Raw genomic sequence first — 57,671 nt, 5'->3', positions numbered from 1 at the left:
CTCATTGGTGCGAGTTTTCCGGTAATGTGTCGATTGATTCTCGCGTTCTAGGTATCGGTAAATGCAACCAGCGGTTCGCTAACAATGGTCGCCTCGTGCTCAGCTATTTTCCGCGCGTTTTTTTGAATGCCAATACCCATAACCGGCAAAGCAGAGCGCGGGCATGGGGGCAATGAGGCGAGATCGCTTCATTGTTCAAAGCTTACTTCCATCTTGGTTGCGAGTGCGTCCACACATTGCGGGCAAACATAAAGATATGCTGATGCAGGTGAGGTGTTCGAAATCTCGCATCCCCCGAAGACAATGTCTCTCGCATGGGGAAATTCTTTTTTCGCCATGCGAGAAAAACTTAAATAATTGATTTCCTTCCTCAGGTGATTGCGAAGCCATGCTTCCGGCGCCATGAGCCCGTAGATGACCGCTACTTTCTTTTTTTCCATTGCGGTGTGATGCACTTCGCACTGGTTGCTTCCGTTGGTTGTGCAATCCAAAGTGCGCCACGGGTTCGGGGCCGCCGTCCAATAGACAAAGGCCGCAAATGCAACTGTCGCCACAGTCGGAACTATGACATACAGTTTTTTCATTTTCAGTTCGTCGCGATCTGTTTGGCGCGGCGGACGAGGTCGGTGAATTCGCCGCGGCGTTCGAGCTCGGCGCCGGTTGCGCCGGTCATGCCGGGCTCGGCCCATTCGAGGACGCTGTCGTAGGTCGCCACGCCCTTGTCGGGCGAGTTGCGAAGCAGCATCGCGAAGGCGGCGACCGAACAGGTGAACTTGAAGTCGGGACTGGCCTCGTCAAATGCCGCGCCCTTGTCCTCGAGCGCGAACTCGATTTTGTCGCTCATGTCGGCACTCGGCGCCTTGTAGCGGATTTTCAGGGTGAGAAGCTCTCCCTTGAGTTCGAGCTTGGGCGTGGTGGTGACGACGGTTTGGGTCTGGTATTTGAGGGGATCGACGGTTGAAACGGGAGCGTCGGTTTCGGCGGACGTCGCAAGCGGCGCCTCCGCGGCGGATTTTGCGGGGATTACCTCGTAGAGGGCGGTGACGGTGTGGCCCGCGCCGATTTCACCGGCGTCAACTTTGTCGTTGTTGAAATCCTCTTTCGCAAGGAGGCGTTTTTCGTATCCAATAAGCCGATACGCGGCGGCCTGCGCGGGATTGAACTCGACTTGGAGTTTCACGTCCTTGGCGATGGTGACGAGAGTGCCGGCGGTTTGCTCGACGAGGAGGCGGCGGGCCTCGGCGCGGTTGTCGATGTAGCCGTGGTTGCCGTTGCCTTTGTTGGCGAGTGCCTGGAGCCGGGAGTCCTTGAGGTTGCCCATGCCGAATCCGAGGACGGAAAGGAAGACGCCGCTTTTGGCCTTTTCCTCGATCATGGTGGCGAGCTCGTCGTTGCTGGTGACGCCGATGTTAAAATCTCCGTCTGTGCAGAGAATGACGCGGTTGGCGCCCTCCTTGAGGAAGTTGGCCCTGGCAATTTCATAGGCGAGCTGGATGCCCTTGCCGCCGTTGGTGCCGCCGGTGGCGCGGAGGGCGTCGAGAGTGTCGAGGATTTTGGTTTTCTCACTCACCGCCGTGGAGGGCAGGGCGAGGTCGATCGTGTTTGCGTAGGTGACGATGGCGATGCGGTCGCTTGGGCGCAGGCGGTTGACGAGCATGCGCATGGATTCCTTCACGAGCGGGAGTTTGTTGGGTTCGTCCATCGAGCCGGAGACATCGAGCAGGAAAACGAGGTTGGCGGGCGGGCGCGAATCGTCGGCGACTTCGCGGCCCTTGATGCCGATGCGCACGAGGCGATGCTCGGGATTCCAGGGCGCGGCGGCGACTTCCATCGTGGCGGCGAAGGGCGCGCCGCTTTCCTTCGCGGGCGGCGCGTAGTTGTAGGCGAAGTAGTTTATCATCTCCTCGACGCGCACGGCGTCGGCTGGCGGGCGCTGTCCGCGATTGAGGAATCGGCGGACGTTTGTGTAGCTGGCCGTGTCGATGTCAGCGGAGAAGGTCGAGAGCGGGTTTTCAGTGGTGCCGAGAAAGCCATTGTCGGCGTAGCGGGTGTAGGATTCGGCACCGGGGTTTTGCGAAACAGCGGAGGCACCAATGCCGGGCATGTATTTCATGAATTCGCCGACAGAACCTTGAGTGAGCTCTCCAAAGGAATCAATGGCGATGGCAGTGACCACGTTATCAGCCGCGCGCTGTTCCATGATGAGCTTGGCCTGTCCGTGGCGTTCCCCAGTGACCGTGAATCGCTCCAGTGTTGCGGCTGTCTGCGCTGGTGTCGGTCGACTGGCAACGCTTGCAGGAGCACTGCTTGCCTCTTTCGCGCGGGACTCGGCTTCGACAGGCAGGGAGACATACATCGCTTGCGCTTTTTGCATGGCGAGTTTTTCCGCCTGTCGGGAATCGTGCGCCGGTTTCAGAATCGCGAAAAACGCCACTGCGAAACACGCCGTCGCCAGTCCGGCGACGAGGAAATACGGGAAGCGAAACGGTTTTTTCGCGCGCTTGCGCGCTTCTTGTGCCTCGGCTTCGCGGGCGGCGCGCCAGTCCTCGATTTGTTCGGGGGTGATGGGCGCGTTTTTTTGCTCCGTCGCGGGTTCGGCGGCGAAGACGGTTTCGAGTTGCCCGGCGAGGGCGCGGATTTCGGCGACGGCGGCTTGCGCGGCGGGGTTGCCGGCGATTTCGGTTTCGAAGACGGCGCGTTCGGCGGCGTCCATTTCGCCGAGGGCGTAGGCGGTGAGGCGCGGGTCGTCGGCGGAGAATTGGGGCGCGGGCGTGTTGTCGGAAGAGTGGTTGTTGTCGTTGTGTTTCATTTCTGTGGCTCCCGTTGGTGTTACGATTTTTGCGCGGCGAAGTCGGCGCGGAGGCGTTGCACGGCGTTGTGGATGAGGACGCCGACGTGGCTGACCGAGAGGTCGGTGATGCGGCTGATTTCCTTGTAGCTGAATCCGTTTTGGAACTTCAGGCGGATGACCTCCTGCTGGCTGGCGGGCAGGCCGTCGATGAGGCGCAGCATGGCGGTGTGGGCCTCCTCGTGCTCGAGGGCGCGGCCGGGGCGCGGATCGTCGGTTGCGACACGTTCGATCTGGCCTTCCTCAAAGCGGCTCATGCGGGCCTCCTTTCTAAGAATGTCGAGCGCGCGGTGGCGGCAGACGGTGAAAAGCCATTCGGCGAGATGTCCGTCCACCTCGCCGACCGGACGCTCCATGAGGCGCATGAAGGTGTCCTGCACGACGTCGCGCGCCCGGTCGGCGTCGCCGAGGAAACGGGTGGCGTAGCGCGTGAGCGGGCCTTGGTATTCGTTGACGATTGCGCGCGCAAAATCGTCCGCATTTGTGGTGCGTGATTGTTCATGGTTGGATGGCTCCGGTTTCATTGTTGGGGTCGGTGGATGTGTGGTGACCTTTGCCTGTTAACGCGCGACTTCACGCTTTCTTAAAAAATAATTTCAAGAAAGCAGAAAAATAAACGAAACGTGCGCGAATCCCTATGCCCCGTCGCGCTTCCTCGGCCGCGCGAACGCGGTCACCAGCAATCCCGTGAGCAGTAGCGCCGCCGTGCCAAACACGATCGTCAAAAACGAATGAAACGGGCTTCGCATCCCCTCCGGCACCCAGCCGAGCTTGGGCGAAACGCTCATCCACAAAATCACCAAAATCCCGACTGCCACGCTGATTACCCCGGCCGGCTTTCCGGCGCGGCGGCTGATGAATCCCAGGAGGAACAATCCCAGCATGCCGCCGCCGAATATCCCGGCCAGCGTCCACCACGCGTCCAACGCGCTTTTCACGTTGATCATGCCGAACGCCAGCGAGGTCCCGATTATTCCGACCACAATCGTGGAAACATACAGCACCCGCATCCTTTGCCGCTCCGTGGATGATTTGTTTATGTATCTTTGGTAATAATCATTGAGAAAAATGGTGGCCGACGAATTCAGGCTGCTCGAAATCGTGCTCATCGCCGCGGCAAAAATCGACGCTATGAGCAGGCCGGTGATCCCTTTGGGCAAAACGCTCACGATGAACCATGGGAACACGTAGTCGCTCTTGTCGGCGGCTTGATACTCAAGGGGAAGGTCGCCCGCGTGGGTGGAATAATATGCAAACAGCGCGGTTCCTATGAAAAAGAACACAGCCGAAACGGGAACATACAACAGCGCCCCCATCCACAGGCTTTTGCGCGCCTCGCGGTCGGATTTTGCGGCGTGGTAGCGCTGGACGTAGTTTTGGTCCACGCCGAAGTTTTGGAGGTTGATTACCACGCCATAAACCAGCACCACCCAAAACGTGGGTTCCGCCAGGCTGGCGCCGAAACTGCCGAGGCTGAATTTATCATGCGCCGACGCGATCTGGAACAACTGCCCCGGCCCCTCGGGCAATCCGGCCAGCATCAAAACCGCGCACACCAGCGCGCCCAGCACAAGCACGACTGTTTGCGCCGCCTCCGTCCATATCACGCCCACGATGCCGCCGATGAATGTGTATAACGTGGTGCTTATTCCGGTGATGAGAATGATCAGCCTGATATCCCAGCCGAGCAGGACGTTCATGGGCAGCGCCATTAAATAAGTGACCGTTCCCACGCGCGCCATTTGCGTGAGCAGGTAGCAGGCGCTCGCATAAGTCCTCGCCCAGCCGCCGAAGCGCTCCTCGAGGTGCGTGTATGCGGAGATGCATCCGCTGTTGCGGTAGAATGGCAGGAAATATTTCACACCAATCCACGCCGCAAAAGGAATGGAAAGGCTGAACACAAAGGAGTTCCAGTTCGCCGCGAACGCCTTTCCCGGAAGCGCGATAAAACTAATGCTGCTTATATACGTTCCCAATATTGAAAGCCCGGTCAGCCAGCCCGGCAAACTGCTTTCCGCCGCGGTGAAGCCGTCAACCGACCTGCTTTTTCGCCAGCAGGCGGCGCCGATTCCCAGCGTTGCCATGAAGTAGGCAGCCAGAACGATAATATCAAGTGATGCAAAATGACCGGAGGTTTTCACAACTTCGAAGGGTCTATGACTGTATATTTGATGCGCTTGCGATCCCATGTGTATGTGATGTGCACCAATCCGTCGGATGTTTGTATAATGGCCGGGTAGGCATAACCCTCGCGCAGGGGCTGGTCCTCCAGTGTGAGAACCGGCGTCCAGTTAATCCCGTCGTCGGAAAGCGCCAGCTTGAGCGGATGGCGCACGCCCCATCCCGAACGCTCCACACGGTGCGCCGAATGATTGTATATTAACAACTGCCGCCCGTCGGAAAGCGTGATCGCGTCGGTTCCCGAGTTCGGATTGGGCAGGGCCAGTGCCGAGAGCGGGCTCCATGTCTCGCCATTGTCGGCGGACCATGTCATGGCGATCACGCCCTGCCGGGTGCGGCAAAGCGCCTCCAGGCGTCCGTCTTTCATGAACAAAATACTCGGTTGTATCGCGTCAAACCCCGCTCCCTTTTTCACGGGACCCGCTTTGCGCCAGGTTTTTCCCCGGTCCTTTGATATTTCAAAATGCACCCGCCAGTCGGACCGCCGCGCCTCAGTGCTCGAAGGCGAAATCCATGTGCCGTCGGGCAGGACAACCGGCTTGTTTTTGATGGGACCCAAAATCCCCTCGGGCAAACGGGCCGGCTCCTCCCACGAGCGTCCGCCGTCCTTGGAAATCATCTGCATGCCCCACCATTTTTGGGGCGACGGGCCGACTTTATAATATAAGATCAAGGGCGCGTTCTTGCCGGGAGGCTGAAACAAAACCGGATTCCAGGTGGGATGGCGCGTGCCGTCGGGCTGGATGCCGTTGGCCACATTGACCGGCTCGGTCCATTTGTCATTCTCAAGACGCGACACCCAAATGCACACATCGGGATTCTTTTCCTTCGTGCCGCCAAACCACGCGGCGACCATGCCGCCCTCCGCCGTTTGGGCGATGGTTGACGCATGACACTCCGGATAGGGCGCCTCCTTGTATATAAACTCCGAGCGGAGCACGGCCGCGCCATTTTCAGCGACCATTGCCGGCGCCAGGAAAACGGCCGCCAGAAACACAACTAGTCCAACAGGGGATTTTGGGTTCATAAATTAATCCTTAAAAACATGCGTTGGTTGGGGAGGCAAACGCCATCTTGTTTTCAGCGTTGGCGCACTCCAGCCCCCACTCATTAAAGGCGGCGGAGAGATCGCGAATGATGGTGTCGTGAATGCGTTTTGACTCGGGGGAAACCCGTGCCTTGGGTTCGCCGACCGGCCGCCCGCGGGCGGCCATGCCCGCCGAGACGTTTAGCGGAAATGTGAGCCTGTCAACCATTGCGCCGGTAAACTTAATCCTGTCCGTCAAGATGCCGGGGTCTCCGGGTTTTCCCTCCTGACATATATTATATAAATCCAGCATTAAATCCGGGACAATGTTCACCAGTCCGCCTATGCAGCCAACCGCGCCCAGTTTGAAAACCTCGGCAAGCCGCGTGTCCGCTCCTGAGAACACAACATAGTTCTTTTCCTTTCCAAGCGCGACCAGCTCCTTGTGATAATCAAATTCGCCGCCGCTTTGTTTGATGCCCGCCATGTTTGCCCGGTCCGCGAATTTAGCCACGGTGTCGACATTGATTCGCGTGCCGGTCAACTCGGGGAAATTATACAAAAATACGGGCAAATCCGCGTGTTCCGCGGCGTATAAAAAGTGCGCCAGCACGTCATCCTGCGTCGAGGGATAAAACCCCGGCGGCATGATCGCCACCGCGCAAGCCCCGGCGGCACGCGCATGCCTGCCCAGCTCGCCCACAATGCCGGGGCGTATATCGCTTATATTAACAACGACTGGCAGCGGCGCCGCGCATTCGATCACGGCGGATATCGCCTCCTTCCGCTGGTCGGCGCTCATCTGCGGAAACTCGCCGGTGCTTCCGAGTGCCAGCACCCCGTGTATGCCCTTGCTTTTCAGCCAGCCGATATTGGCGGCGAGCTCGCGCTTGAGAAGGTTGCCTTCCGCATCCGTTGGCAGCCAGAGCGCCGCAAGTATGCCTTTTTTTGGGTATGAGGATGCCATAAAAATTGTATGATTTTGTTTATTCCTTTTTCAACAAGTAGAAGAATCCATCCTCCGCTCCCGCGAGCAGTTCTTCCTTGCCGTCGCCATCCCAATCCCAAGTGGCCGGGGCCGTGCTGTGGCCCGCGAGTTTTTTCGAGTCCACTTGTCCCATGTCCTCAAATATCCATTCCCCGGGCTTGGTGGCGACATTGCGATAGAAATTAATATTAACACTGTTCACGAGCAAATCCACCCGGCCGTCGCCGTCCCAGTCGGTGAAATGAAATGTGCGCCGTCCGCTTTTTCCCGCCTCGCCATAATTCATGCGCAACGCCCCGCCGGATGGCCCGTCCTTGTTGGCCGCGCCCCTGGAATCAAACTCGGACAATCCTTTCATTTTGAAAATGCGCTCACCCGGCATTACATAATGCTCGCCGTTGCGAACCACATGGCGGAACCATGCCAGGTAACCCTCGTGGTCGGGCGCCACAAGGTCCGGCACCCCGTCCTTGTCGATGTCGATCATATAAGGCGTGCAGCGCCATTGTAGCACGAGCTCGTCGCCTTTCGGATCCCACCAATTCCACGCGGGTTTTTTCGCGCCGTGTTTCCAGATTGCGCGCACGGGTTGCGCGGCGGCCAGCTTGGGCGACGTTTTGGTCCCGATGTTTTTATACCATATAATATTTCCGATGATGGAATTCACCATGATATCAAGCAGTCCGTCGCCATCCCAATCCGCCACATGTATATTGGTGTAGCCCCATTTTGATTCCGCCGGCCCTTGGATCGATCCATTATATCCGGCCATTATCAATATGGGCATGCCGTCCGCCTCGAGAAGCCGCGGAGCCGCCCAGCGCACGGGGGAACCGCCGAGGTTTTTTATAAATGCAATTTCGCCCGCGGTGTTTCCCGTCAATATATCCACACGTCCGTCACCGTCCCAGTCCGCGGCAACGGGCGTGGTGAGCACGCCGAACTTCACACTGTCCGCCTCTTGCTTGAAAAAGCGCGGCGGCTTGAACTCGGGCATGCTTTTGGCGACCGGCTTGCCGCGCGGATTGGGCTGCCATTCCGAGTTGATGACATTGCCGGTGTTCTCCATCAGGGCCACGCGTCCGTCCTCCTGCGCCACGATCAAATCCAAGTGCCCGTCCTTGTTCCAGTCGCATGCCGTGAGCACGATCATCTCCAGTGGCATCGTCAGCGGCGCGCCCCCGGCGGACAGCCGCTGGCCGGGCGCGTATTTCGGCGACTCCCGCGTTCCCACATTTTCATAAAAAGTGAATCCGTCTACAAACTCCCCGCAGATCAAATCGAGTTTTCCCGTGCCGCGAAAGTCGCCGAAAACAGGGGACGGCATGCCATAGACGTCAATGTCGCGATTATCCGCCTGCAGGCGGACCGGCTTTTCATAACGGGGCTTCGCGTTGGTGCCCTTGTTAATCATTATATATACAAATCCGTGCAGCGGCCCGTTTGTCCAGCGCCCGTTGGAATCGTATGCGTTGTCCCAGCCGTAATCCGTCCAGTCCCCGACGCCAAAAACCAAGTCCAGGGTTCCATCGCCATCATAATCCACATAACTCCACTGTTCGCCGCGAATCCGCCCGGATGTGCGGTGGATCTGCCTTGCGGTCAGCGGAAGTTTTTTCCTGTTCGCCTGCGCGAGCCCGTTTTTTATAAAATCGGGATATTCATATCCCGACGCGACCACGCGCAATCCGTCCGGTGTGTATGAGGCGGTCACATTGCCGCTGCCGGGGCCAATATAAGCCGCGGGCTTGAATATATCCATGCCGGTTTCGGCATCCTTTTTGCCCGTGTTTTCAAAATAATGGCATCCCTTGTCGGGCGAGCCTCCCGCGACGACAATCAGGTCGGGCAATCCGTCGCCGTTGCGATCACACACGACAGGCCACGCCCACAAGCCGACGCCAAGGTCGACAACCAGCCCGGGATTATTGTGCTTCAAGCGGACAAACCGGCTCGAATCATTCGCGGGTTGTGCGGACGCAAAACCGCACGACAGGCAAAGCGCGATGGCAAGGGGGAGGAACTTGGGTGCATTCATGTTCATGGCAGGGTTTTGGTCGAAAATGCTAAAATGATTTAGCTAAAGTCAACATCATTTTAACGCCATGCCCCGGTTTTGCGTATTTTTGATTTGCTAAACTTATAGATTTAGCAATACTCGCGGGCAAATATGAACAGCAAGCCGGCAGTGACCATTTACGAAGTTGCGCGACACATAGGAGTGTCCCCCGCCGCGGTTTCCTCGGTGCTTTCCAACCATTATTTGGAGAGGCGGATTTCTGAGAAAACCGCAAACCGGATACGCAAGGCGATCAAGGAGCTTGGTTATGTCCCCAACATGGCGGGGCGCCGCCTCAGAACCCACCGCCCCCTGACCCGGCAATACGACATCGCAATCCTGACCTCGTTTGAGGCGCCCCTGCCGCTCGTCGGCCAGGCGTTGCACGCCATTCAAAAGGAGGCGGACAAGCGTTCGGACAAGCACACCCGCTACGCCGTCGCCATTGAGATGTTTCATGCCGGAAAGCTGGCGGAAAAACCGGGCCTCTTGGAGTCGGACCGGTATCACGGAATCATCATAACCAACACGCTGCCGGCCGACGACCGGTTTCTCGCCACGGCAAAGTTTCCGTATGCGTCGGTCGTTCTGGGACGCCGAATCGAGGGGCACAACTGCGTGCTCGAAATCCCCAACTTTGTTGGAAAACGGGCCGCCGAAGTGTTGATTGACGCCGGCTGCCGAAACCTCGCGGTCATTCATGGCAAGGCGCTGACGCAGGCCACCTCCCAGCGCGTCGCCGCGTTCAAGGACGCCGCCAAGGCCGGGAAAATCGCCACCCCCGCCGTGATCGAATGCGACGGGCTGCAACCCCGGGACGCCGTCGCGGCGCTGGATGTGTTTCTTGATGGCGGCGGACGCTGCGACGGAGTTTTTGCGGTGACGGACAGCCTGGCGGTCGGAGTGTATCGCGCCTTTCAGGAGCGCGGACTTTCAATTCCCAACGACGCGGCCGTGGTGGGCGTGGGGGATCATGAAATCGAGGAGTTTTTCAACCCGTCCCTGTCCACGCTCGCGGGCGCAAACGACACGATGGTTGCGGAGGCAATCCCGCTGCTGTTCAACCAGCTTTCGGGAAAAACCGAGCATCCCCAGGAAATCCTCGTCGTGCCGCCCGTCTATTTGCGCGAATCGACAAACCGATCCCGGCGTCCCCGGAAAAAATAATCGCCGGGCGTCAGGGGGGGATTAAAATGCGGTTGTGATAAGGGTAGGGCGGTTTCGCCGAAACCGCCGCGTTTTACTTTTAATCACACCTCGGGCGTCCTTTTCCCGGGATCGTTTGCGCCCCGGGCGTTCAAACTGTCATGCAAACACACCTCGCGGTTGTGTGATTTTCGCACTTCACCTTTTTGCGCGTCCGCGTTCACTCATGGGGTTTAACACCTCATTTCATGGCCACCAAAAACACCTCAAAATCCACCATCTATTGCGCGGCCGTCGATCTCGGCGCCACGAGCGGGCGCGTCATCCTCGGCGCATGGCAAAACAACCGCCTCAAGCTCACCGTCGCGCACCGCTTCCCCAACACCTTCCGCACGCTCAACGGCAACGACTATTGGGAAATCGGCGCGCTCTGGCACGAGGTGCAAACCGGCCTCCGCAAGGCCGCAGCCGCCCTGCCGCGCGGCAAAAAAATCGCCTCCGTCGGCGTCGACACCTGGGGCGTCGATTACGCGCTCCTCAACGACGCCGGACGCCTCGTGTTCCCCGTCCACGCCTACCGCGACAACCGCACGCAAGCCGGCCTGCGCCACCTCGGCAACACGCGCGCCGCGCTCGAGCGCGTTTACGCCGCCACCGGCATCCCCAACGTCTTTTACAACTCCTCGCTCCAGCTCGCTGAAACGATCGCCGACTGCCCCGCCATCACCGACCTCGCCACGCGCTGCCTCTTCCTGCCGGACTACTTCAACTACCTCCTCTCCGGCACGATGGCCAACGAGCTCACCATCGCCAGCACCACGCAGCTCCTCGATGTAAACTCGACCGACTGGTCGCGCCCCGCGCTCGACTACTTCCGCGTCCCGCCCTCGTGGCTCGGCAAACCCGTCCTCGCCGGCACGCGCCTCGGCACGGTGAAAAACATTCCCGAGCTCGCCGGCGCCAGGGTCATCGCCGTGCCCGGCCACGACACCGCGTGCGCCTACGACGCCATGCCCGCCAGCCCCGACGGCACCGACCTCTTCCTCAGCTCCGGCACCTGGTCGCTCGTCGGCTTCGAAAGCGACACGCCCGTGCTCGGCCCCGACGCGCTCAAGGCTCGCGTCGCCAACGAACGCATCGGCGATGGCCGCTACCGCCCCCTCACAAACGTCATCGGCATGTGGCTCCTCGAGCGCACCATGCTCGACCTCGGCCCCTCCGCCCGCCCGAAAACACCCGAGGCATGGGACAAGCTCATCGACGACGCGGCGCGCCTGCCCGCCTCCGTTTCAAAAGTCCTCATCGACGTCACCGACCCCGCGCTCGCCAACCCTCCCTCGATGAAAGCCGTCATCGACGGACAACTCCGCCGCAAAAAAGCCGCGCCCCCGAAAAACGTGAAAGGCTACATGCGCCTCATCTGCGACTCGCTCGCCCGCGGCCATGCCGACGCCAAGGCCGCCTTCGAGCGCATGACCGGCCGCGAGTTCAAGCGCATCCTCATTGTCGGCGGCGGCTCGCGCAGCCCGCTGCTCTGCCAGTCCACGGCCAACGCCGCCAAGGTCCCCGTCGTTTCCTTCAACCTCGAAGGCACCGCGGTCGGCAACATCGCGAACCAGCTCATCGCGCTCCGCGCCGTCAAAAACAAAGCCGAGTTCCGCAAACACCTCGGCGCGCACCTGGAGCAAAAGGTGTATCAGCCAAAAAATTGATTTTAAGCCGCAAGGATTAAAACCAATCGCGGAAGCGCGGAAAAACGGAATGACTACTTCCGCGATTCCGCCCTTCCGTGATTTCGCGATTAAACAATCCTCCTCGTGCATCTAAAAAGCATCACCGTTCAAAACTTCCGCAACATCGCGTTCGCCGAGCTCGCGTTCGACAACTCGCGGCAGTTTTTCGTCGGTGAAAATGCGCAGGGCAAAACCAACCTCCTCGAGGCCGCAGGCTTCATCTCCGCGCTCCGCTCGTTTCGCACAAGCGAGGACCGCACGCTCATCGCGCACGGCAAGCCGGAGGCCGCCATCGCCTGCGAAATCGAGCACGAGAAATTCGGCCTCACGCGCGTGACCATCCGCCTGCGCCCCGGCGGAAAGGAAGTGCATTGCGACGGCGAGCGCATCCGCAAACTCGGCGATTACATCGGACGCTTTCCCACGGTCGTTTTCACCTCGCAAGACCTGCTTCTTGTGCGCGGCTCGCCCGGCGGACGCCGCCGCTGGCTCGACCTCGCCCTCGCCGAAACCGATCCCGAATACCTCCGCGCGCTCCAGGAATACCACCGCGCCCTCGCCTCGCGAAACCAGCTCCTCAAGCGCGGCAACGGCGGCGCGTCCGCGCTCTCCGCCGAACTCGACGCCTTCGAGCAACCGCTCGCCCGCGCCGCCGCGCAACTCGCGACACGCCGCGCCGCCGGTATTGAAAAACTGAATACACACGTCGCCGCCGCCTACGAAAAAATCACCTCAGTCGCATCCGAAAACACCCCCGCCGCCGCCATCGCCTACGCGCCCAGCGTCGCCAACGGAACCGCGCTCGACGAAACCGGTTGGGCAGGCCAGTTCGCCTCGGGACGCGAACGCGACACGCTCATGCGCACCACGCTTTCCGGCCCGCACCGCGACGATTGCGAACTGACCGTCGGCGGACGCCCCGCGCGCGAGTTCGCCTCCGAGGGCCAGCAACGCGGCCTCGCCATTTCGCTGCGCCTCGCCGAGGCCGCGTATCTGCGCGAGCAAACCGGCGTGAACCCCGTGCTCCTTGCCGACGACGTTTTGGGCGAGCTCGACCCTCAGCGCCGACGCCGCTTCTGGGCGGGCATCAACAGCGACGACTCGCGCAACCAAATCCTCGCCACCGGCACCGCCCCGCCCGACGCCGAACTCGGCGCGTGGCAAATGTTCGAGGTGCTTGGCGGAATGTTTTCATGACGTCCCGCGTGCAGCCGGCCTGAATTTTTTGGGCGGTTTTCTCAAACTCGCCGGAATTCTTCCCAAACCAAACCGGACAAAGCCATGTTTCCCTCATGATCGCGGGGAAAACTGGCGGAGAGGGGGGGATTCGAACCCCCGATACCTTGCGGTATACGCGCTTTCCAAGCGCGCGCATTCGACCACTCTGCCACCTCTCCTGGTAGTTTCAGCCAGCGCGCGGACGCGCCAACCGTCGAGTGAAGGGGCGAAATAAGGCGTGCTCATCCGTTCGGGTCAACGGAAAATAATCTTTCCCTGAAAATGCCTCGCCTTTTTTCCCGGCGTGGCGAACGTGCCTGTTTCGCAATTTTTAAGTCATTCCCATGAAAAACAAACTCATCGCCCAATTCCAAACCGTCTTCGGCCGCAGCCCCGAATTTGTCACCCGCGCCCCGGGACGCATCGAATTTATCGGCAACCACACCGACTACAACGGCGGCACCGTGCTGGGCGCGTCGGTGGACCGTAATATCTGGGTCGCCATTGCGAGGCGCGATGACGGGCAACGTCGTTTTTTCAGCGCGCATGGCGGCGAAATCGTCACCATGCCCTCCGGCATTCCGCAAAAGCAGGACGGTTCCAACAAATGGACCAACTATGCGCTCGGCGTGATTGCCGCGTTTCCGCATTTCGGCCTGAGCATTCCCGAGGGGTTTGACTATTATGACATGTCGGATCTGCCCGCGGGCGCAGGCATGAGCAGCAGCGCGGCAATCGAGCTGGCGTCAGTGCTCGCGTTTCTCGAAATCACGGGCCAGGCGGGCAAGGTTGACCGCGAGACAATCGTGAAAATCGGCAAGCATGCGGAAAACGAATTCGTGGGCATGCCGTGCGGTATTCTCGACCAGGGCGTGTCGGGCTTCGGCAAAAAAGACCACCTTGTGTTCATCGATTGCCGCGGGCCGAAATTTGACACGGTGGCGATTCCCTCCGGCGCGCATTTCTGGATTTTCAACACGCACAAAAAACACGCGCTCGTGGACGGCTTCTACGCGGCGCGCAATCGCGAGTGCATGGAAGCCGCCAGGGCGCTCGGCGTGCCCCTGCTCGCGGACGCAGGCACCGCGATGCTCGACAAGGCCGCCGCTGACGGAACGCTGGCGGGCGATGCGCTCAAGCGCGCGCGCCACGTGGTCGAGGAAATCGCCCGCGTGGACGAGACAAAAACGCTGCTCGCCAAGGGCGACCTGGCCGCGGTGGGCTCGCTGCTCACCGCCTCGCATCGCAGCTCGCAGAATTTGTTTGAGAACAGCGCGGAGGAGCTCGACACGCTAGTCGATCTGCTCACGGCCACGCCTCGCGTTTACGGCGCGCGCTTGACCGGCGGCGGGTTTGGCGGCGCGGTGATGGCGATGACCGACGCGCAGTTCGGCGAGGCGCAGGCCGCGCAGGTTGCCGCCGCCTACGAACAAAAATACGGCGCAAAACCCGAGGTGATCCACTGCCAGACCGGTGACGGCGCGGCGGTGATGTGATCAGCGCGCGAGTCAGCGTCGGCTTCCAGTCGCCGGACTCGACAAAGTCGCGCATTGTTTAAAAACAAAAACTCGGGACGTGAAAAACGCGTCCCGTTTTTTTCGCGCGTTTGTTTGAGGGCATTATTTTGTCCGCAAACGCGACTCGGCCTTGATTGCCGCGATTTCATGCGCGAAGCTGGGCGCACCTTTTCAAATGAAACTCAACATACCCGAGGGCGATTTCGCCGGATACATCTTCGATCTCGACGGCACGCTTGCCGACACGATGCCGCTGCACTACCGCGCGTGGAACGCCGCCTTGCACAAGTTCGGCATGAAGGCGGATGAGAACATCGACCCCGACTTGTTCTACTCGCTCGGTGGCGTGCACTCGCACGGGGTCTCCGCCGTCTTCGGCAAGCGCTACGGCCTCACGCTCGACCACGACGAGATCATGCATGTCAAGGAGGCCATTTTTATGGAGCTGCTTCCCGAGGCCGGTCGCATCGCTCCCGTCGCCGATTTCGCGGAGCGCGTCGCAAAAACGCATCCCGTCGCCATCGCCACGGGCGGCCTGCGCGAATTCGCGATTCCCATCCTCAAGGCCGCGAAGCTCGACCACATTTTTAAAATCGTGGTAACGCCCGCCGACGTGCCCCCGGGCCGCGGCAAACCGGCGCCCGACATGTATCTGCTCGCCGCAAAACTCTGCAACGTGGACCCTGAAAAATGCCTCGCCTTCGAGGACGCCACGCCCGGTCTCCAGGCCGCCGTCGCCGCCGGAATGCAAGTCGTGCACGTGCCAAGCCGCCCCGCAGCCTAGGCGTTAATCGATTTCGCGAAAAAAGCCGTCCTGTGCGGACGGCTTTTTTGTGATTACAACTTGCCCTTGGTGCTTGGCAGCTGGCCTGCGGCGCGCGGGTCGTATTGCGTCGCGGCGTCGAGCGCGCGGGCGAGTCCCTTGAAGACTGCCTCGGCGACGTGGTGCGGTTCCTCGCCGTATTCGAGCTTCACGTGCAGGTTGCACGCGAGCGCGTTGCTGAAGGCGCGGCAGAATTCCTTCACAAGGATGATGTTGAAATCGCGCACAAACATCGTCGGCGCGTTCGCCTCGTAAACAAGGTGCGCGCGGCCGCCGAGATCGACGACGACGCGGGCGAGCGACTCGTCCATCGGGAGCAGGAAAAATCCGTAGCGGCGGATGCCGAGCTTGTCGCCGAGCGCGGCGCGAAACGCCTCTCCCAAAACAATGCCGACATCCTCGACGGTGTGATGGTAATCCACGGCGACGTCGCCCTTGCAGGTGACTTCGAGATCGAAGAGGCCGTGCTTGGCGAAGAGCGTGAGCATGTGATCGAAGAACGGCACGCCGGTGTCGATTTTCGAGCGGCCGGAGCCGTCGATTTCGAGCGTGAGGTTGATGTCGGTTTCCGCGGTTTTGCGCGCGATTTTTGCTATGCGTTTTTGATCCATGCTTGGAGGGTGTTGTCGAGTGCGACCATTTCGGTGTCAGTGCCGACACTGATGCGCAGGAAGGGCGCGGTCAAGGGATGTGAGGGAAAATATCGCACGAGCACCTTGTGCGCCCGGAGCCAATCGTAGGCGGATTGCGCGACCGCCGCGCCGCTTTCGCCGCGCGCGTTTTTCGGCTCGACGAAAATGAAGTTGGTCTGCGAGGGATAGGAAAACCAGCCGCGCGCGGTCCATTCCTTTTGCCAGTGGTCGCGCGTGGTTTTTATTTTTTCGATGATGCCGGCGTAATAGCCGGCGTCTTCGAGCGCGGCGATGGCGGCGGCTTGCGAGAGGCGTGAGGTGTTGTAGCTGTCGCGCACGCGGTCGAGCACGCCGATGACTTCGGGATGCGCGAGCGCGTAGCCGATGCGGATGCCCGCGAGCGCATGGGCTTTTGAAAGCGTGCGCACGATGACGAGGTTCGGGTGGCGCGCGAGGAGCGGCACGGCGTTTTCGTTTGCGAAGGGCGCGTAGGCTTCGTCAACGACGAGCAGCCCGCGGTAGCCGGCGAGGATGCGCTCGATTTCGGCGTTTGCGAAGCCGACGCCGGTGGGCGCGTTGGGCGAGGTGAGGAAGATGATGGGCGCGGTGGAGGCGGCGAGCGTCTCGACGGGCAGGCGCATGTCACGCTCGAACGGAATTGTTTCGCAGCGGCCGTTTTCGATGGCGACGAGCACGGGGTAAAGCGAGTAGCTGGGCACGGTGTGTGCGAGCGGCGCGCCGGCGGAGCAATAGGCGCGCACGAGCAGGTTGAGGATGTCGTCGGAGCCGTTGCCGACGCAGACGCCGGCGGCGGTGAGCGAGGGGCATTGCGGGGCGTGGTGCGCGGCGATGGTTTCGCGAAGCGCGGCGCTTGTCGGATTCGGGTAGAGTCGGAGGTTCGCGCCGAATTTGTCCTCGCCGAGTTCGCGGATGATCGCCCCGGCGACGCGCGGGCTTGGCGGGTGGGGGCATTCGTTTGTGTTCAGCTTGATCCAGCCGGATTCGGTCGGCTGGAGTCCGGGCGTGTAGGCGTGGAGTTTTGCGATGTGCGGGAGCGGTTGTGGGAGCGTGTTGGACATGACGCGGAAAAACGAAAGCACGAGAAATGCAAAAATCGCGGGCATTGGCGAGGGCGGAGCGCAAGGAATTGCAAACGGGCGCGCGATGCGTTTCGGTTGCGCGCATGTCGAACCAGTCTTTTCAGGGCGGCCAGTCCTCCGATCAACTTTTCGCGCGCGCGCGCCGGCTTATTCCAGGCGGCGTCAATTCGCCCGTGCGCGCGTTTCGTTCGGTGGGCGGCTCGCCGTTTTTCGTGGAGTCGGCGCGGGGCGCGACGCTCACGACGGCGGACGGGCGCGAGCTGGTCGATTTCGTCTGCACGTGGGGGCCGGCGATTCACGGGCACAATCATCCCGCGATTCGCGATGCGGTGGCGGCGGCGCTGGAGCGCGGCACTTCGTTTGGCACGCCCAATCCCGCCGAGGTGGAGATGGCGGAGTTGATCACGCAATTTTTTCCGTCGGTGAAAAAAGTCCGCATGTGCAACAGTGGCACCGAGGCCACGATGACGGCGATCCGCCTCGCGCGCGGGTTCACTGGGCGCGACAAGATCATCAAGTTTGCCGGTTGTTATCACGGGCACTCGGACTCGCTTCTCATCAAGGCCGGCTCCGGCGCGCTCACGCACGGCAATCCCGACAGCGCGGGCGTGCCGGCGTCGTTTGCGCGCGAAACAATCGTGCTCCCCTACAACGACACCGCCGCGCTCGACGCGGCGTTTGCGGCGAATCCGGGCGAAATCGCGGGCGTCATCGTCGAGCCGTATTGCGGCAATGTCGGTTTCATCATGCCGGATGCGGGCTACCTCGCGCATCTGCGCGACATCACGGCGCGGCATGGCGCGGTGCTCATTTTTGACGAGGTGATGACCGGTTTTCGCCTTGCGCGCGGCGGCGTGCAGGAGCTCGAAAACATTGTGCCCGACTTGACCACGCTTGGAAAAATCATCGGCGGCGGTTTGCCCGTTGGCGCGATCGGCGGGCGCGCCGACATCATGGATTATCTTGCGCCCGAGGGGCCGGTTTACCAGGCGGGCACGCTCAGCGGGAATCCACTGGCGATGGCGGCGGGCATCGCGGCGCTGAAATTACTGGACGGGGAGCCGGGTGTTTACGCGCGGCTCGACGCGCTCGGCCGCCGGTTGCGCGACGCGCTTCTCGACGCCGCGAAACAAAAGGGCATCGCGCTGCAAGTGCCGCAGCGCGGCTCGATGTTCAGCGCGTTTTTTAACGACGCGCCGGTGCGCGATTACGCGACCGCGACCAAGTCCGACCCGAAACTTTACGCGCGCTTTTTTCACGCGTGTCTCGACGGCGGCGTTTATCTCGCGCCGAGCGCGTATGAGGCGGCGTTCCTGAGCACGGCGCACGAGGGCGGCGCGATCGCGCGCGCGTGCGAGGTGATGACGAAGGCGCTCATTTCATTGTGACGAGAAATAAATGTTGAAAGCCGCCGCGCACCGCGCACTGTTCGCGTCGGCCAGGTGCCATGCATGGGCAGGCGCGTGAACTCCGCCAGGACCGGAAGGTAGCAACGGCAACGACGTTCTCCCAGTGCCGTGGAGTGCCTGGCCACTTTTTTTTGCCCATTTGCGCGGAGGCCGGGGCTTTTGCCTCGAAAATGAAACAAGCCGCAAATGACGGGGCATTCGCGGCTTGTTCTGAAAAGTGGCGCAGCCGTAGGGAGTCGAACCCCAAACCTTCTGATCCGTAGTCAGATGCTCTATCCAATTGAGCTACGGCTGCATTTGAGGGGCGAAAGAAAGCAGGGATTCTTCGCGGAGTGCAAGCGATATTTTTCAGGATTGTTAAGGTTGCGCCGCCGTGCATTAAGATTTCCCCTTTCTTTTCCAATGCAGGACATCAAGTTTCACGAAGTCGTTGAGCAGATTTGCAAAGAGGACCCGCGCTATGACCGGCGCGCCTACGGATTTGTGCGCATGGGGCTGGACTACACCGTGGGCGAAATCCGCAAAAAAAACGCGGAGAAGGCGGGCAAGGGCGCGCAGCGCACAAAGCATGTCAAGGGGCCGCAACTGCTTGAGGGTCTGCGCGAATACACGCTGAACCAGTTCGGGCCGCTTTCAAAAACCGTGCTCAACGAATGGGGCGTCACACGCTGCGAGGACTTTGGAGAGATCGTGTTCAATCTGATCGAATACCAGGTTTTCAGCAAAACCCCCGACGACCGGCGCGAGGATTTCGCGTCAATCTACACCTTTGACGATGCCTTCGAGAAACCGTTCCGTCCCGAAAAAGCGGTGCGCTTCAGCATCATTGAGGATGAAAAGTGATAAGATTTTCGATTTTGGATTCTGGATTTTCGATTGTCGCGCTGTCGCGCGGAACTGGGTTTGACGAAAACAATCATGCCCGCGATTTTGCATAACCCAAGGATGACGCGGATGAACTCGGCTAAATCTTCGCATCTGTGAAAACCTGCTCCATCCGTGGAGCATTCTCTTATTCAAAAATTTCACCAATGTCCAAAACCAGACGTCCCTCGAAAACAAAGTCCGACTTCGATCTTCTCAACACCTTTTGGCGCGAGCCGGTCGCGCGCACCGTTCTTCCCAACGGGCTGACCGTGCTCGTGAAGCCCGACCATTCCGCGCCGGTCGCGTCGGTGCAGGTCTGGGTGCGCACGGGGTCGATTCACGAGGGCGAAAACCTCGGCGCGGGGCTGTCGCACTACTTGGAGCACATGCTGTTCAAGGGCACGAAGCGGCGCGCGGCGCGGGAGATTTCCGCCACGGTGCAGGCGCACGGCGGGCTGATCAACGCCTACACGACTTTTGACCGCACGGTTTACCACATCGACCTGCCCTCGGAGCACACGGCGCTCGCGATCGACGTGCTCGCCGACATGATGCTGCACTCGTCGATCGACGCGGACGAGACGGCGCGCGAGAAGGACGTGATCCTGCGCGAGATCGACATGTGCCGCGACGATCCCGACACGCGGCTCGGCGAGTCGCTTTTCGACACGGCGTTCCGCCGGCATCCGTATCGGTATCCGGTTATCGGATACAGGGATGTTTTCTCGACGGTGACGCGCGAGGAGCTGGTGGCGTATTACCGCGCGCGCTACGTGGCGAACAACATGGTCGTCGTCGTGACGGGCGATGTGGACGGGGCGGGCGTGCTTGCGGAGGTTGAAAAACATTTCGCGGACGCGCCGCGCGCGCGCCTGGCGCCCGTGCTTGTGGAGGACGAGCCCGCGCAGCTCGCGCCCCGCGAGGCGCATTTTTACGAGGATGTCGAGATTACGCGTGCGGGGCTGGCGTGGCAGGCGCCGGGCATCGCGCATCCCGACGCGCCGCTGCTCGACTTGCTGGCGACGATTCTTGGCGCGGGCGACAGCTCGATACTCTGGCAGGCGATTCGCGAGAAGGCGCGCCTCGTGCACGCCATCGACGCGCAGAGTTGGACGCCGGGCGGGGCGGGGTTGTTTTCGATTTCGTTTATTTGCGACCCGGAAAAACGCGATCCGGCGATTCGCGCGATAAACGAATCGCTGGCGCGTTGCGCGTCGAAAGGTTTCACGGCGGCGCAAATCAAGAAGGTGATCCGGCAGCTCGTCGTCGGCGAAATCAACAGCCGCAAGACGATGTCGGGGCAGGCGGCGCGCCTTGGCGCGAGCGAGGTGATTGTCGGCGACCTTGGTTATGCGCGCGCGTATTTCGAGCGTTTGCGCAAGGTGACGCCGGCGGATTTGAAGCGCGTGTTGAAGGCGTATCTCGTGCCGGAGCGGTTGACGACGGTGTCGCTGAGTCCGAAGGGCGAAGCGAAGAAGGCAGACTTGGCAGTCCGCGCCACGGCGGCATTCGCGCCGGAGTTTGAAGAAATCAAAATGCCGAACGGCGCGCGCTTGCTGCTGCAACGTGACGCGCATTTGCCGAGCCTGCATGTGCGGCTGCTTTGCCAGGGCGGGCCTTTGTTTGAGGCGCCGGGCAAGCGCGGCGCGACGGCGCTTTTGGGCACGATGCTCGCGCGCGACACGCGCCGGCGCACGGCGGCGGAGGTCGCGCAAGCGATCGAGGAAATCGGCGGCGTGCTGTATCCGTTTTCGGGGAACAACAGCATCGGACTCGGCGTGGAGGTGTTGTCGGACGGCGCGGATGTGGAGCGCGGGCTGGAGTTGCTGGCGGACGCGGTGTTCGCGCCGGCGTTCAAGCGCGGGACGTTCGAGACGGAGCGCGAGGCGCTGCTCGCGGCGCTCGCGCAGGACGAGGACGATGTCGTTTCGCACGGCAGGAAGCTGGTGCGCAAAAAGTTTTTCGGCGCATATCCGCTGGCCTGCGATGCGAGCGGCGACGCGGAGGGCGTGCGCGCGCTCGCGCCGTCGGATTTGGCGGCGTTGTGGAAGCGGTTGTTTGTGTCGCAAAATGTCGTGCTCGCGGTGGCGGGCGATTTTGAGAAAGAAACACTGCTGCCGAAATTGAAGGCGTTTTTGAAACGCGTGCCGAAGGGGGGATTGGCGGCGGAAGATCATGCGGGCGGAATGCCCGCGTTTCCGGGTGATTTCACCGACACGCAACCGCGCGAGCAGGCGGTGGTGTATCAGGCGTTCCCAGGGCCGGGCTTGCTGGCGGATGATTTTTACGCGGGCGAGGTGATGGACGAGTTTTTCAGCGGCATGTCGTCGCGTTTGTTCGAGCGCGTGCGCGAGGAAAAAGGGCTGGCGTATTTCGTGCGGTCGAGCCGCGTGACGGGTTTGCGCGCGGGCATGTTTTTGTTTTTCGCGGGGACGAGCCCGGCGCATTACGAGGAGGTGTTGCGCGAGATCGACGCCGAGATCGCCCGCGTGCAATCGGGCAAGATCGGCGAGGACGAGGTGGAACGCTGCCGCGTGCGCCTGAAGGCGGGGCGACGGATGAGCCTGCAGACAAATGCCTCGCGCGCGATGCAGGCCGGCCTGAACGCGCTCTACGGCCAGCCGGTGAACGACTGGCTCAACTACGACAAACGCATCGACGCGGTGGGTGCGAAGGACCTGCGCGATTTTGCTCGCCTGCATTTCAAGCGCGCGCTGCGCACGCAGTTGGTGGTGAAACCGTGAGGCGGGGCGCAAGGCGCCCCCCTACGACATTGCCGCCAACTGGCCGCAACCGGCGGCGATGTCGATGCCGCGGCGCTGGCGAATCGTGCTCGGCAGATTGTAGGCGGCGAGCACGGCTTGGAATTTTTTCGCGGCGCTGGTGTGCCCGGGCGCGCCGTCGTAGGCGGCGGTGGGGTTGAGCGGGATCAAGTTTACTTGCGCCTGGATTCCGGTGAGGAGGCGTCCGACGGCGTGGGCGTGGTCTTCGGTGTCGTTTTTGCCGTCGATGAGCGTCCACTCGAAAAAGATGCGGCGGTTGAGTTTTTCCGCGTAGTAGCGGCAGGCGTCGATCAACTGGTCGAGCGGCCAGCGTTTGGCGGCGGGGACGAGTTTGCGGCGCTCGGCTTGCGTGGCGGCGTGCAACGAGACGGCGAGGTGGATCGGGCTGGCCTCGTTGGCCATGCGCATGATGCCGGGAACGACGCCGACTGTGCTCAGCGTGATGCGGCGCGCGCCGAGCGCGAGGCCGCTGCCGTCGCGCATGATTTCGCAGGCGCGCATGACGGCGTCGTAGTTGTGGAGCGGCTCGCCCATGCCCATGAGCACGACGTTGCGGAGGCGCTCTCCCTGCGCCTTGAGGATGCGCCGCACATGGAGCGCCTGCGCGACGATTTCGGATGCGGCGAGGTGCCGGGAAAATCCCATTTGCCCGGTGGCGCAAAACACGCAGCCCATCGCGCAGCCGGCCTGCGAGCTGATGCAGGCGGTGACGCGCCCGGTGAAACGCATGAGGACGGTTTCGATTTTTTTGCCGTCGGCGAGTGAGAGGAGGTATTTGCGCGTGAAGCCGTCGGTGCTGCGCGCCTCGTGCGCGACGGGCGGAATGGTGAGCGCGGTTTCGGCCTGGAGGCGTTCCATGAGGCGCGCGGGGATGTCGGGCATGGCGTCGGAATCGAGCGCGCCGGCGGCCTCGTAGTAGAGATAGTTCCAAAGGCGCGCGGCATGCACCGGCGAAAAATCCCACGAGGTTATGAGCGCGCGCAATTCATCACGGGTGAGACCGTGGAGGTCGGTCGGGCTGGCGTGTGGTGATGCGGGCTGCTGCATGGACCGGCATTACGACAGATGAGCGCGCGGGCGGGAAGGCGAAAAGGGTGGCGCGGGCTGGCGGTCCGCGCCATGTTACGCGGGTCTTGCCTCGTTTCGTTTTGAGGGTTTCCTCCCTGTTCAAATCTCATCCCCTCAAAAATGAAAACAATCGCCTCCCCTCGGTTCCGCCTTCTGTTGCTCGCGTTTTTTGTCTTCGAAGCGGGTATTCACGCCGCCGATTTGAACAAGGTCGTTTATTACAGCGAATATGGCGCCGCGGGCGATGGTGTGACCGATGATTTTGACGCAATCATCCGGACCCATGCCGCGGCCAATGAAAAAGGACTGCGGGTTCGCGCCGACGCGGGCGCATCCTACTATATCGGCGCGGCGAGCAAGACCGCCACAATACAGACCGACACCGACTGGGGCGATGCCAGGTTCATTATCGACGACTCGAAAGTGAGCGTCGAAAACCGCGGCAAAAATGTGTTCAACATATCCTCCAAGCTTTCCCCGGTGAAAATAACATCCGTGAAAACGCTGCGGAGGAACCAGGCCAGTCTCGGCGTCACGCTTCCGCATGCCGCGTTTGTGGTGGTGACCGACAGCACGACCAAGCGCTATATTCGCATGGGTTTGAATAAAAACAACGGCTCCGCCCAGACCGATGTCTTTGTCGTTGATAAAAACGGCAACATGGACGGGGCAACGCCCGTAATATGGGACTATAATAATATTACTTCCATGACGGCCTGGCCCATCGACTCCGGGACATTGACTGTTCGCGGAGGGCATTTCACAACCATCGCCAACCAGGCCGAGTCGCGTTATACATACTATGCCCGGGGCGTGGGAATCTCGCGCTCCAATGTGGTTGTCGATGGCGTGACTCATGTTGTCACGGGCGAGCTTGATCATGGCGCGCCGTATAACGGATTTATCACGATAGTGGGTTGCAGCGGCGTGACGGTGAAAAATTGCAGGCTTTCGGGGCATAAAACCTACACCACAATCGGACGCGCGAACGCGCCGGTTTCGATGGGTTCATACGATATTATTGTCAACAAGGCCGCCAATGTGACTTTCAAGGATTGCAGGCAGTTAAACGATATACACGACAGAAAGATATGGGGAATCTTCGGCTCGAATTACTCGAAAAACATTACGTTTGATAATGTTGTGTTTTCGCGCTTCGACGCGCACATGGGCGTGGCAAACGCGACCATAAAAAATTCCGTTCTCGGGCACCAGGGCATCAATCTCATAGGAAGCGGCGTGTTTCTTGTGGAGAACACCAGGGTGCATGGCGCGAGTTTTATAAATTTGCGCCGCGATTACGGGAGCACCTGGGAGGGAGAAATAATAATACGCAACTGCGAATACATCCCGCGCAACGGCGCCCGGTCTGACGCCGTGCTTATAAACGGTAGTAACTCGGGACGGCATGATTTCGGCTACGCATGTTACATGCCGGAGAAGGTGACGATTGACGGTCTTGTGATAGACGATGGCAACCCGGTGGAGAATTACCAGGGGCCCAAAATTTTCGCCCCCTTCAACGCCGATTATAAAAATGCTGATTATCTTGAAAAATATCCCTATGCGATAACCAGGGAGGTTAATATACGGGGGCTGAGAATAAAAAGCGGGAAACCGTATATAATAAGCAACAACCGCTTTCTGTTCCGCAATGTCAGCGTAACGGAGGCTGAGCAAGCGGCCGGTTTATAATTGTGGGGGCGCACCTTGCGTGCGCCCCCACATGGGACGTTCTTACTTTTTGGCTGTTGCGAGGGCGTTGCTCAGCGCTTCGATGAACGCCCATTCGCCGTCGCTGCGCTTGCCGTCGGCGTCGGCGAGTTTGCGGCAGAGCCGAAGCAATGTGTCGCTGGATTTTTCCGAGCCCATGCGCCTCACGATGGAGAGAATGAACTCCATTCGGGTTTCCATGCTTTCCAGCGCCTGCCGCGCGGCGGCGATGGAGCGCGGTTCGTAGGTCGAGAAGGGGTGGTTGGGATCCCAGTCGAGGGTTTCGTTCCAGTCGGCGATGACCTTGGTTTCCGCAAGCGCGATGCTTGAGTCGGCATACATGCAATAGTGCAGCGCATCGACAATGGCCTCGCGCTCGGGTTGCATGAGACCGTCACTCGCGGTTTTGTCTTTTTGGAAGATGAGTTTTTGGAGGATGGAGGACATGATGTTTTTTGAGGTATGATCTTCACCACGGAGCGCGCGGAGGACGCGGAGTTAGGAGGAGTTTTTTCGAGGAAACTCTCCTGGGTTTCCCCCCGTGTTTTTCCGGGCCTCCGTAGTGAACAGGTTACTTGTTCGCAAACGCGGCGTCGAAGGCGACGGTGCTGGACGGGAAGTCGATCTTGCGGACAAAGGCCGCCGCCTCCGTGCCGCCGTGGACGCGGTCCATGCGCGAATCCTCCCACTCGACGGAGAGCGGGCCGCGGTAGCCGATGTCGTTGAGCGCGACGATGACTTCCTCGAAGTTGATGTCGCCGTGGCCGGGCGAGCGGAAGTCCCAGTAGCGGCGCGGATCGCCGAAGTCGGTGTGTCCGCCGAAGACGCCCGCGGTGCCGTCGCCGTGGCCCCACCAGGCGTCCTTGATGTGCGCGTGGTAAATGCGGCTGGCGAAGGTGCGGATAAACTTCACGTAGTCCACGCCCTGATAACCGAGGTGCGAGGGATCGTAATTGAAACCGAAGCGGCGGTGGCCCTTCACGGCGTCGATGGCGCGGCTGGCGCTGACAATGTCGAAGGCGATTTCGGTGGGATGAACCTCAAGGGCGAAGTTCACATCGACCTTGTCAAAGGCGTCGAGGATGGGGAGCCAGCGCTTGGCGAACTCGGCGTATCCTTTTTCCCAATACGCCTGCGAGGTCGGCGGAAACGCGTAGATGGAATGCCAGATCGGCGAGCCGGTGAAGCCGTTGACGACCGCGGGGAATTTTGCGGAGTAGGTGCGCCCGACGCTGTCGTTTTTCGGGCGTGCGTCGAAGAACGCGCGCGCGGCCCTGGCGGTGGTGATCATTTTTTTCGCGGCGCGCTTGCGCACGCCCTCGGGATCGCCGTCGCCCCAGACATCGGGCGCGACGACCTCGCGGTGGCGGTCGTCGATGCGGTCGCACACGGCCTGGCCGTTGAGGTGGTTCGAGATGGCGACGCAGGTGAGCCCGTGGTCGAGGAGCATGGCCCAGCGGTCGCGCAGATACGTCTTGCTGGAGACGGCTTTCTCGACATCGAAGTGGTCGCCCCAGCAGGCGAGTTCGAGGCCGTCGTAGCCCATTTTGTGCGCGAGGGGCGCGAGTTTTTCGAGCGGGAGATCGGCCCATTGGCCGGTGAACAACGTGACTAATCGTGACATGTTTTTCTGGAGTTCGGGTTGTTGTTTGGGTTTGTTGAGGGAAAGAGGGAGTTTGCCCGCGAAGTGAACACGCGGTCGCGGTTTGCGGCAATTAAAATACATGCAACGGCGCCGGGACGTGTTGCCAAAATGGAAAGGAGGCGCATTATTCCATTTCATTTCCCGGGCATTGTGCTGTAAGTTCCCCGCAGTTTTCAACCTTTCAAAACCATTACCATGAGCATCGCACTAATCGTATCGCTAATCGTCCTCGTCCTGATCGTCCTTTTTGTCATCGGCATTTACAACAAGCTCGTCGGGCTTAGGAACCGCTTCAAAAACGCCTTCGCGCAAATCGACGTGCAACTGCAGCGCCGCTACGACCTGATCCCTAATCTTGTCGAGACGGCCAAGGCCTACATGAAGCACGAGCGCGAGACGCTCGAGGCCGTGATCGCCGCGCGCAACACCGCCTACGCCGCGTCGAAGGCCGCCGCCGCGAATCCCGCCGACACCGGCGCGATGAAGTCGCTGCTCGGCGCCGAGTCCGGCCTCGGCAGCGCGCTCTCGCGCCTGATGGTTGTCGCCGAGCAGTATCCCGACCTGAAGGCCAACCAAAACATGATGCAGCTCAGCGAGGAACTGACCTCGACCGAAAACAAAGTGTCGTTCGCGCGCCAGGCCTACAACGACTCGGTGATGACCTACAACACCCAGCGCGAAGTTTTCCCGTCGGTGATTTTCGCGGGCATGTTCGGCTTCGGCCCCGCGGAATTGTTCCAGGTCGAAAGCGCGCAGGTGAAGCAGGCTCCGAAGGTTTCTTTTAACTGAAGACCTCGATTGGTTGCTCAAATGGCACGGGCGATTTCGTCCGTGCTTTTTTTGTGCGCATCAGCCGCGCATGCGCATGGTTGCCCGATTTCTCAATTTGCACGCGCGGACAATTTGTTCATGTTACGTTTCTTTTCGACAACATGAGCACTGTTTCCACATCCGCCGGCAGCGACGTTTTCACGGATTACGCGCGCGTGCAGGATTATCTTTTCAGTCTGAAGGCGCGCGGCGTGAAATTTGGGATCGATCGCATGCAGTCGTGGATCAGCGCGCTGGGGCATCCCGAGCGGGCCGTGCCGGTCATCCACATCGCGGGCACGAACGGCAAGGGCTCAACGGCGGCGATGCTCGACGCGATTTTTCGCGAGGCGGGCTGGCGCGCGGGGCTCTACACATCGCCGCATCTCGTGCTGCTCGGCGAGCGCGTGCAGGTGAATCGCGAGCGGCTCAACGAGCGGGAAATCCTCGACTACACAAACGAGCTGCGCCCGATTGCCGCGGCGGTTTCGCGAGAAAACCCCGACGACCACCCGAGCTTTTTCGAGTTCATGACGGCGATGGCGTTCATGCAGTTCGCGCGGAAAAAATGCGACGCGAGCATCGTCGAGGTCGGCATGGGCGGGCGGTTTGACGCGACCAATGTCGTCGTGCCCGAAGTGTCGGTGATCACGACAATAAGCCTGGACCATTGCGAGTTTCTCGGTGATGAGATCGAAAAAATCGCGTTTGAAAAAGCCGGTATCATCAAGCCCGGAAAACCTGTTGTGATCGGACATTTGCCCGGGGCGGCGGCAGCGGTCGTGCGTCGTGTCGCGAACGAACTCGGTTCCCCCGTATATTCGATTGAGGAGGAGTTTGGCGCGGACATCGGCAGCCCCGATTATCCGCGCACGAACCTCGAAGGCGATTACCAGCGCTGGAACGCCGCCACGGCGGCGCTCGCGGCCCGCGTGCTGATGAAAGCATCGGACTCGCGCTGGCGGTTGACCGGCGATGTGATCGCGCGCGGCTTGCAACGCGTCGACTGGCCGGGACGCTGGCAGCGCATCACGGTTGGCGGGCAGCCGTTGATTCTCGATGCGTCGCACAATCCCGAGGGCGCGCAAACGCTCGACGAAAACCTCGCGCGCCTGCGCGCCGAACTCGGCGGGGGCGAGGCGGGCAAACCGGTCATCGTGACGGGCGCGCTGGGCGCGTTGCGCGCGCGGGCGTTGCTGGAAGTCGAGGCGAGGCACGCGCGCGAGTTGCACCTGGTCGTGCCGCATCAAGCGCGCGCGTGTTCGTTCGAGGAGTTGGAGGCGCAGGTGCCGCGCGATTTCAAGGGGAGGATTTATCACGCGACAGTCGAGGAGTTGTTTCCCGCGCCGGATCGTTGCGCGATTTCGGATTCGCATGCCCCCGTGGTCGTGTCGGGTTCGATTTACCTGATCGGCGAAATCTTCGCCCGCCTGCAGAAAGGCGTGGAAGCCGAGGGCCGCTTGCAGGATTTTTGAGGCCAAAAAAGTTTGGGGCGCAAATAAAGGCGAAACAGACGCATGTCGCGAATGCATGTCGATTCGCGTCCATTTGCGGTTCAGTTCATGCCAAATCAAAAAACGCCTCCGCCTCGGCGCGGTCTTTGGCGATTTGCGCGGTCAATTCGTTCACATTTGCGAATTTCATTTCGGGGCGGATGAAACGCAGCCAGTCAATGCGGACTTGGTCGCCGCCTGTGAACGGGCACGGGCCGAGCAGGTGCGCCTCAACGCGGGGCTGGGTGCTGTTTTCGACCGTGGGGCGCAGGCCGTAGTTGGCGACGGCGCGGTATTTCCCCGACGCTTTTTCGCCGGAAACCTCCACGGCATACACGCCGAAGCGCGGGCGGAGCCCGGGTTCCCAGGGAATGTTGAGCGTCGGGTAACCGAGGTCGCGCCCGAGCGCCTTGCCCGGCATGACAACGCCCTCGGCAAAATAACTGTAGCCGAGCATGATGTTCGCCGCCTCGATTTCACCGTCTTCGAGGCAGGCGCGTATGCGGGTGCTGCTGATCGGCTCGCCGTTTTCGTTGACGCGCGACACGCTCATCACCGTGAGGCCGCGTGGTTTTGTCGCGGCAACAAGCATCGTCATGTCGCCGCGGCGGGCGCGGCCGAAACGCCAGTTCTCGCCGACGTAGATCGTGTTGAGGCGCGGCAGGTGCCTCAGCAGGAGCGGAATGAAGTCCTCCGCCTCGACTTGCGCGAACCCGGGTGTGAATTGTTGCGTGGCGACAAAGTCGACTCCCGTTTCGGCGAGCAGGCGCGCCTTGGTGCCGGGGTTGCAGATCAGGCGCGTGGGATTGTCGGGGCGCAGCAGCACGGTGGGGTGGGGGGCGAAGGTGAGCACGCCGGCCAGTCCGCCGCTGCGCCGCGCGGATTGGATCGCCATGTCGATCACCGCGCGGTGCCCGAGGTGTATGCCGTCGAACATGCCGATCGCGAGATGAAGCGGCTTCGCGGGCAGGCGGATATTCTCGATGTTTTGAAATTGGGCGACGGGCATGTGTGGCGTTCAATAGAGGCGCGATTGGGGCGGCGTTCCAGTTTTAATTTTCTGGAAAAACGGCGTCGCGACATCCAGCGTCGCGACACAGGTTTTTTCGGCGGGCAACTTTTGCCTGTTTTTCGCGTCTTATTTTTTCATCGTGAACTCCAATATTAAAAACGCAGCGATTGTTATCCTTGCACTCACCACGATTGGCGCCGGTGTTTTTGCCTGGCGGCAATACCAGCGCGCCAACGCGCTCGACACCCAGGTCGCCGCGCTCAACAAGGCCGCCGAGGAGCGCGCCGGGCGCGGCCAGCGCCGGGCGTCCGGTGAGCGGCGCCAGCAAAATTCCGAGGCCGGACAGGCTCCCGTCGCCGATGACGAACAGCGCGCCGAGCGCGAGGAGCGCAGGGAAAACATGCGCGCGGTGTGGGAGTCTCCCGAGGCCGTGAAGGTGAGGACGGCGGAGCAGCGGCGCCGGCTCGACGCGCGTTATGCCGGTCTCTTCAAAAAGCTCAACCTGTCGCCCGACCAAATCGAGAGGGTGAAGGATCTGCTTGTTGAAAAACAAAACGCCGGGCGCGACGTGATGTCGGTGGCTCGCGAGCAGGGTCTTGACGCGCGCGCGAATCGCGGCGAGATCCGGCAGCTCATTCAGCAGACCGGCGCCGAGATTGACGCGAACATCGCCTCGGTGCTCGGCGCGGATAAATTCGCGCAATACCAAACCTACGAGCAGACGGGCAGCCAGCGCGCCGTGGTCGGCACGATCGAGCAACAACTCAGCTACACCAGCGACGCGCTCACACAATCGCAGAGCGAACAGCTTGTCAGTTTGCTGGCGGCAAACACACCCGCGTCTTCCGACAGCGGCGGCCCCGGCGGACCTCCGTGGGGAGGCGGCCCCATGATGATGGGCGGCGGTTATGGCGGCGTGGAAATCACCGACCAGGTCGTCATCGAGGCGCAGCGTTTTTTAAGCGCGGCGCAAGTCGAGGCGTTGCGCCAGTTGCAATCCGAGCAGAACGACCAGAAACAATTGCGCGAACTCATGATGAGCGCCGGGGGTGGCGAGGGGCGTATGATGCGCGGCCGCCGCGGTCGCTGATGCCGCCGACTGGCAACTGCGGGTTGCCATAATACGTTTGCTCAAAACCGCCAGGGTTCGCCAGTCTGTGCGCGACCATGAAACTCGCACGCAGGCATTTCCAGTTTCGTAGTTTTTTTTGCGTGGTGGCGTTTGTTTGCATTGCGGCAAACGCGTTCGCCCGGCAGCCGGGCACGCCGCTCGCTTTCGACGATGCGCGCGCCCTGCTCATCACAAGCGCCCCCTCGCTCAAGGCGGCGCAGGCCCGTTTCGCCGGCAAAAGGGACACCACTGATTCGCTCAAGGGGCTTAACTATCCCGAGGTCGGCCTTGAGCTGCGCTATTTCCGATACGAGCATACAATCAACAACAAACAGGCCGACATCGACTCGCTTTCGGTGAACGGCAACCCGGTCCCGCTCTCGGCGCTCGGGCTGGGTTCATATGAGGCGCGGCTTTCGCAAACCGCGCTCCAGCCGCTTGCCACCGCGTCATGGGTGCTTTACTCGGGAGGCGAAATCACGGCGGCCAAACGCGCGGCGAGCGCGGCCGCCGAGCAAGCCGGCGCGCAACTCGACGCGGTGCGCGAGGCGCTCGATCTCGAACTCGTGCGGGCCTACTTTGGCCAGCAACTCGCGTCGCGCGTGCTCGTGCTGCGCAAGGAGCTCCTTGAGGGGATGCGCGAGCACCTCGACAACGCCATCAAGCTCGAAAAGGGCGGGCTCGTCACCAAGGCGCAGCGTCTGCAGGCGCAGGTTGCCTGCGATGCCGCGCAGCGCGGTTGCGACGTCGCGGAGCACTCGGTCAAAAACGCGCGCATCGGATTGTCCGCGATCCTGCACTCGAACGAGCCGTTCGAGCCGACCACTCAGCTCTTTGTCATAAAACAGCCAATCGCATCGCTCGCCACGTTTGTTGTCGGCGCGCGCGAGCGCAATCCGCGGGTGCGCGCCATCGAATCGCTCAAACGCGCCGCCGAGCAGGGCGTGAAGGCCGAGCGCGCCCGCTGGATGCCCAAGGTGCTCGCGTTTGGCAGCTACAATTTTGACAAGGACAGCGAGACACTCGTCGACACCGACTGGATGGCGGGCATCGGCGTGCGCTGGTCGGTGTTTGACAGGATCGACCGGCGAAAAAGTTACAGCGCCGCGAAGCAGACCGTCGCCGAGGCCGCCGAGTCCGCCGAGCACGCGCGCATGCTGGCCGACGCCGGCGCGCGCCAGGCCTACGACGGGCTCGCCAGCGCGCTGCGCCAGTTCGAGTTGCTCGAAAGCAACCTCGAGTCGGCCCGCGAAAACCTGCGAGTTCAGGAAGTTTCGTTCAAGGAAGGGCAGGGCATTTCGACTGATGTCACCAACGCGCGCATCGCGCTCACCAACGTGCTCGTCGAGCGCGCCGTCGCCGCCTACCAGTTCGACCTCGAGCTCGCCAAGCTCCTCCACGCAAGCGGCCAGATGGATCAGTTCTCCGCCTACATGCGCCAGGCCGATGTGATTATTCCGTAACGTCCAAGGATAAATATTTTGCCATGACTCAAAAAGCCTCAGCAAAACCCTCCCGCCACAAAGTGCTCGCCGTGATCCTGCTTCTCGGCATCGCGGCCATACTTGCCGTCGGTATTTGGCTCTCGTCGAGACCGATTCCCGGGCAGATACAGGGCATGATCGACACCGACGAAATCCGTGTCGCGGCCAAGGCGCCCGGTCGCCTCGAAACCGTGCTCGCCGCCGAGGGCGACAGCGTTCGCGCGGGGCAAATCCTGTTCACGCTTTCCAATGCCGAGCTCGACGCAAAGCTGCGCGAGGTAAGCGCGCTCGAAACTTCGGTGAAGGCGCTTCAGGCGAAGGCGGAAAAGGGCGCGCAGGACGAGGACATCGCCTCGGCCAGGGCCGTCTGGCAGGCGCACCAGGCCGCCGCGGATGTGGCGGCCAAAACCGCGGAACGGTTGAAACGATTGTTTTCCGAGGGCGTGATCTCGGAGCAGAAGCGCGACGAGGCCGTGGCAAACGCGGCCGCGACCGCCGAGTCCGCGGAGGCCGCGCGCAAGCAATACGAAAAGGCGCTCGCTGGCACGCGCGTTGAGGACAAGGCGGCGGTCGATGCGCAAGTCGCGCAGGCCGGCGCCGCGGTTGCCGCGGTGAAATCGCTGGAGGAGGAATTGAAAACGCTCGCGCCGATCGACGGGCAGATCACGAGGCGTTACGCGAATGTCGGCGAAATCGTGCCGCCGGGATTTCCCGTGTTTTCGATGATCAACCCCGACGACTTGTGGGTGTCGTTTAATGTGCGCGAGAATCAATTCTCTGGAATGGAGATCGGCAAAGTCGTGGAGGGCTCCGTGCCCGCGCTCGACGGAAAGCGCATGCAATTCAAGGTGTGTTTCATCAGCCCGCAGGGTTCGTTTGCGACGTGGCGCGCCGTGCGCCAGTCGGAGGGATATGATGTGAAGACTTTTGAGATTCGCGCGCGGCCGGTGAGCGTTGCGGATTCCGAAAAGGGAAAACTGAGGCCGGGCATGAGCGTGCTGTTCGACTGGCCGCAAGGCGGGCGCTGACGCGATAAAAATGGCGAATTATTAATTGCGAATGATGTTCGATGAACACGGCGGTTTTTCTTTGGGGTGCGGCGGCAGAGGCCGCCGCCCGCCGCCGCCGCTTTTGAATGCCAATAAAGTTCGCAAACCATTCAACGCGGTGTCGTCGCTTCGTTTTGCCACCGCACTCCAAAAATGATCTCCGCATTCCTCAATTCCATCGCCCGCGAGTTGCGTTTTCTTAGGGGGGACAAGTGGAATCTTTCACTGGTCACTTGGGTGCCGGTGGTGGCGATTGTCTGGTTCGGGCTTGTGTTTTCGGGAAGTTCGCCGCGCCAGCTGCCGGTGCTCGTCGCGGACGCGGACCAGTCGGCGACGAGCCGGCAGCTTGTGCGTTTGTTGCAGGCTTCGCCGGTTGCGGGCGTGGTGCGCGTCAGCGATAATTTCGAGGATATTCGCGAGGCGGTGCGCAAGCGCGAGGCTTACGCGGCGGTGTTTATTCCCGCGGGGGCGGAGCGGGATGTCGCGCGCGGCGAGCAGGCTCACATCTACTCGTATTACAACACGCTTTATTACTCGTCGGCGAACCTCATCCAGCGAGACCTGGCGTCGGCGGTTTCCCAGTTGAACACGAACTTGTCGGCGGCGCGCGCGGGCGGGGTGACGAATCGCGCGGTCGATGGCGCGCAGGCGTTTGGCGCGCCGCTTTCCGTGCAGGTCGCGTTTTTATACAACGCGGCGAACAGCTATGAATTGGCTCTGGGCGGAAGCCTGATCCCCGTGATTTTGCTCGTGATCATGGGCAACGCGCTGATGGTTTCGCTGGTCGGGGACTTGGGGCCGGAGCGGCGCGCGGCGTGGGTGGCGGACGCGGGCGGAAGCATGGTTTTCGCGATTGTCTGCAAGGTGATTTTTTACGCGCTGGTGTTTACCGTGATCGGGACGCTGGGCGTGTTGTGGATGCGCTGGCGCGGCTGGCCGGTGAACGGAAGCATGGGCGTGATTGTCGCGGCACAGATGCTGTTGTTTCTTGGGAACGGCGCGGTGTGCGTGCTGATTGCCGGGGTCGCGCGCAAGAACCTGCTCTTTGCGTTGAGTGCGATCAACTTTTACACGGGCGGCGGCATTTCGTTTGGCGACATCCTTTTCCCGGTCAACACATCGCCATGGTATACCAGGTTGATCAGCGAGATCATGCCCTACACGACCTACATGCAGGTGCAGACGCAGCAGATGCAAATGGGCTCGCCGCCGGGTGATTCGCTTTGGTTTTTGTGCAAGCTCGGGCTGTTCGCGATGATCGTGTTGCTGGCGGGGTTGCTGGCGTTGCGCGTGTCGCTTGCGTTTGGCGACCGGAAGCGCGCGCGCGGCGACGCGGATTTGCCTTCGGCGGACAATAAAAACAATATTGCGCGCGGCGGATTTTTGCGGGGCGCGCGGATTGTCGCGCAGGCGATCAAGGCCGAGTTCAGCGTTGCCGTGCTGCTGTTTGTCGCGACGGTTTTGTATACATTTTATTATCCCGCCGCCTACGTGGAGCAGGTTTCGTCGCGCTTGCCGGTGGCCGTGGTGGATTTGGACAACAGCGCGCAAAGCCGGAAACTGCTGCGAAAAGTCATGGCGCTGAAAGCCGCTGAGGTGGCGGCGTGGCCGGCGTCCTTTGAGGACGCGCGAAGGCTGGTCGAGCGTCGCGAGGTGGACGGCATTTTGTTGATCGACGAAAACTTCGGGCGCGACGCGCTTTCGGGGCGGACGGGACGACTGTCGATTTACGGCAACAATGCGTTCATCGTTCGCTGCTCGGTGCTGCTCAACGCGCTTGGCGAGGCCGCGCAGGACGCGGCGCTGGATATTGCGGAGCCGCAACTGTTGCAGGCGGGCATCGGGGCGGACGCGGCGGCGGCGCGCATGCTGCCCGCGCGCATCGTGCCGAGGCCGCTTTTTAACACGCGCGAGGGTTATGGAAGTTTTGCCGTGCCCGCCGTCGCGCAACTGGTCGTGCACCAGGCGACGATTTTTGGCATTCTCATGATCTTTGGCTGGCGCAGGCAGCGCGCGGCGGAGGCGGGTGTCCGCGTGCCCGCGATGCACTGGGGCGAGTTTTGGGGAATGTTCGGAACCTTGTTTCTCATCGCCCTGATGAACGCGATGTGGGTGAACGGCTACTGCCTGTGGCTGCATGATTACCCGCGCGCCGCCAATGTCGGCGGGATGTTTGTCCACATGGTGGCGTATGTGTTTGCCATTGTCGCGGTGGCGTTTTTGGCGGGGGGATTTGTGGATCGCACCGAGCGGGCGTTGCAGTTTTTCACGTTCACCTCGATGCCGGTGTTTTTTGCGATGGGCGTGTCGTGGCCGCCCGAGGCGATGCCGGCGTCGGTGCGCGCGGTGTGCCAGCTTGTTCCGGCGATGCCGGGTGTCGCGGCATTCGCCAAGCTCGGGCAAATGGGCGCGCCGCTGTCCGAGGCGCGCGGCGAAATCCTGCACCTGATGGTGATCGCGGTGGCGTGCGTCGCGCTCGCATGGATGCGCCTGGGGCGCGACGGGTCGGCGGCGAAAAGCGGGGGCGCGTGTAGTCCGGAGCGTCCGCTTTTCCCAAAAAACAAAGCGTTTCCGCGCCAATAAGCGTTCTTGATGTTCGCCGTGCGACGTGTAATTTAGCGCGTTTTCATTTTTCACAAACTCCGTTCACGACACACTCATGCGACACACGATCTCAGTCCTCGTTGAAAACAAGTTCGGCGTTCTCGCGCGCGTAGCCGGAATGTTCAGCGGCCGCGGTTTCAACATCGACACGCTCAACGTCGCGCCCACGCACGACCCCGCGCTTTCGCGCATCACCGCCGTCCTCATGGGCGACGAATCCTCGCTCGACATGGTCATCAAGCAACTGCGCAAACTTGTGAACGTCGTCGAGGTGATCGACTTCGAGGAGGGCCAGTCCGTGAATCGCGAGCTGCTCATCGCCAAGGTGAAGGCCGACCGCAAGACGCGCGCCGAGATCATCCAGATTTGCGGCATCTTCCGCGCGAAGATCGTCAACGTCGGGCGCAGCGACGTCATCATAGAAATCACCGGCGACGAAACCAAGCTGGCCGCGTTCCTCGGCCTCATCCAGGACTTCGGCATCATCGAGCTCGCCCGCACCGGCATGCTCGCATTGAAGCGTTGAGCCTGCTCTTATCACATCTTAATTCATAAATCTTAATTCTTAATTTTCATCATCATGCCAGCAAAAGTATACACCGACAAAGACGCCGATCTCGGCGTGTTCAAAAACAAAACCCTCGCCGTTCTCGGCTACGGTTCCCAAGGCCACGCGCACGCGCTTAACCTCAAGGACTCCGGTTGCAAAGTCGTCATCGGCCTTTATCCCGGCAGCAAGTCGCGCGCCGTCGCCGCGCAGCAAGGTTTCAAGGTGCTCGACACCGGTGAGGCCGTTCGCACCGCCGACGTCATCATGGTCGCGCTTCCCGACATGAAGCAGGCTGCCGTTTACGAAAAGGACATCCTCCCGAATCTCTCGAAGGGCAAGACGCTCATCTTCACGCACGGCCTCGCCGTCCACTTCAAGCTCATCAAGCTGCATCCCGAGATCGACTGCGTGATGGTCGCGCCGAAAGGTCCCGGCCACATGGTGCGCCGCCTTTACACCGAAGGAAAGGGCATGCCCGCGCTCATCGCCGTTGCGCAGGATAAGTCCAGAAAAGCCAAGAAAACCGCGCTTGCCTGGGCCAAGGGAATCGGCTCCACGCGCGCCGGCGTTCTCCAGACCACCTTCAAGGAAGAGTGCGAAACCGACCTCTTCGGCGAGCAAGCCGTTCTCTGCGGCGGCGCCAGCGCGCTCGTCCAGGCCGGATTCGAAGTGCTCGTCGAGGCCGGCTACCAGCCCGAGATGGCCTACTTCGAGTGCTTGCACGAACTGAAACTCATCTGCGACCTCATGTATGAGTCCGGCATCGCCGGCATGCGCTTCTCGATTTCCGAGACCGCGAAATACGGCGACATCACCCGCGGCCCCCGCGTCGTGAACGCGAAGACGAAGGCCGAGATGAAGAAGATTTTGAAGGAAATCCAGAACGGCACGTTCGTGAAACAGTGGGTCGCCGAATACAAGGGCGGCCTCAAGAAATACAACGCGCTGCTAAAGAAGGGCGAAAAGCACCTCATCGAGAAGACCGGCTCCCGCCTTCGCAGCATGATGCCCTGGATGTCCAAGAAAAACCTCAAGGGCGTTCAGGCTTCCTACTAATACGGGAGGCGAGCGCATCGCATCGTTTCAACAAAAACGCCGGACGCATCAAGCGCGTCCGGCGTTTTTTTGTGTGTGCAAGCGGCGTCTTTTCCGCGGCCGAAACACATGGGCCCATGCCATGTGCCGGCCTGCCTCAATACCGCTTACTTTCCGCGCGTGTTTTTCTTTGCGGCGGGTTTTGCTTTCTTGGCGTGCTTCACCGCGGCGCCGATGAATGCGGCGAAGAGCGGGTGCGGCTGGTTCGGCTTCGATTGAAACTCGGGATGGAACTGCACCGCGAGAAACCAGGGATGGTTTTTGATCTCGACGATTTCGACGAGGTTTCGGCGGGGATTGATGCCGCTGACGATCATGCCGGCGCGGTGGAGCTGGTCGATGTAGGCGTTGTTGACCTCGAAGCGGTGGCGGTGGCGTTCGCGAACCTTGGACTGTTTGTAGGCCTTGGCCGCGAGTGTGCCGGGCGTGAGCGCGCAGTCGTAACTGCCGAGGCGCATGGTCGCGCCCTTGTCGATGACCTTTTTCTGCTCCTCCATCAGGTTGATGACGGGGTTGGCGCAGCCGGGCGCAAACTCGGCGCTGTTGACATCGTCGAGCTTGAGGACGTTGCGGGCGAATTCGATGACGGCGATTTGCAGGCCGAGGCAGAGGCCGTAGTAGGGGATGTTGTTTTCGCGGGCGTGGCGGGCGGCGGCGATTTTGCCCTCGGTGCCGCGGTCGCCGAAACCGCCGGGCACGAGAATGCCGTCCAGGCCCTTGAGTTTTTTCGGGGCGTTTTTGGAGTCGAGCTCCTCGGCGTCGATGCGGACGATGTTGACCTTGCAGTTGTTGGCGATGCCGCCGTGGGTGATGGACTCGTAGACGGATTTGTAGGCGTCCTGAAGCTCGATGTATTTGCCGACGACGCCGATGGTGACTTCGTGGGCGGGGTTTTTGATGCGGCGCACGATTTGCTGCCAGATGTTCTTGGCCGGGCGCGGGTGTTTTTCGGCGAGGCCGAAGAGTTCGATCACGAGGTCGTCGAGGCCCTCCTTTTGGAGCGCGAGGGGGAGTTCGTAGATCGAGGAAACGTCGGCGCACTGGACGACGGCCTTGACGGGGACATTGCAGAAGAGGGAAATTTTTCCGCGCAGGCTGGTGTCGAGCGGGTGTTCGCAGCGGCAGGCGATGATGTGCGGCTGGATGCCGATTTCGCGGAGCTTGGCGACGGATTGCTGGGTGGGCTTGGTCTTGAGCTCGCCGGCGGCCTGGAGGAAGGGGACGAGCGTGACGTGGATGAAAATGCAGTCGTTGCGCCCCACTTCGAGGGCGAACTGGCGGAGCGCCTCGACGAAGGGCAGGCCCTCGATGTCGCCGGTGGTGCCGCCGATTTCGGTGATGAGCACATCGACGTCCTTGGTGGATTGGTAGATGCGCTCCTTGATTTCGTTGGTGACGTGCGGGATGACCTGGACGGTGTTGCCGAGGTAGGCGCCCTGGCGTTCCTTTTGGATTACGTTTTCGTAAATCTGGCCGGAGCTCATGCTGTTGAGGCGGGAGAGTTTGCCGCTGGTGAAGCGCTCGTAGTGGCCGAGGTCGAGGTCGGTTTCGGCGCCGTCCTCGAGCACGTAGACCTCGCCGTGTTGGAAGGGGCTCATGGTGCCCGGATCGACGTTGAGGTAGGGGTCGAACTTTTGCATGCGGACTTTGAGGCCGCGCTGTTCGAGAAGCGCTCCGAGAGCAGCAGCCGTGAGGCCTTTGCCAAGTGAGGATACGACACCACCAGTTACAAAAATGTATTTCATCGGGAAAGGTAATGGATATGCGGTGAGGCGGACACGTTACAAGAAAAAGTAAGTTTGAGGGGCGGGAAATTTTCCGGATGCGGGGGGATTGGGGGCGTGGAGAAAAAAATGGGGCAAAAAAGTCCTTGCATTTGACGGCGAAACTTTGATTCTCGCGCCTCACTTTGGTTACGGGCTCGTAGCTCAGTTGGCAGAGCGCCTCAATGGCATTGAGGAGGTCGTCAGTTCGATTCTGATCGGGTCCACCAAATTAAAACCGCCGCCGGAAACGTCCGCCGGCGTTTTTTTGTGACTAAATGCGGCATTGGCGGTGCCTTGCGTATTTGCGAGCCCCCTTTGCGACCCCTTGAGGCTCGTTTTGACAGGAAACGAACGTGGTTTGTGTGCGTATTTGTGGGTCATTTTTCGGCGCGTAATTCGTGGGTGAGCCCACCCCAAAAAAACAAAAAACAGAAAGGACTCTCAAGCCTGCCGGCGCCGCGCTGATCGGCATCGGCGACGCGCTGATACAAAACGTGCTGCCGATCTGGTGAGGTGAAATAAAGTGGAAGCGGTGGCAGACCGCCTCCGCCCCGCCTCACTTCGCCTTCATCAGCAACAGCTCGCAGTCGTTGAGCGCTTCGCTGAGCACGAGCGCGTCAACTTGCGCGAGCGGGATTGCGTTTTTGTGGTCGGGATACATGCGCGGCGTGTAAAGGCCGGGCACAAAAAACACGCGCTCGATCGTCTGCTCGCCCGCGCCTTCCCAATAGCCAACCGAAAACCCTTCGTCGTAGTTGATCACCGCCGTGATGTCCGCTCCGGGGAATTGCTTCGTGTGCTCGTTCACCCAGCCCGCGTCCTGCGGTATGCCGCGCTGCCAGCCGAGTTTTTCCAGGCCGAACACAAGCGTCTGCGCCACGAGTTTTCCGCGCGCGGCGAGGTGCTTGATCTCCGCGCCCTGCGCGTGCTCCGGCGCGAGCGTGTGAATCGTCCGGCCAAGTTGCGCGAAGGGCGGCACGATTTCGTAGTCGCCAAATATCTGCCCCCACTGGTCGAGGAGTTGCTTTTGTCCGGACATTTGCAGCGGGTGCGCGAGGCCGATGCTCGCGCCCGCCGCGTCGTCGGGAAGCGTGAAATCGGCGTCGTTCTCGTCGGCGAAAGTTTGGTCCTCCGTCACGCGAAACGCGCCGGTGAGTTTGCCCTGTGTGTCGTAAACGCCCCAGAGCAGCAGGCGCGCGAGGTTGATCATCAGCGGTTGTTTTACGATCAGTTGCTGGAATTCGCCCGGAGCCCAGCGGCGCCCGGTGACCATCGCCTGCTCCAGCCGCACGGCCTGGATTTTTGCGACCTCGGCGATTTGTTTTTTCAACAACTTCCATTCGGCCACGGCGGCGGGCGCGAGCGTGGCGTCGTCCTTCGCGCCGGGTTTTGGCAGGTCGGATTTGATCGTGCCGTCGGCATGGCGGATCATCGGTTTCATCTCCGGGCCGAGGATGAAGCGGAACTGGCGCGGGCCGAAGTCGAACACGCGCGAGCCGCGCTCATCGAGTCCGCAATCTGGCACGATGCGGTCCTCCAACTGCGCGCGCGACATGCCGCGCGTCTCCGCGATCGCCTCCATGCACTGCGCGGCGCGCTCCTTGATGCCCTTGAATTTTACCTTCTGCGCGATGCCGTTTATCTGCATGAGCGCGGTGTCGGTGCCGATTGCGCGCAGCACTTCGAGCCCGGTGACGGCGCGCTGGTGCTGCGACTCGCCCGGCCACACGCGGACGAGCGGCGCGAGCTTGAGCACGGAGCGGTCGCCTCCGAGAAGTCCGAGCGCGAGAAACGCCCACTTCTCCTTCGAGGGCGCGCCCTCGCCGAGCCAGAGCTCGAACAGCCGCCAGCCAAACGCGTCGAGGCTGTCGGCCTCGGCGTGTTCGCGAAGCGCGACGGCGAGCGGGTGTTTTTGCTCCGGCGTGCTCGCCTGGAGCGCGGCGATCACCTCGCCGAGTTGCGCCTCGCCGAGCGCGTATTGCCCGCCCGCGATGTCGAGAATGAGCGGCGTCAAGTCGGGCAGTTTCACCCACGCGGGCCTCTTGTTTTTTCCAAGCGGCGCGGCGGCGAGCGCCCCGCCCCACCACGCGGGAATTTTTTCCGGCGGCAGCGCCGGGTAAACTTTTTCAACGACATCGAGCACGCTCGCGCGGATGCGCGCGACGGTGTCGGCGGGGAAATGCGCGAGCTGCGCCTCGATGAGCGCGGCGGCTCCGCGGCGCTTGAGCGTGTTGAGATAATCGACGGCGGCCGCCGCGCCCTTGCCGCCCCCGGCGGCGACGGGGATCAGCCCGGCCACGCTTTCGGCGGGATGCGCGTCGAGCCATTCGCGCGAGGAGCGCGGGGCTTTTGAGTTGTGCGCGAGGTCGAGCATGTGCGGCGCGGCCTCGGGCGCGTGCACGCGCCCGAACTCGGCGAACAATTCCTCGGCATCCTCCTTTTTGCCGATTGCGGCGATGCTGCGCGCGATGACGTCGAGCGCGGTGAGCCCGGTGCGCGCGAGGAAACCGCGGATGTAAACAGGCCGATTGAGCGGCAGTTTCAGGCGGCGCATATGAAACGCGACAAGCTCGGGCGTGCCGAGGCCGAGCACGATTTCCTGCGGGCAATGGTAGTGCGCGTGATCCCACGAGGTGTCGGCGACGTAAAGGTTGTCCGCCCAGCCCTCGACAAGCGCGCGCGCCTCGTCACGCAGGCCGAACATCACGCCGAACATAAACGCCGCCGGCGGAGTGGCGTAAAAATCAGCCGGCCACACGGCGGAATTCCACGCGGCCTTGGCGGCCTCCTTCCACGCGGCGCGCTCCGCGGCGGTCAGCCACGGGAAAACGTATTTGCGAAACCCGTCGCGGTAAACGCGCATGCGCGTCATTTGAAAACCAAAGCCGCGTCCCACAACCGGGCGGAACATGTATTCGATCAACTCGGCGGGCGTCAGCAAAACCGCGAGGCAACGGACAAACTCGGCCGGCACATAATTGTTTTTTGTATCGAGCGCCGCCGGCGCCTTTCCGGTGAACACGGTGTTTTCTTTTCGGATTTTTTCAGCGCGCTCGGCGGGTTTCTCATCGCGTTTGCGCGGCGCGAGCATGACCGAGCACCAGAACTCCGCCTCCTCGCGCGAAAGCTGCGTGTCGGGCAGCGCGGCGGTAAAATCCCACTCCCAGCCGTATGAGCGCGCGCGCACCTTGGTCGCGAGTCGCTTCAAGCAATCCTCCAGGTCAAACGGCTTCGCGGGCGGCGGCGGTGTGAGCGCGGCGGACAGCACGCGAACCGCGCCGTCGGGCAGCGGAAAATCCTCCGGCACGGCCGCCCAATCGGCGGCATCAAGGTCGATCTCGCGGCGCAACGCGGCATTGGTGGGAAACGCCGGCGCCGGTTCGGGTGCGGCAGCCGGCGCGGCGGCCGGTTGCGCGGGAACCGCCTCCTTCTTCGCGGCCGCGACGGGCGCGGGTTTTTCTTTTTTCGCAACGGGAGCAACGGGCGCCAGGGGCGCGCCGGCGGTTTTTTCGACGTAACCTTTTTTCGTTTTTTCGGCGACGAGCTTGTCGAACGACTTTTGCGCGTCGGAGTCGGAGGCGAACTCCTTTGTCTGCGTCTGGCCCGCCGTGCCGATGCGTCCGTAGTTCACGGTGTGCGCCTTGCCGTCGAGTGTGATTGTCCAGAATTTGTTGGAGGAACCGTCGGAGAATTCAAACGTGCGGGTGGTCATGATGCGCACGAGGCAACGGATTTCGGCGCGTTAATGCGATGTAAAAGGCGGTGGAAGAATCTGGAAATTTTCCAGCGCCGCGTATTCGCGAAACGCAAAATCGGCGGCGACGGTGAGCGCGAGCAGCGCGCCGGTGTTTTTGGAAAAACCGTTCGCGTCCGGCACGAGCGCGTCCAGGCCGAGCGAGCGCCCGAGCGCGGCGAGGCGCGCGCTTTCGGCGGCGGTCGCGGACGGGCCGAGCAGCCACGTCTCGGCGAGGTGCTCCTGCAATTCGTCGATGTAATCGTGCAACGCGTCGGCGGCGGTTGCGGCGGTTGATAACGACGCGGGAAGTTTTTCGGTGGGCGCGGGCCGGTTGTCCGGGCCGCTTTGCGGCGGCGCGTCGTCAACCCACGGCTGGATACAGGTGCGCCCGGAGGCGTTTTCAAAAACGACGCTCAGCGGCGCGAGCACGAGCTCCGCGCCCTCAAGCCGGGCCTGCGCGCACACAAAACGCACGTTGCCGGGCGTGGCGCGCAACGCGGCGAGAAGGGACTCGTTGCCGGCGGAGGCGCGCGTCACGCAGGGGTGCGCGAGGACCGCCGTGCCGCCCTCGGCGTCGGCGAGCCGCGCGCGGATTTCCTGCGACGCGACGGAAAATACGACCTCGCCCGCGCCCGTGACGGGGCACACGGCGAGACGCGCGGCGACGCGGCGCGGACCGAGCGCGGCGGGCGGCTCGGCGCGGAGTTGCTCGCGCAGCGCGGCGAAACTGGAAACGAGCAGCGGCGCGCGGAGCGTCTCCCACGCGCAGGCCTGCGGCGTCACGCTCACCGGCGCGCGGCCGGCGATGAAGCGGCCGGAGGGCGAGCGGCGCCCGCCCTTGACGAGAAGCTGCCCGCGCCCGATGGCGGCGAGCGTGGCGCCCTTGAGCGCGAAGGTGCGGGCGAGCGCGGCAAAACTTTTCGGCGTCCCGCCCGGCTCGTGCGCGAAGGCGCGCGTGATGGCGAGCGTGGTGCCGGTGTCGGCATCCTGGAGGTAGGCGGAAATTTCCGTTCCCGTTTTCCAAGTGCGCGCGGCGCAACCGAGGCCGATCAGGCGCGCGGAGGCGATTTCCGTTTCGCGGTCGCGTGGCGTGCCGCGAATAAAAAGCGGCGGCACCGGCGACACGCCCGAGCGGATGGCGTCGGCGCGCTGGAGAAGCTCGGCGGCGAGCGCGAGAAAATCGCGCGGTGCGAAGCGGGCGTCGCGCGCGAGGTAGGCGGTGTGGAGCTCCGCGATGTCGTGCAGCGCGTCGGCGGGCCAGACGAGCGCGGCGTCGCGCGCGAGCGTGGAAAGGCGGCGCCAGGTGTCGGCCTGGAGCGGCGAGGAGCGGGCGAGCCCGGTGGCGGCGAAAGCGGCGAGTTCCGCCTCGATCTGGTTGAGCACGGAGAGCGCGGCGTCATCGGACGCGGCGGAAATTTCCGGCGCGGTGGAGACGAGCGCGGCGGTTTGCCCGGCGGGCATTTTGCGCGCGGCCCAAATGGAGAGCAGCGCGTGGCCGCAGGGCGCGGTCGCGGCGCAATCGCACACGGCGTAGCGCGGGTCGCGCGGCACGAGAAAATTAACCGTGCAGCCAAGCGTGTGCAGGTGCGCGCGCGGCTTTGCGCCCGTCCAGACTTGGATGACGTGGCCGGCTTCGAAATCGCGCCGCCAGCGCGCGAGCTCGGCGGGCGAAAAAAACGCGTCGAGTTGCGCGTCGGTGATTTCGGCGGGCGACCATTCGGCATTCGCGGACACGGGCGTGTTTTCGCCTTTGGGCGCCGGCGCGGAGGTTTGCGAAAGCTGGTAACGGATGACGGTGCGCAGGATGTGCCGGCAGAGCGTTGCCGAGGGGCAGGTGCAGCGCGCGTCGGTGAGGCGCGCGCCGGCGGGCAGGCGGCATTCGGGGCCGTCCGACCAGCGCGCGGTGATGTCGCCCGCGGGCGTCTCCCCGAACTCGCACGCGAGCGCGGACGATTCGGCCTCCTGGCGCGCGCGCCGGGCGAGGCCTCGGTTCGCGAGCGAGGCGAGATCGTCGTCGTTGAGTGCGAGAAGGTCGGCGCGCATGGGTTTCGATTTTTGAAATTTGAAAAAATGTTTTCGTTGGGCCGGTGTTGCTCAGCCGACTTTTTGGGCGATCCATTCGGCGAGCTCGCCGGGTGTCATGGCGCCGACATGCGCGCCGAGTTGCGCGAGCTGGCGCGCGACGTGCTCGTCGTAACGCGGGCGCGCGTCGGGGTCGAGCGCGGCAAGGCCCAGAAGCGTGGAGCCGCCGCCGATGATGCGGCGCGCCTCGGCGTAGAGGCGCCCGACGGGCGCGCCCTCGAAGAAATCGGTGACGAGCAGCACGATGGCGCGGCGCGGATTGTCGATGAGCGAATGCGCGTAGTTGAGCGCCTGGCCGATGTCGGTGCCGCCGCCGAGCTGCACTTTCATGAGCGTCTCGACGGGATCGACGCAGTGCTCCGTGACATCGACGACGGCGGTGTCGAAGAGCACGAGGTGCGTGCGCAGCGCGCGGAGATTCCAGAAGCAGGCGGCGGTGATCGCGGCGTGGATGACGCTGTCGAGCATGGAGCCGGATTCATCGACGAGGATGACGAGCTGCCAGCGGTCGGTCTGGCGGCGCACGCGCGAGTAGAAGTGCGGCGTTTGGAGGACGAGGCGTTTTTCGTCGGGCCGCCAGTGCTTGAGGTTGCGGCGGAGCGTGGTGCGGATGTCGAAATTTTTGGCAACCCTGACGAGCGAGCGGCGGCGGCGGTCGAGCGCGCCGCTGAAGGGCTGGCGCACCTCGGAGGCGAGTTTTTCCATGAGCTGCGCGACGACGCGGCGCACGAGGTCGCGGGCGAGCGCGAGCACTTGCTCGTTCATGAGGTGCTTGGTGTGGAGCACGGCCTTGAGGAGCGTCTGGCTGGGCTGCGCTCGGGCGAGCAGGTCGGGGTTGGTGACCATTTCCTGGAGCTGGTAACGCTCCAGCGCGTCGCGCTCGATTCGCTCGATTGTCTTTTGCGGAAAGAGGCGGTGAACGTGGTTGATCCACTCGGGCACGGTGAGCCGCGATTCGCCGAGATCGCCGGCGGGATGGTCGCCGCGAACGTTGCGTCCGGGGGAGTATTCGCGGTTGTAGAGGTAGGCGAGCGCGGCGTCGCGCTCGGCGTCCTCGCCGGAAAGCCCGCCAAGCGTGGACTCGACGCCGTCGCCAAGCACCAGCCGCCAGCGCGTCTGGCGCGCGCGGGTTTGTTCATCGGAAGATGGCGGGAAAATATTACTCATTTGACGAGGGGAGCGCGGAGGCCGTGGCGGGTGAGTTCTTGTTGGAGGCGGGATTCGAAGGCGAGCGCGCGGGCCGCGGCGGCGGGGGAAACGGCGAGCGCCGGGAGCGGCGCGGCGGCGGTCGCGCCGGTCGCCTCGAGGAGGCGGCGAGCGAGGTGGTCTTTTTCGCGGGGCGTGAAATAGGTGAAGGCGAGGCGGAGCGCGGGCAGCGCGGCGAGAAACATTTCCGTGTCGTAGGCGAGCAGGTGGCGGTCAATCGCAAGGAGCAGGTCGGGGTGGCGTTGCGACTCCTCGCGCGCGAGCGCGAAGACACCTTGCAGGAAATCACCGAGTTCGTCGGGCGCGGAGGGGATTTGGCCCAGGATATCGGCGAGGCCCGTCTCGCCGAGCGACCAGAGCGCGCCCGCCGCGCCGCCGCGCAGGAGCGGCGGATGCGATGATGTCGCGCAGAGGCGGCGCAGCGTGGCGACAAGCCCGGCGGTGTCCCACGCGAGCGTTTTGCCGGCGGTGTGGACGGCGGCGAGCAACGCGCGCAGGCCCTTGATCGCGGCTTCGTCGGCCGCTGGCGCCTGCGCCTCAAGGAGCCAGATGGCGCGCGCGTGGGACTCGGTGAGCAGCGCGGCGATTTCATCGCGCGCGGCGGCGGCGGCCATGGCGACGGAATCGTTGTAACGATAAAGATAATACAGGTGGCCGAGCGCGCGCGCCACGCTCACAAAGGAGGCGTCGGCGCGAAGCAGCTCGACCACACGCGCGCGCAGTCGCGCGAAACCGGCGTGCCAGCCGGCGAGCGCGGCGTCGAGCAGGAGGCGCGCGGCGGCATCGGCATCGCGCTCGATCCTCGCGGCGTTTTCGACAAGGCGCGCGCCGGCGGCGTCCGGAAGCGCGGCGCCGTAAAGCGAGCGCTCGATGCACGCGGCGTCGAAGTCGGGCGTCCAGCGAAGCGTCCACGTTTCCCAGAGGCGCGAGAGGTCGTCGCGCCCGGTGAAGTCGGTGCCGTCCGTGCGCGCGAAGCCGGGGATTTCGAGGATGCGCAGGCGGTGCAGCGTGTGCGAGCGGGCGATGTCGGCGGGCTTGTCGAGCGCGAGTTCGAGGCGGCGTTCCTGCGAGGGCGGCTCGATGTCGTGCGCGCGGAGCGCCGCGGCGATGTCGGCGACGAGCGGCGGAAGCGGCGTGCCGGGCGCGAGGCGTCCGCGCGCATCGCCGCGAAACACGGCGTGCAACGCGTCGAGAAACGGATGCCGCGCCGCGCCGGAGCCGCGCGCCGCCGTGGCGATTTCCTCTTTCACAAGCGCGCCCGTGAGCGCGTCAACGAGGTCCGTGCGCCAGACGATTGCGTGGCCGCGCAGCGTGGCGAGCGCGGCGGCGGTGGTCTCGACCGCGACGAGGTCGGCGGTGCTCGCGGTTTGCCCGCGCGCGCGGAGCGACTGCGCGGCGGCGGCGAGGAGCGCGGCGTGCGTGCCCGGCGAATGATCCAGCCAGACACGGTGATGGAAGCCGGGATTAACGAGGCCGGCCTCGTAGCCGGTGAGAGAATCGAGGCGCTCGTAGGAATACGGCGTGAGCGCGATGCCGTGCCCGCCGGCGGGCGGGCGCGGTTGCCGTTCAGGCGCGGTGACATCGTCGGGCGGGCTGGCGGCGTTTTCATTGTATTCGTTTTCCGAATACAGGCCGTCGAAGAGCGCGGAGCTGTGGAAGCCGCCGGTGACGACGAGCACGGGGCCGCGCGGATGGCGCGCGAGCGCGGCGCAGATGCGCGAGAGCATGAACGCCTCGCGCGCGAGGTCGGCGGCGCTCGCGCCGCCGTCGGCGAGGCGGGCGTTGCGGCAGAACGCGTGGCAGCGGCGCAAAAACTCGCCCGGCGAAAGCGCGGGGTCGATTTCGAAGAGCGTGTCCCAAAGCGTGTCCCAGTCGTCCACACCGAGGCTGCGGCAGAGTTGCGCGGTGTAGGAGGAGCGGCCGAGCGCGCCGTCGGCGTAACGGTTGGCGGCGCGATCGAGCGCGGCGGTTTCGCTCCACGGCAGGTCGATGAATTCGGCGGGGATTTTGAGCGCGGCGGCGGCGCGGAGCGCAACCCACTCGGGGGAGAATTCGCAAAACGGATAAAACGCGCCGCGCCGGTTTTGCCCGGCGTCGGTGAAGTAGCTGTAGATCGCGATCGGCAGCGTGTGCGGCGCGAGCAGTTCGCCCAGGCGCGGATTAAAATCGGACGGGCCCTCGATGAGAACGGCGGCGGGACGGAGCCGGCGAACGAGTTCGCCGACAAAGCGCGCGCACGCGGGGCTGTGATGCCGCACCGGAAAAAACACAACCGGCCCGTCGCACGACCAGAGTCGCGGATCGGCGTCGGCGTAAGGAAATGCCTTGGTTTCCCGCATCGGTTACGAACTCCAGCGTTGAAAACGCCACATTATGCGTTCTTTGAGCCCCGCGTCTGAGGCGAGCCATTCGTCCACGCGCTGGCGCACCAGTCGTTTCACGTATTTCTGCAATGCGGGCATATCAAGTTTGTCCTTGGTTGCCCCCACATAGCGCACATCGCCCATTTGGCCGCCAACTGCCGCGAGTATAAAGACATGTTCCACGATGGATTTTCTTGAGACTTTGATACCGTGCGGCCAATCCTTCGCATTTTTTCTGAATGCGGCAATAATGCCGTCGAGAATACCGTTTATCAACGAGCCGCCTTCTTTTGTTTCAGAGCTTCCGCACCATGAGCGAACGCGCCCATCGCACTGCATCGGATCAATACATATGCCAATGCGATACACGCGGTCCGAATCCTCCGCCTCAATATGCAAACACGCGGTGTTTTCAGATTTCTTTAGTAAGATGATATTATCAAACTCATCAAATATACCTCGTTTGTAATGAAAAAAACGCCGTTGGACTACCTCCGTCTGCCTGTCCGTGCATACAATCGTCACGCGGGGATTAAGCAGTGCATATTCGCGCAGATCCTCGGTAATTTGATCGAAAGGCAGGATCGTGGTGTGCCAGATTTCAGAATCCAAAGTAAATTCGAATTTCATCACCCCTTTCGCGATGTCATCGCCCGCGGAGGTGTTCTTTTCGGGATGGATTGTTTCAATTGTATATTTACCACGGTGAGACTGAAACTTCAGCATGGGCGAATCGGTTTGATAAATCCGGGCGCAAAATGTTTCGGTTGTCGCGACTAATATACTTAGATCCAAATGAAAACGAGCCTCCGATCCCGGATAAAATAGCAGGGGAGTTTTTGGCCTTGAATCCAAAACGCCCATGGCATCCAGAACAGGTTTTGTTCTCACTCCCATTACTAAAATCGAGAGTTTTTTCCGTCCCGGATGGAATTCGAACTCCACGCGGGGAATATCATTGTTCTCGCCCCGCCCTGAGTTCGTATTATTTGCCGAATCCGCCAGCAGGTCGTCGAGAAACGCCACCAGCAAATGGCACAATCCTTTGATGTTTGGCCATCCCAAATACATGCTCGGACGGGTCCGAACCGCCTCAAGCGCGCTCGTGTATTTTATAATCCCTGTTTCAGCCATGTGGATGTGCAAATGCGATTATGAAACAATGCCGGTCATGTGCGCGCTTCGCTCACTTTTCGGCGGCGGGTTGGGGCAGGTATTTTATGCCGTCGTAGAACTCGGGCCAGCGGCCTTTTTTGCGGGGTTTCACGACGTGGTGGAAATAATGTTGCAGGCGCTTGATGTCGTCGGGGCTGTCCTTGAGCGCGGAGCCGAGCAGGCTTTGCACGAGGTGCGCGGCGGAGATTTTTCCGCCGTCATAATAATAGGCGTGCAGGCCGGCGGCGTAGGCCACGGAGACCGCCTCGGCGGTGCTCATCACGGTGCCGAGCGGTTCGAGCGCCTTGCCTTCGGAGGCGGTTTTGCCGGTGCGCAATTCGTGGAACGTGGTGAGGAGCACCTCGGTGAGGTCGGCGGGGAGCGCGAGGGGAATGCCGGCGCGGGAGAGGAGGCGCGACGACTCGCGGCTCACGAGCGCCATCTCGTCGGCGAGGCTCGCGATGGGCGAGACGGTTTCGAAATTGAGGCGGCGCTTGAGCGCGGCGCTCATTTCATTGACGCCGCGGTCGCGGGTGTTGGCGGTGGCAATAATGTTGAAGCCGACCTGGGCGTAGAGCGTGCGTCCGTCGTCCTCGCGCTCGGGAATCGCCATGACGCGGTCGGAGAGGATGGTGAGGAGCGTGTCCTGGATTTCGAGCGGGCAGCGCGTGATTTCCTCGAAGCGCACAAGCTTGCCGTCGCGCATGCCGCGGTGCAGCGGCGCGGGGACGAGCGCGCGGCCGGTCGGGCCTTCGGCGAGCAGGAGCGCGTAGTTCCACGAGTATTTTATCGCGTCCTCGGTGGTGCCGGCGCTGCCCTGGATGATGAGCGTGGAGTCGCCGCTGATGGCGGCGGCGAGCAATTCGCTGAGCCAGCTTTTCGCGGTGCCGGGCTCGCCGACAAGCATGAGGCCGCGGTTGGTGGCGAGCGCGACGATGCAACGTTCGAGAAAACTTTGCGCGCCGACGAATTTCGGCGCGCCGGGCGAGTCGGGCGCGGCGCCGGGTTCGCCCATGATAAAACGAAGCACGGAGCGCGGGGTAAGCCGCCAGCCGCCGGGGCGCGGGAGATTTTTATCGGCCTCGACAAGGCGCGCCAGTTCGTCGGCGTAAAGGATCTCGGCGGCCGGACGCTGAAGCGCGGCGTTCTTGGATGCGGATGCGGGGGATACGGGCTTGGCGGACATGAAAAAAGGATGTGCCGATGCGTCCGCGCGGGACAAGCACATCCTTTGTTTGCGAAAAGCGGCGGGGTGACGCGGCTGACGAGCGGCCCGCGGGGAAGTATCACAATCGTGTGACGGCGCGGCGCTACGCAGCGCCGCGGCGGATGTCGGCGGCGTTCACACAGTGGTCGAAATGCGCATGCGTGAGTTGAATCGCGCAAAGGTCGCCGGGCCGAATGCCGAGTTTGCCGAAGAGCGCGGAAAGTTTTCGCGGAGTGCAGCCGGGACAGGCGTCGATAAGGATGGCTCGCGTGGCGGTATCGCGAGTTTCCGTTACAAGATAGGAAAAACCAAATAGGCCGCGGATGGGGTGGATTTGAATCATGCGCGAGATATTTGTCCGACGAGAGGGGTAATCATGGGCGCTTTCCGAATAGTTTTAGGAGTATAACAATGATGCCTATCGGCAACCCGAACATCAGTAGTGGTGTAAGTATATATCCGATGATCCGACCAATTGTGCGGTCTCTATTAATGGGGTCGTTCAAAATATCTCCAGGCTCTAACTCTGAATCCAATTTAATACGTTCAAGATAGCTTTTGCTTACTTCCGAGGATTCATCAATGGGACTGTCAAATGAATTTATGGTAACTGAGATAATATATTTTTTTGAAAAGACGAATAATGTGGCATTATACATCATCATATCGACTTCTATATTTTTCCCTTCGGCAAACAGCCAGATTGCAGGAAGTCCATCCAGCTTTGAGGGCTTTTTACCTGTGAGTGTCATGTTTTGTTTAAGGATTGCTTCTTCGTGCCCTTCGATTGCCCCAAGGTAAGCCTGTCTGCTGATCTCGAATGGCGGCGTAAAGATCATCGTCATCGCATGGGCATTTAGACTCTCACACAAAGAAAAATCCACGAGGTTCGGACGCATTTCCTCGGAGGCATCGAGAAAGGTTTTTCGCACCAATTCATACGATTCTTCATCGGCAGATTCCCAGTTGAGGGCGGTAGTAAGCGTGACCGAGGCGCACTGCGCGGCTGCGCACGTCAAAAAACAAACGATGATCAAGGGGAGTTTGGGGCCTTTTAGTTTCATAAAGATTGGTTGATCGAGAATTTTCGTTACGGCGTTGGAGCAGAGTTTGTTCTCACACCGCTTCCCACAACACGCAGCTCAGCGGCGGGAGGAAGAGGTTTTCGGCGGGCGCGGGATAGGGGTGCGCGGGGTCGCCGGGGGAGTAGAAACGGTCGTGATCGGCGAGTTGGCGCCATTTTAGTTTCACGACTTCGGGGGGGAGTTTGATCGTGATGTCGTTCTCGGTGGCGTTGATCGCGAAGAGGAGGCGGTGCGGGCCCATTTCGCAGTCGGCGTTGTAGAGCGTGACGGCGGCGGTGGAGTTTTCGGCGAAGAAGAATCGGAAGAACTCGTCGCGCGGGCGGGTGTAGTGGCGGAGGATCGCGCCGCGCGGGGAGCGACGGAATGCAATCCATTCGGCGAAACAGGCGTGCGTGCTGGGGAAGCGCAGGATGCGGGTGTAGTCGAGCGCGTTGAGGTCGCCGCGCAGGTAGGTGTTGTTCACGCCTTGCTTGGAGCGGAGAAAATCCTGCCCGGCGGAAAACATCGGGATGCCGAGCGACATGCAGAGGACTGAGGCCATGAGGCGGGTGCGGCGGCGATCCTTGTAGGTGGGGATGTTGCCGTTGTGGCCGGCGTTTTCCGTGATGACGTCGAGCCAGCAGCGGTCGTCGTGCGACTCGGAGTAGTTGACGGTTTGCGCCGGAAACTTGGCGAAGTGCCACGGGGAACCCTTGAGGTTGTATTCGTAGGCTTCCTGGCTGGAGCCGCCGCGGACGTATTCGCGAATGAAATTGCGGTAGCCGTCGTTCCATGATGCCCAGCCGGTGTCGCGGAGGGCGCCGGCGATGTGGCCTTTGAAACTCCAGGGTTCGGCGATGAGGATGATGTCGGGTTTGATTTTCTTGAGGGCTCGCTCGATTTCCTTGAGGGCGTCGATGCCGAGGAGTTCGGCGAGATCGATGCGGAAGCCGTCAACGCCGAAGGTTTCGACGAGGTGCGCGAGGCTGTCGATGATGAGGCGGCGCGCCATGGCGGAATCGGCGTTGATGTCGTTTCCGCAGCCGGACCAGTTGGAGAGGGAGCCGTCGGCGTTGGTGTGGAAATAGGCGAGCTGGTCGATGTGAAGCAGGTGGGCGGGTTCGCCGACGTGGTTGTAGACGACATCGAGGATGACGGCCATGCCGCGACGGTGGAATGCGGCGACGAGTTGCTGGAGGTCGTGGATGCCCGAGGCGCGGGCGGGGTCGGTCGAGTAACTGCTTTCGGGCGCGAAGTAGTTGCTGGTCATGTAGCCCCAGTGGTAGTCGCCGGGGGCGATGTTGTCGAATTCCTGGACGGGTTGGAGCTCGACGGCGTTGACGCCGAGGCGGTGCAGGTAGAAGTCGGGATGCTCGACCCATTTGGCGAGGCCGGCGAAGGTGAGGCGTTCATCGGGCGCGAGGTCGATGGGGGCGCGGGCTATGAGATCGCGGACATGCGCCTCGCAGATGACGAGGTCCTGCCATGCGGGCGTTTGGAAGCGCGCGTGGTCGTGATGGCGCCGATGGGTGAGCCGCGCGCGGTCGATGATGATGCCCGGGCCATCGCGATCAACGGCGGCGAGGGCGTAGGGATCGAGGATGCGTTGCGCGGGGTTGAAGCGGGTGAACTCGTTTTGCGCGCCGTCGATGTGATACCAATAATACCAGCCGTGAAGATTTTGGGAGAGGGTGATTTCCCACGTGTGATCGGGGTTGCGCTGGAGGGGGTAGCGGTGGGGCTCGTCGGTGCGGCCGAGGTCGTCGATCACGCAAAGCTCGACGCTGCCCGCGCGCGGCGCGTAGATGCGGAAGAGGGTTTCGTCCTTGCCGGGGATGGCGCCGAGCGGCGCGTCGGTGCGGTGTTCAGTGAAAAAGGTGGTGGGGCGGAGCGTGGCCTGCGGGTCGTTGTTCCAATGGGCGCGGTTGTTTGCTGCGAGGTCGAGCGGCGTGTCGAGTGTGAATTGATAGACGTGGAGGCCGGTGCGGGTGGGGTCGATCTGGCGGTTGAGGTTGCCGGTGTCGTCGCGGACCGCGTTGAACGCGGACTGGGGAACATCGAGCCACTGATGCTGCCCGGTGACGAATTTGAAGCGTTTGGGCGGCTGCGCCATGAAGTCGGCCGCGGGGCCGCTCCATGTGAGAAGTTCCGTGCCGTAGTGATTCGCGAGGTGGAGTTCCCATTCGGGATTGCCGACGGCTTTGTGCCATTCGTTGTGGTCGCCGACGAGGTAGACTCGGGGGAGCGGTTGCCTGGGCTCGGCGGGCAGGTTTTCGGGCCAGAGGCAGAAATGAATTTCGTTGGTTTTGTGGTCGATGTAGTAGGCGGTGTGCCGCGCAAATTGGAGCGGGGGAACGGGGGTGATTGAGGTGAACGCGGGGGCGTCCGGGCCGAGGGAAAGCGGGGGCGGGGTGCGTCCGCGCCAGTCGGCGGCGAGTTCGATGTGGCCGCGATTCGGCGCTTCGAACCAGGCTTGCGTGATCTTTTTTTCGCGTGTGCGTATGGGCATTGAAAAGTTTTCTATGAGTGGAAGAACAATCGCGGAAGCGCGGAAGTGCGAAAACGCGGAAAAATCAATGGGACACAGAAACACGGAACCGCCCCCGGTTCAAGAGGCGTGTGCAAAAGCGGCGCGGTCTTGCGCGCTACGCCGGCATGTCGGCGCTGGGGACGGGGACTTTGCGCACGCGTTCGCGGTAGATGAGATACAGACCCGAGCCCATTACGATGGACGCGCCGACGAATGTCCACACGTCGGGGCGCTCGCCGAGAAAGAGCATGGCGAGTCCCATCGCGAAGACGAGCTGCGCGTAGAAGAAGGGCGCGAGCACCGTCGCCGTGGCGCGTTGATGCGCGAGGATGAGCAGCCAGTGCCCGAGTGCGCCGAACACACCCGTCACCAGCAAGCCCAGCCATGTTCCGATCGTCGTCGGCGTTTGCCAGGCGAAGGGCAGGATCGGGAGCATGATGACGGTGCCGCAAAGCCCCGTGTAAAATATGGTGGTTTTCGGCGAGTCGTGCGCGGCGAGCATGCGCGTGGCGACGGCATACAGGGCGTTGGTGATCGCGGCCAGAACCGCGAGTGCGATGGCGGGATGCACGCCATGGCTTCCGGGGCGCGTGATCACGATCACGCCCGCGAATCCGACGAGCACGGCCACCACGCGGCGCGGCCCCATTTTTTCTCCGAGCAACGGCCATGCGATGACGGCGACGATAAGCGGCGAGGAAAACGTGACCGAGGTCACCTCGGTGAGCGGAATGTATTGCAGCGCGGTGAACGAGCACACGGTCGTGAGCACGATGCCGAGCGAGCGCAGGATTTGCAGCCCCGGGCGCTTGGCTTTCAGCAGGGGCGCGCCGGGCGCCGGGCGCAGCAGCGCGAGCGTGAGCAAAAAACTGCCGATGTAGCGGATCGAGACGATTTGCAACGACGGCAGTGACGCGCTCAGCCATTTGACCGTGGTGTCCATGCACGCGAAACATGCCACCGCCGCGACGAGCAGGGCGATGCCTGCGAGCGTGGTGTTGGCGCCGCCGCCCGCGTCGGATGCGGAGCGTTGGGCGGCGATATTGCGGTTGGGATTTTGAGACATGAAAAAGAACACCATGCGCGCGAGCACCGTGTTGCGTCAATCGCGGCGCAAGCCCCGGGAGCGCGGGCATCCTGCCCGCAAGACGGCGCGTCGCGCCGCACAAACCTCCAAACTTGCGGGCAGGATGCCCGCGCTCCCGGGTGCAATCGTGGTTCGGAACCGTCGCCCGGTTATGCTGCAAAAATTGTTTCGGCTGTGGCGCCGTCCGCGTCGATGAGTGTGTGCGCGGGCAGTTGCGTGCGAAACCAAGTGCGTTGTTTTTTGACGAGCGCGCGGGTGTTTTTTGTGATTTCAGCGGCGAGGGATTCGGGAGGGAGTTTGCCGTCGAGCATGGCGAGGGTTTCGCGATAGCCGATGGCCCCGGAACCGCTGGTGTTTTTCTCAAAGCCAAGCGCGCGCAGGCGGCGAACCTCGTCAACCAGTCCGGCGGCGAGCATCGCGTCAACACGGATGGCGATGCGTTTTTCCAAGTCGTCGCGCCCGCGGTCGAGCACGGCAATGCGCGTTTTCCAGCCGGCGAAAGGGAGGGGGCGGCGCGCGAAGTCGGCGGCGAGTTCGGCGAGCGTGAGGCCCGATGCGCGGCAGCGCTCGAGCGCGCGGGTGACGCGGCGCGGGTTGGCGGTGTCGAGCGCGCCGAGCCCTTCTGGGTTGAGCGCGCGGAGCCGCGCGACAAGCGCGGGCAGGCCTTCCGCGGCGAGTTGCGCGGCGATTTCGGCGCGGAGCGCGGGCGGCACGGCGATGTCATCAATGACGGGCGCGAAAAACGCCTTCAGGTAAAAACCGCTGCCGCCGGTGACGAGGATTTGTTTGCCTCGCGAGGCGATGTCGTCAACGGCGGCGCGCGCAAGGGCGATGTAGCGGGCGATATCCATTTGCGCGGCGCAGTCGCACACGTCGACCAAGTGGTGCGGCACGCGGGCGAGTTCGGCGGGCGCGGGTTTTGCGGTGCCGATGTCCATGCCGCGGTAAAAGAGGAGCGAGTCGCACGAGACGATCTCCGCGTTGTTCGCCCCGGCCCAGCGAAGCGCGAGCTCGGTTTTGCCAACGGCGGTCGGGCCGGTGAGCACGTGTAGAATTTTTTCGTTGGGCAGGGACATGCGATTCGTCCAGCATGCAAACCATGAAACGTCCTCACGCCAAGTCTGCGCTCGCGTTTGCCGCGGCAATTTTATCCACGCTCGCGTTTTTCACCGGATGCAAACCCAAGCCCGATTCGGTGACGATCAAGTCGAAGGTTGTGGCGAGTGATGATTTTTCGGGCGGCCTCGACAAGTGGGTTGTCGAACAAATGCCGGGCGGCACCGTGACGGCGGAAAACGGAGTGCTCACAATCACGGACGCGAAGGGCTGCACGGTGTGGCTAAGGGAAAAGCTGACCGCGCCAGTCGCGATTTCCTACGAGGTCACGATGAGCTCCGCCGCGCGCGTGTCGGACATGAACTGTTTCTGGATGGCGACGGATCCGAAGAACCCGAAGGATTTGTTTCACGCGAAGCACGGCCGCACGGGACAATTTGCGACTTACGACGCG

At 62.0% G+C, this 57,671-nt stretch carries 44 protein-coding genes, 3 tRNA genes and 1 other RNA gene (1 of these 48 only partly in view); 21 read left to right on the top strand and 27 right to left on the bottom strand.

The features are described from left to right. Window positions 1-188: 188 nt before the first annotated feature. The 7 genes from M2103_RS00550 to M2103_RS00520 all read right to left on the bottom strand — a co-directional run bounded on the left by M2103_RS00550 (window position 189) and on the right by M2103_RS00520 (window position 9,088). Window positions 189-584, bottom strand: coding sequence for a hypothetical protein (locus tag M2103_RS00550; RefSeq protein ID WP_277508045.1), 396 nt, complete (start codon window positions 582-584; stop codon window positions 189-191). A 2-nt stretch (window positions 585-586) separates the two neighbouring features. After that, window positions 587-2,809: a von Willebrand factor type A domain-containing protein gene (locus M2103_RS00545; RefSeq protein ID WP_277508044.1), complete on the bottom strand. Its 2,223-nt coding sequence runs from the start codon at window positions 2,807-2,809 to the stop codon at window positions 587-589. Window positions 2,810-2,829: 20 nt separating this feature from the next. Continuing rightward, window positions 2,830-3,372 carry a sigma-70 family RNA polymerase sigma factor gene (locus M2103_RS00540; RefSeq protein ID WP_277508042.1) on the bottom strand — a complete coding sequence of 181 codons (543 nt, stop codon included), beginning with the start codon at window positions 3,370-3,372 and terminating at the stop codon, window positions 2,830-2,832. Window positions 3,373-3,483: 111 nt separating this feature from the next. Next, complete coding sequence (locus tag M2103_RS00535; protein ID WP_277508041.1) at window positions 3,484-4,932, bottom strand: sodium:solute symporter; 1,449 nt, start codon at window positions 4,930-4,932, stop codon at window positions 3,484-3,486. Window positions 4,933-4,985: 53 nt separating this feature from the next. Further along, the gene (locus tag M2103_RS00530; protein WP_277508040.1) at window positions 4,986-6,056 is read right to left on the bottom strand and encodes a sialidase family protein; all 1,071 of its coding nucleotides are present in this window, start codon (window positions 6,054-6,056) and stop codon (window positions 4,986-4,988) included. Window positions 6,057-6,066: 10 nt separating this feature from the next. Then, complete coding sequence (locus M2103_RS00525; protein WP_277508039.1) at window positions 6,067-7,023, bottom strand: dihydrodipicolinate synthase family protein; 957 nt, start codon at window positions 7,021-7,023, stop codon at window positions 6,067-6,069. A 19-nt stretch (window positions 7,024-7,042) separates the two neighbouring features. Further along, the gene (locus tag M2103_RS00520; RefSeq protein WP_277508038.1) at window positions 7,043-9,088 is read right to left on the bottom strand and encodes a VCBS repeat-containing protein; all 2,046 of its coding nucleotides are present in this window, start codon (window positions 9,086-9,088) and stop codon (window positions 7,043-7,045) included. 126 nt (window positions 9,089-9,214) lie between these two features. Here M2103_RS00520 and M2103_RS00515 point away from each other — a divergent pair, with 126 nt between their 5' ends. The 3 genes from M2103_RS00515 to M2103_RS00505 all read left to right on the top strand — a co-directional run bounded on the left by M2103_RS00515 (window position 9,215) and on the right by M2103_RS00505 (window position 13,179). Further along, complete coding sequence (locus M2103_RS00515) at window positions 9,215-10,270, top strand: LacI family DNA-binding transcriptional regulator (protein WP_277508037.1); 1,056 nt, start codon at window positions 9,215-9,217, stop codon at window positions 10,268-10,270. 227 nt (window positions 10,271-10,497) lie between these two features. Further along, complete coding sequence (locus tag M2103_RS00510) at window positions 10,498-11,961, top strand: FGGY-family carbohydrate kinase (RefSeq protein WP_277508035.1); 1,464 nt, start codon at window positions 10,498-10,500, stop codon at window positions 11,959-11,961. A gap of 105 nt (window positions 11,962-12,066) precedes the next feature. Further along, the gene (locus tag M2103_RS00505; protein ID WP_277508034.1) at window positions 12,067-13,179 is read left to right on the top strand and encodes a DNA replication/repair protein RecF; all 1,113 of its coding nucleotides are present in this window, start codon (window positions 12,067-12,069) and stop codon (window positions 13,177-13,179) included. A gap of 112 nt (window positions 13,180-13,291) precedes the next feature. On the opposite strand, the gene M2103_RS00500 is transcribed toward M2103_RS00505, so the two are convergent. Beyond that, window positions 13,292-13,379, bottom strand: a tRNA-Ser gene (locus tag M2103_RS00500). 165 nt (window positions 13,380-13,544) lie between these two features. Here M2103_RS00500 and galK point away from each other — a divergent pair. Then, window positions 13,545-14,696 (top strand): galactokinase, encoded by a 1,152-nt coding sequence (galK, locus tag M2103_RS00495; RefSeq protein ID WP_277508033.1) that lies wholly within the window; start codon window positions 13,545-13,547, stop codon window positions 14,694-14,696. Window positions 14,697-14,892: 196 nt separating this feature from the next. Continuing rightward, window positions 14,893-15,501: an HAD family phosphatase gene (locus M2103_RS00490; protein WP_277508032.1), complete on the top strand. Its 609-nt coding sequence runs from the start codon at window positions 14,893-14,895 to the stop codon at window positions 15,499-15,501. Window positions 15,502-15,554: 53 nt separating this feature from the next. Here M2103_RS00490 and hisB read toward each other — a convergent pair whose 3' ends face one another. Both hisB and hisC read right to left on the bottom strand, forming a co-directional pair. After that, a complete protein-coding gene (hisB, locus tag M2103_RS00485; RefSeq protein WP_108825110.1) occupies window positions 15,555-16,151 on the bottom strand; it encodes an imidazoleglycerol-phosphate dehydratase HisB in 597 nt (198 codons plus the stop codon). Next, window positions 16,133-17,251, bottom strand: a complete 1,119-nt coding sequence (gene hisC, locus M2103_RS00480) for a histidinol-phosphate transaminase (RefSeq protein WP_277508031.1) — start codon at window positions 17,249-17,251, stop codon at window positions 16,133-16,135. The genes hisB and hisC overlap by 19 nt, the downstream gene beginning before the upstream one ends. 104 nt (window positions 17,252-17,355) lie before the next feature. On the opposite strand from hisC, the gene hemL reads away from it, so the two are divergent. Together hemL and ffs are read left to right on the top strand one after the other, a co-directional pair. Next, complete coding sequence (gene hemL / locus M2103_RS00475; protein WP_277508030.1) at window positions 17,356-18,660, top strand: glutamate-1-semialdehyde 2,1-aminomutase; 1,305 nt, start codon at window positions 17,356-17,358, stop codon at window positions 18,658-18,660. Between the two features lie 48 nt (window positions 18,661-18,708). Beyond that, window positions 18,709-18,807: signal recognition particle sRNA small type (gene ffs, locus M2103_RS00470), an RNA gene on the top strand. A 92-nt stretch (window positions 18,808-18,899) separates the two neighbouring features. Here the strand turns inward: ffs and M2103_RS00465 are convergent. Beyond that, window positions 18,900-18,976 (bottom strand) — tRNA-Arg (locus M2103_RS00465). A 107-nt stretch (window positions 18,977-19,083) separates the two neighbouring features. On the opposite strand from M2103_RS00465, the gene M2103_RS00460 reads away from it, so the two are divergent. Continuing rightward, window positions 19,084-19,524: a Minf_1886 family protein gene (locus M2103_RS00460; RefSeq protein ID WP_161554809.1), complete on the top strand. Its 441-nt coding sequence runs from the start codon at window positions 19,084-19,086 to the stop codon at window positions 19,522-19,524. Window positions 19,525-19,712: 188 nt separating this feature from the next. Beyond that, window positions 19,713-22,292, top strand: a complete 2,580-nt coding sequence (locus M2103_RS00455) for a pitrilysin family protein (RefSeq protein WP_277508029.1) — start codon at window positions 19,713-19,715, stop codon at window positions 22,290-22,292. A gap of 21 nt (window positions 22,293-22,313) precedes the next feature. Here M2103_RS00455 and rlmN read toward each other — a convergent pair whose 3' ends face one another. Then, window positions 22,314-23,378, bottom strand: a complete 1,065-nt coding sequence (gene rlmN, locus M2103_RS00450; RefSeq protein ID WP_277508028.1) for a 23S rRNA (adenine(2503)-C(2))-methyltransferase RlmN — start codon at window positions 23,376-23,378, stop codon at window positions 22,314-22,316. Window positions 23,379-23,519: 141 nt separating this feature from the next. Here rlmN and M2103_RS00445 point away from each other — a divergent pair, with 141 nt between their 5' ends. Then, window positions 23,520-25,094, top strand: a complete 1,575-nt coding sequence (locus M2103_RS00445; RefSeq protein ID WP_277508027.1) for a hypothetical protein — start codon at window positions 23,520-23,522, stop codon at window positions 25,092-25,094. A gap of 42 nt (window positions 25,095-25,136) precedes the next feature. On the opposite strand, the gene M2103_RS00440 is transcribed toward M2103_RS00445, so the two are convergent. Both M2103_RS00440 and M2103_RS00435 read right to left on the bottom strand, forming a co-directional pair. Beyond that, window positions 25,137-25,559, bottom strand: a complete 423-nt coding sequence (locus M2103_RS00440) for a hypothetical protein (protein WP_277508026.1) — start codon at window positions 25,557-25,559, stop codon at window positions 25,137-25,139. 124 nt (window positions 25,560-25,683) lie between these two features. Next, the gene (locus M2103_RS00435; RefSeq protein WP_277508025.1) at window positions 25,684-26,736 is read right to left on the bottom strand and encodes a sugar phosphate isomerase/epimerase; all 1,053 of its coding nucleotides are present in this window, start codon (window positions 26,734-26,736) and stop codon (window positions 25,684-25,686) included. 216 nt (window positions 26,737-26,952) lie between these two features. Between M2103_RS00435 and M2103_RS00430 the strand changes: the two genes are divergently transcribed. Both M2103_RS00430 and M2103_RS00425 read left to right on the top strand, forming a co-directional pair. Continuing rightward, a complete protein-coding gene (locus M2103_RS00430) occupies window positions 26,953-27,546 on the top strand; it encodes a LemA family protein (protein WP_277508024.1) in 594 nt (197 codons plus the stop codon). 143 nt (window positions 27,547-27,689) lie between these two features. Continuing rightward, window positions 27,690-29,042: a folylpolyglutamate synthase/dihydrofolate synthase family protein gene (locus M2103_RS00425; RefSeq protein ID WP_277508023.1), complete on the top strand. Its 1,353-nt coding sequence runs from the start codon at window positions 27,690-27,692 to the stop codon at window positions 29,040-29,042. Between the two features lie 85 nt (window positions 29,043-29,127). Here the strand turns inward: M2103_RS00425 and ribF are convergent, their stop codons facing one another. Then, window positions 29,128-30,069, bottom strand: a complete 942-nt coding sequence (gene ribF / locus M2103_RS00420; protein ID WP_277508022.1) for a riboflavin biosynthesis protein RibF — start codon at window positions 30,067-30,069, stop codon at window positions 29,128-29,130. A gap of 142 nt (window positions 30,070-30,211) precedes the next feature. Here ribF and M2103_RS00415 point away from each other — a divergent pair, with 142 nt between their 5' ends. The 7 genes from M2103_RS00415 (at window position 30,212) to ilvC (ending at window position 37,926) form a co-directional block, all read left to right on the top strand. Then, on the top strand, window positions 30,212-31,162 hold the full coding sequence (locus M2103_RS00415) for a hypothetical protein (RefSeq protein ID WP_277508020.1): 951 nt from the start codon (window positions 30,212-30,214) through the stop codon (window positions 31,160-31,162). A gap of 77 nt (window positions 31,163-31,239) precedes the next feature. Continuing rightward, entirely contained in the window at window positions 31,240-32,646 is a 1,407-nt protein-coding gene (locus M2103_RS00410) for a TolC family protein (protein WP_277508019.1), read from the top strand. A 23-nt stretch (window positions 32,647-32,669) separates the two neighbouring features. After that, window positions 32,670-33,695 (top strand): efflux RND transporter periplasmic adaptor subunit, encoded by a 1,026-nt coding sequence (locus M2103_RS00405; RefSeq protein WP_277508017.1) that lies wholly within the window; start codon window positions 32,670-32,672, stop codon window positions 33,693-33,695. Window positions 33,696-33,726: 31 nt separating this feature from the next. Next, window positions 33,727-33,873 (top strand): hypothetical protein, encoded by a 147-nt coding sequence (locus M2103_RS00400; protein WP_277508015.1) that lies wholly within the window; start codon window positions 33,727-33,729, stop codon window positions 33,871-33,873. Then, on the top strand, window positions 33,870-36,299 hold the full coding sequence (locus tag M2103_RS00395; protein WP_277508014.1) for an ABC transporter permease: 2,430 nt from the start codon (window positions 33,870-33,872) through the stop codon (window positions 36,297-36,299). The genes M2103_RS00400 and M2103_RS00395 overlap by 4 nt, the downstream gene beginning before the upstream one ends. Before the next feature lie 76 nt (window positions 36,300-36,375). Then, window positions 36,376-36,846, top strand: a complete 471-nt coding sequence (gene ilvN, locus M2103_RS00390) for an acetolactate synthase small subunit (protein WP_108825125.1) — start codon at window positions 36,376-36,378, stop codon at window positions 36,844-36,846. Window positions 36,847-36,900: 54 nt separating this feature from the next. After that, on the top strand, window positions 36,901-37,926 hold the full coding sequence (gene ilvC / locus M2103_RS00385; RefSeq protein ID WP_108825126.1) for a ketol-acid reductoisomerase: 1,026 nt from the start codon (window positions 36,901-36,903) through the stop codon (window positions 37,924-37,926). 146 nt (window positions 37,927-38,072) lie between these two features. Here the strand turns inward: ilvC and M2103_RS00380 are convergent, their stop codons facing one another. Beyond that, window positions 38,073-39,710 carry a CTP synthase gene (locus M2103_RS00380; protein ID WP_277508013.1) on the bottom strand — a complete coding sequence of 546 codons (1,638 nt, stop codon included), beginning with the start codon at window positions 39,708-39,710 and terminating at the stop codon, window positions 38,073-38,075. Window positions 39,711-39,882: 172 nt separating this feature from the next. Here M2103_RS00380 and M2103_RS00375 point away from each other — a divergent pair. Beyond that, window positions 39,883-39,958: transfer RNA gene (locus M2103_RS00375), tRNA-Ala, on the top strand. A gap of 329 nt (window positions 39,959-40,287) precedes the next feature. On the opposite strand, the gene M2103_RS00370 is transcribed toward M2103_RS00375, so the two are convergent. From M2103_RS00370 to miaA, 11 genes are all read right to left on the bottom strand, one after another. Further along, window positions 40,288-43,443 (bottom strand): WGR and DUF4132 domain-containing protein, encoded by a 3,156-nt coding sequence (locus tag M2103_RS00370; protein WP_277508012.1) that lies wholly within the window; start codon window positions 43,441-43,443, stop codon window positions 40,288-40,290. A 30-nt stretch (window positions 43,444-43,473) separates the two neighbouring features. Then, window positions 43,474-45,510: an SWIM zinc finger family protein gene (locus M2103_RS00365; RefSeq protein WP_277508011.1), complete on the bottom strand. Its 2,037-nt coding sequence runs from the start codon at window positions 45,508-45,510 to the stop codon at window positions 43,474-43,476. A 51-nt stretch (window positions 45,511-45,561) separates the two neighbouring features. After that, window positions 45,562-46,716 carry a VWA domain-containing protein gene (locus M2103_RS00360; RefSeq protein ID WP_277508010.1) on the bottom strand — a complete coding sequence of 385 codons (1,155 nt, stop codon included), beginning with the start codon at window positions 46,714-46,716 and terminating at the stop codon, window positions 45,562-45,564. Continuing rightward, window positions 46,713-49,094 carry a DUF5682 family protein gene (locus M2103_RS00355; RefSeq protein WP_277508009.1) on the bottom strand — a complete coding sequence of 794 codons (2,382 nt, stop codon included), beginning with the start codon at window positions 49,092-49,094 and terminating at the stop codon, window positions 46,713-46,715. The genes M2103_RS00360 and M2103_RS00355 overlap by 4 nt, the downstream gene beginning before the upstream one ends. A gap of 3 nt (window positions 49,095-49,097) precedes the next feature. Further along, window positions 49,098-50,252 (bottom strand): hypothetical protein, encoded by a 1,155-nt coding sequence (locus tag M2103_RS00350; protein ID WP_277508008.1) that lies wholly within the window; start codon window positions 50,250-50,252, stop codon window positions 49,098-49,100. Window positions 50,253-50,304: 52 nt separating this feature from the next. Then, a complete protein-coding gene (locus M2103_RS00345) occupies window positions 50,305-51,459 on the bottom strand; it encodes an AAA family ATPase (RefSeq protein ID WP_277508007.1) in 1,155 nt (384 codons plus the stop codon). Between the two features lie 124 nt (window positions 51,460-51,583). Then, on the bottom strand, window positions 51,584-51,823 hold the full coding sequence (locus M2103_RS00340) for an MBL fold metallo-hydrolase (protein ID WP_277508006.1): 240 nt from the start codon (window positions 51,821-51,823) through the stop codon (window positions 51,584-51,586). A gap of 31 nt (window positions 51,824-51,854) precedes the next feature. Then, window positions 51,855-52,544 (bottom strand): hypothetical protein, encoded by a 690-nt coding sequence (locus M2103_RS00335; protein ID WP_277508005.1) that lies wholly within the window; start codon window positions 52,542-52,544, stop codon window positions 51,855-51,857. 52 nt (window positions 52,545-52,596) lie between these two features. Then, on the bottom strand, window positions 52,597-55,053 hold the full coding sequence (locus M2103_RS00330) for an alpha-amylase family glycosyl hydrolase (protein WP_277508004.1): 2,457 nt from the start codon (window positions 55,051-55,053) through the stop codon (window positions 52,597-52,599). 136 nt (window positions 55,054-55,189) lie between these two features. Further along, entirely contained in the window at window positions 55,190-56,140 is a 951-nt protein-coding gene (locus tag M2103_RS00325; RefSeq protein WP_277508003.1) for a DMT family transporter, read from the bottom strand. A gap of 170 nt (window positions 56,141-56,310) precedes the next feature. Next, complete coding sequence (gene miaA, locus M2103_RS00320) at window positions 56,311-57,237, bottom strand: tRNA (adenosine(37)-N6)-dimethylallyltransferase MiaA (protein ID WP_277508002.1); 927 nt, start codon at window positions 57,235-57,237, stop codon at window positions 56,311-56,313. 23 nt (window positions 57,238-57,260) lie between these two features. Between miaA and M2103_RS00315 the strand changes: the two genes are divergently transcribed. Next, a protein-coding gene (locus M2103_RS00315; RefSeq protein WP_277508000.1) for a DUF6250 domain-containing protein crosses the window boundary here: on the top strand, window positions 57,261-57,671 show its 5' portion. It continues 342 nt past the right edge of the window; the window shows 411 of its 753 coding nt (coding positions 1-411); its start codon is at window positions 57,261-57,263; its stop codon lies off the right edge, out of view.

It is taken from the genome of Ereboglobus sp. PH5-5 (assembly GCF_029504805.1).
Classification (GTDB): Bacteria; Verrucomicrobiota; Verrucomicrobiia; order Opitutales; family Opitutaceae; genus Ereboglobus.
This window is presented reverse-complemented; position numbering and strand designations above follow the sequence as displayed.

Excerpts from the sequence above, each read along its gene's own strand:
- M2103_RS00550 (WP_277508045.1), bottom strand. The coding sequence starts at position 584 with ATGAAAAAACTGTATGTCATAGTTCCGACTGTGGCGACAGTTGCATTT.
- M2103_RS00545 (WP_277508044.1), bottom strand. The coding sequence starts at position 2,809 with ATGAAACACAACGACAACAACCACTCTTCCGACAACACGCCCGCGCCC.
- M2103_RS00540 (WP_277508042.1), bottom strand. The coding sequence starts at position 3,372 with ATGAAACCGGAGCCATCCAACCATGAACAATCACGCACCACAAATGCG.
- M2103_RS00535 (WP_277508041.1), bottom strand. The coding sequence starts at position 4,932 with ATGGCAACGCTGGGAATCGGCGCCGCCTGCTGGCGAAAAAGCAGGTCG.
- M2103_RS00530 (WP_277508040.1), bottom strand. The coding sequence starts at position 6,056 with ATGAACCCAAAATCCCCTGTTGGACTAGTTGTGTTTCTGGCGGCCGTT.
- M2103_RS00525 (WP_277508039.1), bottom strand. The coding sequence starts at position 7,023 with ATGGCATCCTCATACCCAAAAAAAGGCATACTTGCGGCGCTCTGGCTG.
- M2103_RS00520 (WP_277508038.1), bottom strand. The coding sequence starts at position 9,088 with ATGAACATGAATGCACCCAAGTTCCTCCCCCTTGCCATCGCGCTTTGC.
- M2103_RS00515 (WP_277508037.1), top strand. The coding sequence starts at position 9,215 with ATGAACAGCAAGCCGGCAGTGACCATTTACGAAGTTGCGCGACACATA.
- M2103_RS00510 (WP_277508035.1), top strand. The coding sequence starts at position 10,498 with ATGGCCACCAAAAACACCTCAAAATCCACCATCTATTGCGCGGCCGTC.
- galK (WP_277508033.1), top strand. The coding sequence starts at position 13,545 with ATGAAAAACAAACTCATCGCCCAATTCCAAACCGTCTTCGGCCGCAGC.
- M2103_RS00490 (WP_277508032.1), top strand. The coding sequence starts at position 14,893 with ATGAAACTCAACATACCCGAGGGCGATTTCGCCGGATACATCTTCGAT.
- hisB (WP_108825110.1), bottom strand. The coding sequence starts at position 16,151 with ATGGATCAAAAACGCATAGCAAAAATCGCGCGCAAAACCGCGGAAACC.
- hisC (WP_277508031.1), bottom strand. The coding sequence starts at position 17,251 with ATGTCCAACACGCTCCCACAACCGCTCCCGCACATCGCAAAACTCCAC.
- hemL (WP_277508030.1), top strand. The coding sequence starts at position 17,356 with ATGTCGAACCAGTCTTTTCAGGGCGGCCAGTCCTCCGATCAACTTTTC.
- M2103_RS00460 (WP_161554809.1), top strand. The coding sequence starts at position 19,084 with ATGCAGGACATCAAGTTTCACGAAGTCGTTGAGCAGATTTGCAAAGAG.
- M2103_RS00455 (WP_277508029.1), top strand. The coding sequence starts at position 19,713 with ATGTCCAAAACCAGACGTCCCTCGAAAACAAAGTCCGACTTCGATCTT.
- rlmN (WP_277508028.1), bottom strand. The coding sequence starts at position 23,378 with ATGCAGCAGCCCGCATCACCACACGCCAGCCCGACCGACCTCCACGGT.
- M2103_RS00445 (WP_277508027.1), top strand. The coding sequence starts at position 23,520 with ATGAAAACAATCGCCTCCCCTCGGTTCCGCCTTCTGTTGCTCGCGTTT.
- M2103_RS00440 (WP_277508026.1), bottom strand. The coding sequence starts at position 25,559 with ATGTCCTCCATCCTCCAAAAACTCATCTTCCAAAAAGACAAAACCGCG.
- M2103_RS00435 (WP_277508025.1), bottom strand. The coding sequence starts at position 26,736 with ATGTCACGATTAGTCACGTTGTTCACCGGCCAATGGGCCGATCTCCCG.
- M2103_RS00430 (WP_277508024.1), top strand. The coding sequence starts at position 26,953 with ATGAGCATCGCACTAATCGTATCGCTAATCGTCCTCGTCCTGATCGTC.
- M2103_RS00425 (WP_277508023.1), top strand. The coding sequence starts at position 27,690 with ATGAGCACTGTTTCCACATCCGCCGGCAGCGACGTTTTCACGGATTAC.
- ribF (WP_277508022.1), bottom strand. The coding sequence starts at position 30,069 with ATGCCCGTCGCCCAATTTCAAAACATCGAGAATATCCGCCTGCCCGCG.
- M2103_RS00410 (WP_277508019.1), top strand. The coding sequence starts at position 31,240 with ATGAAACTCGCACGCAGGCATTTCCAGTTTCGTAGTTTTTTTTGCGTG.
- M2103_RS00405 (WP_277508017.1), top strand. The coding sequence starts at position 32,670 with ATGACTCAAAAAGCCTCAGCAAAACCCTCCCGCCACAAAGTGCTCGCC.
- M2103_RS00400 (WP_277508015.1), top strand. The coding sequence starts at position 33,727 with ATGATGTTCGATGAACACGGCGGTTTTTCTTTGGGGTGCGGCGGCAGA.
- M2103_RS00395 (WP_277508014.1), top strand. The coding sequence starts at position 33,870 with ATGATCTCCGCATTCCTCAATTCCATCGCCCGCGAGTTGCGTTTTCTT.
- ilvN (WP_108825125.1), top strand. The coding sequence starts at position 36,376 with ATGCGACACACGATCTCAGTCCTCGTTGAAAACAAGTTCGGCGTTCTC.
- ilvC (WP_108825126.1), top strand. The coding sequence starts at position 36,901 with ATGCCAGCAAAAGTATACACCGACAAAGACGCCGATCTCGGCGTGTTC.
- M2103_RS00380 (WP_277508013.1), bottom strand. The coding sequence starts at position 39,710 with ATGAAATACATTTTTGTAACTGGTGGTGTCGTATCCTCACTTGGCAAA.
- M2103_RS00370 (WP_277508012.1), bottom strand. The coding sequence starts at position 43,443 with ATGACCACCCGCACGTTTGAATTCTCCGACGGTTCCTCCAACAAATTC.
- M2103_RS00365 (WP_277508011.1), bottom strand. The coding sequence starts at position 45,510 with ATGCGCGCCGACCTTCTCGCACTCAACGACGACGATCTCGCCTCGCTC.
- M2103_RS00360 (WP_277508010.1), bottom strand. The coding sequence starts at position 46,716 with ATGAGTAATATTTTCCCGCCATCTTCCGATGAACAAACCCGCGCGCGC.
- M2103_RS00355 (WP_277508009.1), bottom strand. The coding sequence starts at position 49,094 with ATGCGGGAAACCAAGGCATTTCCTTACGCCGACGCCGATCCGCGACTC.
- M2103_RS00350 (WP_277508008.1), bottom strand. The coding sequence starts at position 50,252 with ATGGCTGAAACAGGGATTATAAAATACACGAGCGCGCTTGAGGCGGTT.
- M2103_RS00345 (WP_277508007.1), bottom strand. The coding sequence starts at position 51,459 with ATGTCCGCCAAGCCCGTATCCCCCGCATCCGCATCCAAGAACGCCGCG.
- M2103_RS00340 (WP_277508006.1), bottom strand. The coding sequence starts at position 51,823 with ATGATTCAAATCCACCCCATCCGCGGCCTATTTGGTTTTTCCTATCTT.
- M2103_RS00335 (WP_277508005.1), bottom strand. The coding sequence starts at position 52,544 with ATGAAACTAAAAGGCCCCAAACTCCCCTTGATCATCGTTTGTTTTTTG.
- M2103_RS00330 (WP_277508004.1), bottom strand. The coding sequence starts at position 55,053 with ATGCCCATACGCACACGCGAAAAAAAGATCACGCAAGCCTGGTTCGAA.
- M2103_RS00325 (WP_277508003.1), bottom strand. The coding sequence starts at position 56,140 with ATGTCTCAAAATCCCAACCGCAATATCGCCGCCCAACGCTCCGCATCC.
- miaA (WP_277508002.1), bottom strand. The coding sequence starts at position 57,237 with ATGTCCCTGCCCAACGAAAAAATTCTACACGTGCTCACCGGCCCGACC.